Origin of the sequence: Streptomyces yerevanensis (assembly GCF_000716805.1) — a bacterium.
In the GTDB taxonomy this organism is placed as follows: domain Bacteria; phylum Actinomycetota; class Actinomycetes; order Streptomycetales; family Streptomycetaceae; genus Streptomyces; species Streptomyces flaveus.
In genome coordinates this window covers 1-57,392 of record NZ_JNWJ01000053.1, presented here as the reverse complement: position 1 = coordinate 57,392, position 57,392 = coordinate 1, and the positions used below count along the sequence as shown (strand labels likewise).

At 68.4% G+C, this 57,392-nt stretch carries 39 protein-coding genes, 1 tRNA gene and 1 pseudogene; 16 read left to right on the top strand and 25 right to left on the bottom strand.

Translation table 11 applies throughout. The features are described 5' to 3' along the window. Nucleotides 1-349: 349 nt before the first annotated feature. Complete coding sequence (locus OP79_RS37965) at nucleotides 350-946, bottom strand: TetR/AcrR family transcriptional regulator (protein WP_078492262.1); 597 nt, start codon at nucleotides 944-946, stop codon at nucleotides 350-352. A 40-nt stretch (nucleotides 947-986) separates the two neighbouring features. Next, on the bottom strand, nucleotides 987-2,180 hold the full coding sequence (locus OP79_RS37960) for a glutamate dehydrogenase (RefSeq protein WP_033326996.1): 1,194 nt from the start codon (nucleotides 2,178-2,180) through the stop codon (nucleotides 987-989). Nucleotides 2,181-2,494: 314 nt separating this feature from the next. Between OP79_RS37960 and OP79_RS37955 the strand changes: the two genes are divergently transcribed. The 6 genes from OP79_RS37955 to OP79_RS37930 all read left to right on the top strand — a co-directional run bounded on the left by OP79_RS37955 (nucleotide 2,495) and on the right by OP79_RS37930 (nucleotide 8,220). Continuing rightward, on the top strand, nucleotides 2,495-3,709 hold the full coding sequence (locus OP79_RS37955) for an MBL fold metallo-hydrolase (protein WP_033326995.1): 1,215 nt from the start codon (nucleotides 2,495-2,497) through the stop codon (nucleotides 3,707-3,709). A 355-nt stretch (nucleotides 3,710-4,064) separates the two neighbouring features. Further along, complete coding sequence (locus OP79_RS37950) at nucleotides 4,065-6,131, top strand: ATP-binding protein (protein ID WP_033326994.1); 2,067 nt, start codon at nucleotides 4,065-4,067, stop codon at nucleotides 6,129-6,131. Between the two features lie 77 nt (nucleotides 6,132-6,208). Continuing rightward, entirely contained in the window at nucleotides 6,209-6,658 is a 450-nt protein-coding gene (locus tag OP79_RS37945; RefSeq protein ID WP_033326993.1) for a roadblock/LC7 domain-containing protein, read from the top strand. Nucleotides 6,659-6,660: 2 nt separating this feature from the next. Then, entirely contained in the window at nucleotides 6,661-7,032 is a 372-nt protein-coding gene (locus OP79_RS37940) for a DUF742 domain-containing protein (protein ID WP_033326991.1), read from the top strand. Continuing rightward, entirely contained in the window at nucleotides 7,010-7,609 is a 600-nt protein-coding gene (locus OP79_RS37935; protein ID WP_033326990.1) for a GTP-binding protein, read from the top strand. The genes OP79_RS37940 and OP79_RS37935 overlap by 23 nt, the downstream gene beginning before the upstream one ends. Further along, complete coding sequence (locus tag OP79_RS37930) at nucleotides 7,606-8,220, top strand: GAF domain-containing protein (protein ID WP_033326989.1); 615 nt, start codon at nucleotides 7,606-7,608, stop codon at nucleotides 8,218-8,220. The genes OP79_RS37935 and OP79_RS37930 overlap by 4 nt, the downstream gene beginning before the upstream one ends. A gap of 51 nt (nucleotides 8,221-8,271) precedes the next feature. Here OP79_RS37930 and OP79_RS37925 read toward each other — a convergent pair whose 3' ends face one another. Beyond that, on the bottom strand, nucleotides 8,272-10,155 hold the full coding sequence (locus OP79_RS37925; protein ID WP_033326988.1) for a DUF2264 domain-containing protein: 1,884 nt from the start codon (nucleotides 10,153-10,155) through the stop codon (nucleotides 8,272-8,274). A 208-nt stretch (nucleotides 10,156-10,363) separates the two neighbouring features. Between OP79_RS37925 and OP79_RS37920 the strand changes: the two genes are divergently transcribed. After that, nucleotides 10,364-10,723, top strand: coding sequence for an MmcQ/YjbR family DNA-binding protein (locus tag OP79_RS37920; protein WP_033326987.1), 360 nt, complete (start codon nucleotides 10,364-10,366; stop codon nucleotides 10,721-10,723). A gap of 18 nt (nucleotides 10,724-10,741) precedes the next feature. Here OP79_RS37920 and OP79_RS37915 read toward each other — a convergent pair whose 3' ends face one another. Together OP79_RS37915 and OP79_RS37910 are read right to left on the bottom strand one after the other, a co-directional pair. After that, nucleotides 10,742-11,659, bottom strand: coding sequence for a transketolase family protein (locus OP79_RS37915; RefSeq protein WP_033326986.1), 918 nt, complete (start codon nucleotides 11,657-11,659; stop codon nucleotides 10,742-10,744). A gap of 65 nt (nucleotides 11,660-11,724) precedes the next feature. Beyond that, nucleotides 11,725-12,426 carry a thiamine pyrophosphate-dependent enzyme gene (locus OP79_RS37910; protein WP_033326985.1) on the bottom strand — a complete coding sequence of 234 codons (702 nt, stop codon included), beginning with the start codon at nucleotides 12,424-12,426 and terminating at the stop codon, nucleotides 11,725-11,727. 138 nt (nucleotides 12,427-12,564) lie between these two features. Here OP79_RS37910 and OP79_RS37905 point away from each other — a divergent pair. Together OP79_RS37905 and OP79_RS37900 are read left to right on the top strand one after the other, a co-directional pair. Continuing rightward, a tRNA-Pro gene (locus OP79_RS37905) sits at nucleotides 12,565-12,638 on the top strand. A gap of 1,592 nt (nucleotides 12,639-14,230) precedes the next feature. Further along, nucleotides 14,231-14,425, top strand: a pseudogene (locus tag OP79_RS37900) (oxygenase MpaB family protein); the annotation flags it as partial. Between the two features lie 147 nt (nucleotides 14,426-14,572). On the opposite strand, the gene OP79_RS55550 reads toward OP79_RS37900, so the two are convergent. The 17 genes from OP79_RS55550 to OP79_RS55540 all read right to left on the bottom strand — a co-directional run bounded on the left by OP79_RS55550 (nucleotide 14,573) and on the right by OP79_RS55540 (nucleotide 38,472). Further along, complete coding sequence (locus tag OP79_RS55550) at nucleotides 14,573-15,175, bottom strand: hypothetical protein (protein ID WP_157857431.1); 603 nt, start codon at nucleotides 15,173-15,175, stop codon at nucleotides 14,573-14,575. A gap of 476 nt (nucleotides 15,176-15,651) precedes the next feature. Then, nucleotides 15,652-16,968, bottom strand: a complete 1,317-nt coding sequence (locus OP79_RS37890) for a hypothetical protein (protein ID WP_033326978.1) — start codon at nucleotides 16,966-16,968, stop codon at nucleotides 15,652-15,654. Between the two features lie 694 nt (nucleotides 16,969-17,662). After that, on the bottom strand, nucleotides 17,663-19,072 hold the full coding sequence (locus tag OP79_RS37885; RefSeq protein WP_033326976.1) for a DUF6177 family protein: 1,410 nt from the start codon (nucleotides 19,070-19,072) through the stop codon (nucleotides 17,663-17,665). After that, on the bottom strand, nucleotides 19,069-23,079 hold the full coding sequence (locus OP79_RS37880; RefSeq protein WP_033326975.1) for a type VII secretion protein EccC: 4,011 nt from the start codon (nucleotides 23,077-23,079) through the stop codon (nucleotides 19,069-19,071). The genes OP79_RS37885 and OP79_RS37880 overlap by 4 nt, the downstream gene beginning before the upstream one ends. After that, nucleotides 23,076-24,215: a CpaE/TadZ family protein gene (locus tag OP79_RS37875; protein ID WP_033326974.1), complete on the bottom strand. Its 1,140-nt coding sequence runs from the start codon at nucleotides 24,213-24,215 to the stop codon at nucleotides 23,076-23,078. Before OP79_RS37875 ends, OP79_RS37880 begins: the two co-directional genes overlap by 4 nt. 9 nt (nucleotides 24,216-24,224) lie before the next feature. Next, a complete protein-coding gene (gene eccD / locus OP79_RS37870) occupies nucleotides 24,225-25,580 on the bottom strand; it encodes a type VII secretion integral membrane protein EccD (RefSeq protein WP_033326973.1) in 1,356 nt (451 codons plus the stop codon). Between the two features lie 40 nt (nucleotides 25,581-25,620). After that, complete coding sequence (locus OP79_RS57400; protein WP_078492261.1) at nucleotides 25,621-25,911, bottom strand: hypothetical protein; 291 nt, start codon at nucleotides 25,909-25,911, stop codon at nucleotides 25,621-25,623. A gap of 12 nt (nucleotides 25,912-25,923) precedes the next feature. Beyond that, nucleotides 25,924-26,403: a hypothetical protein gene (locus OP79_RS37860; RefSeq protein ID WP_051745254.1), complete on the bottom strand. Its 480-nt coding sequence runs from the start codon at nucleotides 26,401-26,403 to the stop codon at nucleotides 25,924-25,926. 30 nt (nucleotides 26,404-26,433) lie between these two features. After that, a complete protein-coding gene (locus OP79_RS55545; RefSeq protein WP_051745252.1) occupies nucleotides 26,434-28,683 on the bottom strand; it encodes a hypothetical protein in 2,250 nt (749 codons plus the stop codon). Next, complete coding sequence (locus OP79_RS37850; protein ID WP_033326971.1) at nucleotides 28,680-29,072, bottom strand: DUF6507 family protein; 393 nt, start codon at nucleotides 29,070-29,072, stop codon at nucleotides 28,680-28,682. The genes OP79_RS55545 and OP79_RS37850 overlap by 4 nt, the downstream gene beginning before the upstream one ends. Before the next feature lie 54 nt (nucleotides 29,073-29,126). Beyond that, complete coding sequence (locus OP79_RS37845; protein ID WP_033326969.1) at nucleotides 29,127-29,438, bottom strand: pore-forming ESAT-6 family protein; 312 nt, start codon at nucleotides 29,436-29,438, stop codon at nucleotides 29,127-29,129. Between the two features lie 32 nt (nucleotides 29,439-29,470). Further along, a complete protein-coding gene (locus OP79_RS37840) occupies nucleotides 29,471-29,803 on the bottom strand; it encodes a hypothetical protein (RefSeq protein WP_033326967.1) in 333 nt (110 codons plus the stop codon). Between the two features lie 569 nt (nucleotides 29,804-30,372). Beyond that, entirely contained in the window at nucleotides 30,373-33,759 is a 3,387-nt protein-coding gene (locus tag OP79_RS37830) for a HelD family protein (protein WP_211270938.1), read from the bottom strand. A 100-nt stretch (nucleotides 33,760-33,859) separates the two neighbouring features. After that, nucleotides 33,860-34,231, bottom strand: a complete 372-nt coding sequence (locus tag OP79_RS37825) for a hypothetical protein (protein ID WP_033326964.1) — start codon at nucleotides 34,229-34,231, stop codon at nucleotides 33,860-33,862. Further along, nucleotides 34,231-36,687: an AAA family ATPase gene (locus tag OP79_RS37820; RefSeq protein ID WP_033326962.1), complete on the bottom strand. Its 2,457-nt coding sequence runs from the start codon at nucleotides 36,685-36,687 to the stop codon at nucleotides 34,231-34,233. Before OP79_RS37820 ends, OP79_RS37825 begins: the two co-directional genes overlap by 1 nt. A 436-nt stretch (nucleotides 36,688-37,123) precedes the next feature. Beyond that, a complete protein-coding gene (locus OP79_RS37815) occupies nucleotides 37,124-37,555 on the bottom strand; it encodes a hypothetical protein (RefSeq protein ID WP_051745250.1) in 432 nt (143 codons plus the stop codon). Nucleotides 37,556-37,872: 317 nt separating this feature from the next. Continuing rightward, nucleotides 37,873-38,472: an Rv1352/Rv1906c domain-containing protein gene (locus OP79_RS55540; protein WP_051745248.1), complete on the bottom strand. Its 600-nt coding sequence runs from the start codon at nucleotides 38,470-38,472 to the stop codon at nucleotides 37,873-37,875. A 234-nt stretch (nucleotides 38,473-38,706) separates the two neighbouring features. Between OP79_RS55540 and OP79_RS37805 the strand changes: the two genes are divergently transcribed. The 4 genes from OP79_RS37805 to OP79_RS37790 are packed head-to-tail and all read left to right on the top strand — an operon-like array spanning nucleotide 38,707 to nucleotide 46,932. Continuing rightward, nucleotides 38,707-40,854: a hypothetical protein gene (locus tag OP79_RS37805; protein WP_033327006.1), complete on the top strand. Its 2,148-nt coding sequence runs from the start codon at nucleotides 38,707-38,709 to the stop codon at nucleotides 40,852-40,854. Between the two features lie 17 nt (nucleotides 40,855-40,871). Further along, nucleotides 40,872-42,491, top strand: a complete 1,620-nt coding sequence (locus tag OP79_RS37800; RefSeq protein WP_033326961.1) for a class I SAM-dependent DNA methyltransferase — start codon at nucleotides 40,872-40,874, stop codon at nucleotides 42,489-42,491. Further along, the gene (locus OP79_RS52610) at nucleotides 42,488-43,651 is read left to right on the top strand and encodes a restriction endonuclease subunit S (RefSeq protein ID WP_078492260.1); all 1,164 of its coding nucleotides are present in this window, start codon (nucleotides 42,488-42,490) and stop codon (nucleotides 43,649-43,651) included. The genes OP79_RS37800 and OP79_RS52610 overlap by 4 nt, the downstream gene beginning before the upstream one ends. After that, the gene (locus OP79_RS37790) at nucleotides 43,648-46,932 is read left to right on the top strand and encodes a type I restriction endonuclease subunit R (RefSeq protein WP_033326960.1); all 3,285 of its coding nucleotides are present in this window, start codon (nucleotides 43,648-43,650) and stop codon (nucleotides 46,930-46,932) included. Before OP79_RS52610 ends, OP79_RS37790 begins: the two co-directional genes overlap by 4 nt. 132 nt (nucleotides 46,933-47,064) lie before the next feature. On the opposite strand, the gene OP79_RS37785 is transcribed toward OP79_RS37790, so the two are convergent. Then, nucleotides 47,065-48,282, bottom strand: coding sequence for a hypothetical protein (locus OP79_RS37785; RefSeq protein ID WP_033326959.1), 1,218 nt, complete (start codon nucleotides 48,280-48,282; stop codon nucleotides 47,065-47,067). 307 nt (nucleotides 48,283-48,589) lie between these two features. Further along, on the bottom strand, nucleotides 48,590-52,393 hold the full coding sequence (locus tag OP79_RS37780; protein WP_033326957.1) for an AAA family ATPase: 3,804 nt from the start codon (nucleotides 52,391-52,393) through the stop codon (nucleotides 48,590-48,592). Between the two features lie 437 nt (nucleotides 52,394-52,830). Between OP79_RS37780 and OP79_RS37775 the strand changes: the two genes are divergently transcribed. The 3 genes from OP79_RS37775 to OP79_RS37765 all read left to right on the top strand — a co-directional run bounded on the left by OP79_RS37775 (nucleotide 52,831) and on the right by OP79_RS37765 (nucleotide 55,193). Beyond that, the gene (locus OP79_RS37775) at nucleotides 52,831-53,832 is read left to right on the top strand and encodes a hypothetical protein (RefSeq protein ID WP_157857430.1); all 1,002 of its coding nucleotides are present in this window, start codon (nucleotides 52,831-52,833) and stop codon (nucleotides 53,830-53,832) included. Continuing rightward, the gene (locus tag OP79_RS37770) at nucleotides 53,825-54,280 is read left to right on the top strand and encodes a hypothetical protein (RefSeq protein ID WP_245685595.1); all 456 of its coding nucleotides are present in this window, start codon (nucleotides 53,825-53,827) and stop codon (nucleotides 54,278-54,280) included. Before OP79_RS37775 ends, OP79_RS37770 begins: the two co-directional genes overlap by 8 nt. A gap of 427 nt (nucleotides 54,281-54,707) precedes the next feature. Further along, on the top strand, nucleotides 54,708-55,193 hold the full coding sequence (locus OP79_RS37765; protein WP_078492259.1) for a transposase family protein: 486 nt from the start codon (nucleotides 54,708-54,710) through the stop codon (nucleotides 55,191-55,193). Nucleotides 55,194-55,267: 74 nt separating this feature from the next. Here the strand turns inward: OP79_RS37765 and OP79_RS37760 are convergent. Then, nucleotides 55,268-57,392, bottom strand: a 2,125-nt coding sequence (locus OP79_RS37760; protein ID WP_245685594.1) for an ADP-ribosylglycohydrolase family protein, incomplete at its 5' end; no start/stop codon positions are given.

Here is a 57,392-nt window from a genome sequence, read left to right as displayed (position 1 = left end):
GTGTCGCGGCTGCGGGTGCGTCGTGGCTGGTCGCGCAGTTCCCCGCGCCCCTGAAAACCTGCGCCTACCCGGGCCCCGGGAAAGCCCGCACCCCCAACCTCCCGCACTTGCCCTCCGGCGGGAGGGGTCGTGGGCCGGTGCGTCGTATGCCCGTCGCTTAGCTTCGGTCTCGGAGAACCCGCACCGTGTACCGGGCCAGGGTCGTATGCCCGGCCTGCGACGGGCTGACGCACCGGCCCACGGCCCTGCACCCCCCACCCACCTAAGGGGCGCGGGGAACGGCGCGACCAGCCACAGACGGCCCGCAGTCGCCAACGGACTGAACCCACCCACCCGGTAGGCACCCCTGCTAAACCGCCGGAGGCAGTTCGTGAGCCAAGGCCTCGTCCGCCCACTGCTGTGTCCGGGCTCGGGATACCGCACCCTCGTACGCCGTCATCTGGACGGCCAGGCCGTCCAGGAGTGCGGTGAGGCGGAGAGCCGTGTCCATGGGGGACGGGCAGTGGAACTCGCCGGCGGCCACGCCCTCCGTGATGACCTCGGCCAGCGCGGCCTTCCACTGGCGGTCGAGGTCGCGTGTGACGTCCCGTAGTGCGGGATCGCGCAGGGCTGCTGACCAGCCCTCGATCCACAGGCGCCAGCCCTTGGCCCGGTCTGTCGGGGCGTACCAGCGGACGGCCGCTCGGAGACGGCGCAGGGCTGTGGTGCGGCGGGCGAGGAGCTTGCGCAGATGAGCGAGGTCGCCCTCGGCCGCGTACGTGAACGCGGCGGCGACCAGCTTTTCCTTCGTCGAGAAGTGATAGAGCACCAGCGCGTTGCTCACCCCGAGCGCGGCGGCCACATCGGCGATCCGTACCGCCGCCACACCCCGCGCCTCGATCTGCTCGACGGCGGCCCGCAGCAACTCCTCCCGCCGCTCCTGAACGCTCAACCGAACCCTGGCCACGCCCGCAACCCTACACACGGGGCCGGACAGGCATCCGGCGTCACCGATACCACCCGAACCGTTCGGAAATCACCGGCAGTCGGTCCGCGACGATCGCGTGTGCGGCCGCCCGTGGTGTCGTGCCGTCGGCCTCCGCGCGCGTGAGCATCTGGTCGATCAGGGCCCGCATGGAGCGTCGTGTGTATGTGAACGCCTCGTCCGCGTCGGCTCCGATGTCGCCGAACAGCGTCCACCACCACCAGGCGTTGGTCCCGGAGTTGACGACGACGTCCGGCAGGACGGTGACACCGCGCGCGGCGAGCAGTTCCTCCGCCTCGGGCAGTACGGGCATGTTCGCGGCCTCGACGATCCAACGAGCCGTGATCCGCGCCTGGTTGACGGTGTCGATCGCGTACGAGACCGCTGCCGGCACCAGTACCTCGGCCTCGGCGGACAGCCAGGCGTCGCCCGGCAGTTCGAGGTCGGCCGGGCGAAGTGCCGCCGAGCGGTCGACCGTTCCGTACGCGTCACGGGCGGCCAGCAGTGCCTCGACGTCGAGTCCCGCCGGGTTGGCGATCGTGCCCTTCACGTCGGCGACCGCCACGATCGTGAGTCCCGCGCGCGCGAGGAACCGTGCCGTGGCCCCGCCCATGGTGCCCAGACCCTGCACGGCCACCCTCGTCCCCGCGTACGGCCGTTTACTGCGGTCCAGCGCCGCGAGGACGGACTCGGCCACCCCGCAGCCGCCGGCCAGTTCGTCGAGCCCGATGCCGTCCACTTCGACGGCGAAGGCGTCCGCCAGCCGCCGCCGGGCCGTCGCCTCGTCGTCGAGCAGCGGGTACACGGCCTGGATGGACGAGACGAGTCCCGCCTCGGCGGCGGCCCGGTCGACGACGTCCTGGGTGAGGCCGAGGTCCTCGCCGGTGGTCCAGAAGTTCTCGATGTACGGGCGCATGGCGCGCAGATAGCGCACGAGGATCCCGTACGCCTCGGGGCCCTGGGGATCGCAGTCGATGCCGCCCTTCGCGCCGCCCAGCGGGATGTAGCGTCCCTCGGGGTTGTAGTGCAGTGCCTCCTTCATGGTCATGCCCCGCGCGAGGCCGGTGACCTCGCCCAACGTGCAGCCCGCCCGCATCCGCAGCCCGCCGCTGGAGACTCCGCGCACCAGCCGGTCCACGACCAGGTGCCCTTGGCGGCCGGTGACGTGGTCGGTCCAGGTGAGCGTCATCAAGGGACTGCTGTCCTGGGCGGTCATGGGGGTCTCCTCGGGAACGGGAAATCGGGAACCGGGAACAGGCAGCGGAGTCGGAGCGTTTGAGCAGCGTGGGACCGGGTGCCCAGGGTGGGCCCGGTGCCGGTCGGGGCCTGTCGTTGCTGAATAAGCAGTCAGTATCGAAAGGGTTGTGCGGCTCTGTCAACGTGCTGAACGGATCTTCAGTATGGGCCGACGTCGTACGTGGTGGATCTCGCCGTGTCCGGCGCGGACACCGCCCTGTCATACGCCCGACCCGGCGCTGTCAGAGGCGGCGACCATAATGAAATGTCAGACCGACTCCACCTGGAGGTGCCGTGACCGGTTTCCGTCCCCTGAGCTCCGGGCTCCGTGCTCTGCGGCCCGCCGCCTTCGGCGCGGATCCGAGCGGTGAGCGCATGGAGCGCATCCGCAGATCGCCGAACTTCGCGGACGGCGTCTTCCGGAATCCGGAGGGCGCCCCCCGGCCCGACGGCGCGATGCGCGAGTTCGCGCAGGCCTTCTTCCGCAAGGAAGAGCGGGTTCGCCGCGCCCCGGCGGGGACGGTGCCGGTGCACGCCACGACCCTCGCCGACCTCGCCAGGCCCCCGGCCCACGGCCTGCGGCTGACGTGGATGGGGCACTCCAGCGTGCTCGCCGAGATCGACGGCCACCGGGTGCTCTTCGACCCCGTCTGGGGCGAGCGCTGCTCCCCGGTCGCCTTCGCCGGGCCCAAGCGGCTGCACCCTGTGCCCCTGCCGCTGACGGCGCTCGGCGCGGTCGACGTGGTCGTCATCTCGCACGATCACTACGACCACCTCGACCTGCCCTCCATCAAGGCCCTGGCCGATACGGACACGGTGTTCGCGGTGCCCCTCGGGGTCGGCGCCCACCTGGAGCACTGGGGCGTCTCCCCGGACCGGCTGCGCGAGCTGGACTGGAACGAGACGACGAAGGTCGGCGGGATCTCTCTGACCGCCACGCCCGCCCGCCACTTCTGCGGGCGAGGACTGCGCAACACCCAGCACACCCTCTGGGCCTCGTGGGTCGTCGCGGGTGATGAGCACCGGATCTATCACAGCGGCGACACCGGGTACTTCACCGGATTCAAGGACATCGGCGCCGAGCACGGCCCCTTCGACGCCACGATGATCCAGATCGGCGCCTATTCCGACTTCTGGCCCGACATCCACATGACGCCCGAGGAGGGCATGCGCGCCCACCTGGACCTCCAGGGCGAGAAGCCCAGCGGCGTGATGCTGCCGATCCACTGGGCGACGTTCAACCTGGCGACGCACCCCTGGGCCGAGCCCGGCGAGGGGACGATCACCGCCGCCCGAGCGGCCGGTGCGCGGATCGCGCTGCCCCGTCCCGGTGAGCCCTTCGAGCCCATGGCCGAGACCGTGCCGTCCGAGCCCTGGTGGCGCGGCGTGGCGCACACACCGGTCGGTGGCTGGCCGGTCGCCGAGAAGCCGGCCGCCAAGGTGGTCGCAGATACGCCGGGTGACACCGCGGAGGACACCGGAGAGCCGGAAACCGTCCCGGCAGGGTGATCGGGACGTAAGCGAGGACGGTCGGCGAGGGCCGAGGAGCGATGTGCTCCTCGGCCCTCGCCTTTTTGTGCTGACCGTTTCTGACCAGGTCTGATCGATCCGATCGTGCACAGGAACGCGCGTACGAGGGGCTTATCGGTCTGTCGTACGAACGCTCATACCAGAGCGGGACGATGCCCGCCGGACTTTGTCAACTGCCCACCGAGTGTGATGCGCTGGCGACTACTGTGAGTGGCCGCCGGGCGACGCAGGGCCGGATTTTCGGCGTGCGCGAACGGCACCGCGATGGCGCATGCCCGACTCGCAGATCCGCGGGAGCCGCAACGGCCCCGACATATCCAGTACGAGGACGTCGATGTCTCACCTTCGCGCACCGGCCGCACGCGCAGACCGCCGCGAGGGCGGGCGCCACGGGCGACCGGTCGCCCGCACCGCCCCCTCGCTGCCCGAGACCCATATACGGCCCCAGCTCCTGCGTCTCGCGGTCCTGCCGCCCATCGCGGTGGCCCTCAGCGCCAGCGCCGCCGTGCTGTTCACCGTCCGCTCGACCATGGCCAGGCCCAGCCTCACCCTGTGGATCGTCCTCAGCGGGGCCGTCGCGGTCGCCCTCGCGGGCATCGTGATCGCCGCCGTGGCCGCCGACCGCGCCGCCAGGTCCGTACGCGAGCGGGTCGGTACGCTGCGCGGCGCCAGCGCCCGTGACCAGGCCGAACTGCGCGGCCTGGTCGAGGCCCTGCGACGCGGCGACGGGCCGCCCGCGCGCCACAAGCGCGGCGAACCGGCCCCGGACGCCGACGAGTTCGACCTGCTAGCCGACGACCTCGCACGCGCCCACGACGGCGCCGTCAGCGCGGTCGTCCAGGCCTCACGGCTGTCCAGCCAGGCGGGCAGCGAGCAGAAGCTCGAGGTCTTCGTCAATCTGGCCCGGCGACTTCAGTCCCTCGTGCAGCGCGAGATCTCGGTCCTGGACGAGCTGGAGAACGAGATCGAGGACCCGGACCTGCTCAAGGGCCTCTTCCACGTCGACCACCTCGCCACCCGCATCCGCCGCCATGCCGAGAACCTCGCCGTGCTCGGCGGCGCCGTCTCCCGCCGTCAGTGGAGCAAGCCGGTCTCCATGACCGAGGTGCTGCGCTCCGCCACCGCCGAGGTCGAGCAGTACTCGAGGGTCAAGCTCGTGCCGCCGATCGAAGGCACCGTGCGCGGTCACGCCGTCGCCGACGTGATCCATCTGCTGGCCGAACTCGTCGAGAACGCCACGGTGTTCTCGGCCCCGCAGACGCAGGTCCTGCTGCGCGCCAACCTCGTCACCTCCGGGCTCGCCGTCGAGGTCGAGGACCGCGGGCTCGGCATGCCGCCGGCCGAACAGAACAAGATGAACACCCTGCTCGCCGACCCGGACCAGGTGAACGTCGCGAGCCTGTTGCAGGACGGCCGCATCGGGCTGTTCGTGGTCTCGCAGCTCGCGCGTCGGCACGGCATCGCGGTCCGGCTGCAGACCAATATCTACGGCGGCATCCAGGCCGTGCTCGTCATGCCGCAGGAGCTCCTCGGCACGGAACCCGAGCAGGCGGTGGCGGGGCAGCCGGGAGCAGGGCAGGCGGGGGCCGGTCGGTCGCGGACGGTGGTGCCGGAAGCCGGTACGCCGGCCGAGGGCGTTCCGGTGTACGGCACTCCGGTTCAGGGTGTCGAGGTCCAGGGGAAGTTCGAGCACGGGACGGCGGCTCCCCACGGCGTTTCGGCTCGTGGGACGGAGGTCCCGGTCCAGGGCACGCCCGTTCCGGTGCAGGGTGCCGTGCCGGGCGCCCCCGTAGACGTATCGCATGCGCAGCGTCAGGAAACGATGGCGTGTCAGGAATCGACTGCCCGTCAGGAGGCGACCGCGCACGGGTACCGTGGCGAGAGGCCTGCGGCGTCGCGGCAGCCGCAGGATGACGCGGCGGCAGGAACGACGGTGGTGAGCGGCAGCCGTTCGGTGCCGCTCCCCGTGCGCGGCGCCGAGGCGCGGCCCAATCCGGCGGAGGCGGTGCCCGGCATCCGCTCCGACGACCGACGGGTCGTGATCGAGAACGTCGCGAAGACGCTCACCTCGCCGACGCCGCGGGGCGGTGCGGTGCGCGGCACCATGGGAAAGCCCCAACTGCCCAGACGGCGCGCCCAGGAGCACATCGTGCCCGAGCTGCGCGAAGGGCCCCTGCCCCGCCCGGAGTCCGAGTTCCTCGTCGGGCACGACCCCGGCCTGATGGCGGCCTTTCAGCGGGGCATCGGGCTCGCCGAGGCCCAGCAACGGGACGCGGCGCGCAGGGACGCCGCACCCGGGAGCGCGCACGAATCACCCGAGGCGCACGCCGCGCGCGAGTCGGCGCCCGCGTCCACTCATGACTTCACCGCCCGACATGACGGAAGCACACCAGCCGGATGATCAACGCCACCCCCACTTCCACGTCCACCCACACCTCCGCTCCCACAGACGCACGTACTTCAAGGAGTCGATCCCCCATGGCGAGCGATGTGCCGACCGCCCATGTATCCGATCTCGACTGGCTGATGAGCGGCCTGGTGCAGCGTGTTCCGCACACCAGAAGCGCGGTGCTGCTCTCCTGCGACGGGTTGGTGAAGTCGGTCCATGGCCTCGACCCCGACAGTGCCGACCACATGGCGGCTCTCGCCTCCGGGCTGTACTCCCTGGGGCGCAGCGCGGGCGTCCGCTTCGGGGACGGCGGTGACGTACGCCAGGTCGTCGTCGAACTCGACTCCACCCTGCTGTTCGTGTCCACCGCGGGCTCCGGCACCTGTCTCGCCGTGCTCGCCGGACGCGAGGCCGACGCGGCCGTGCTCGGATACGAGATGGCGATGCTGGTCAAGAGCGTCCGCCCGTATCTGATGACCGCACCCAGGCAGTCCCCCCTCGGGCAGTCCCCCGTCGAGCCCTCGGCGATGAGGCCTTGAGCGTGACCGCGGCCGGGGACGGGCCCTGGCTCGATGACGCGGCCGGACGTCTCGTACGGCCCTACACGGTCAGCAACGGCCGGACCCGGCCCAGTACCGCGCTCGATCTGCTGTCGCAGATGCGGGCCACCGGAGCCACCCCTCTCGGCTACCTCGGCCCCGAGCACAACCAGGCGCTCGAACTGTGCCGGGTGCCCGTCTCGGTCGCCGAGGTGGCCGCACATCTGAAGCTGCCGGCGGCGGTCACCAAGGTGCTGCTGGCCGACCTCGTCGACTGCGGGGCGCTGTCCACCAAGCCCCCGGCCTTCCCCCACAACCCCACTGACCGGTCACTTCTGGAGGCAGTGCTCGATGGACTACGACGACAGCTCTGACCCCTTCCCCACCGCACTGAAGATCCTGGTGGCGGGAGGGTTCGGGGTAGGAAAGACCACCCTTGTCGGCGCGGTGAGCGAGATCGCGCCGCTGAGTACGGAGGAGTTGCTCACCACGGTCAGCGCCTCGACCGACAACCTCGACGGCATCGAGAACAAGGTCGAGACGACCGTCGCGATGGACTTCGGGCGCATCACGCTCGACCCGGAACATGTGCTGTACCTGTTCGGAACGCCCGGACAGGAGCGGTTCTGGTTCATGTGGGACGAGCTCTGCGAGGGTGCGCTCGGCGCGGTCGTCCTCGCCGACACCCGCCGCCTGGAAGAGTGCTTCGCCGCCGTCGACTTCTTCGAGCAGCGCGGCCTGGGATTCATCGTCGCCGTCAACGAGTTCGACGGCGCCCACCGCTACGACCCGGAGGAGGTACGGGCAGCCATCGACCTCGACCCGGAGATCCCCATCGTGCGCTGCGACGCGCGGATCTCCAGCTCAGGGGTGCAGACCCTGCTGACCCTCGTCCGCCACTTGATCGCCCACGCGCCCACGCGCGCCCCCAGTTACGGAGCCCGCACATGAGGTACGACCCGTCGCGACCGGCCGGTCGGCTGCTGCTCACCCCCGAGGACAAGGACGCCCCCGCCCGTACGCGGCGACTGCGCCGGCTCGGTCTGGGGGAGCGGGCCGAGCCGGCCTTCGACGCCTTCGCGGACCGGCTCGCGGAGATCGCCGCGGCGCCGTACGCGATGGTCAACTTCATCGACGAGAACGGGCAGTTCTTTGCAGGCCTGCACACTCCGGACAGTACGGGCACCGGCTGGGGTGCGGGCACGGGCTCGCGTGAGCGGTCGGCGGTGATCGTCGCCGCGGACGGTACGGAGTACCGGTTCGGTCGCCACATGGCCCGCGACCACGGCTTCTGCCCTCATGTGGTGGTCCGGGGGAAGGCGCTGGCCCTGGAGGACGTCCGCGACTATCCGCGGTTCGCCGGGAATCCGGTCGTCGACGAGATCGGCATCCACTCCTATCTGGGCGCCCCGCTCACCGACCGCACGGGCTTCGTGCTCGGCACGGTGTGCGTCGAGGACGTCGAACCGAGGCCCTGGGGGATGGCGGGCCTGGAGACCATCAAGGCGATGGCGGCGGAACTCGTCGAGCGGATCGAGCTGCGGGAGAGCGGCGGGTTCTGAGCGGCGTCCAGGCCTCGGGGCCTTCAGCAGGAGAGGCCTTCATATGGAACTTCATATGGAAACGGTGTCCCCTTCGGGGAAAGTGATCCGCACTTCGTGCTCCTCCACCGCGCAGGACACCGACTCCCGCAGGACTTGGGGGTGTACGGCGTCCCGCGTCAGCGCGAGCAGCGTGACGTACACACCGCGGCCTCCCGGACGACCGGCCGCACAACGCACGTACGGTGTCGCCGAATGCGGGCCCAAGGCGTTGGCCTCCACCGCGCGTGCGATGCCCGTGTCCTCGTCCCAGCCGTGCAGCGCGACGACCGCACTGGTCAGCCCGTCCGCGGTCCGCGCCAGCGCCCAGCCCGAACCCCGCTCCGCCGTGGGCCGGGCCTCCGCGGCGACCGCGTAACCGCCCTCCCGCACCGCCACACCGGCCGGGGCCTGCACCCGGTGTACGCGGATCTCCCACGGCCCGCGCAGCACACTCGTCGTCTCGATCGGGAACTCGGCTTCGCTGCCCGGCAGTTGAGCGTGGTAGCGGGAGGACGCCGTACGCCCGGAGCAGTGCAGCGGAAGGATCAGGCGCCGACGGGAGGCGGTGCCGTCCGGGGCGAGGAGCGCGATGTGTCCGTCGACGGTGCGCTCCCAGGCGTGCGCGCCCGCCTCGGGAGCGGTGGCCGTGGAGTAGCCGAACTTCGCGTAGTGCGGGTCGTCCTCGGGAGCCCGGTCGGGGGAGTTGTGGTCGCTGCCGTGGTTGACCAGGCGGACGATGCCGTCGTGCTTCGTGCCGTGCAGCAGCCAGCCCGGTGCCGGGAGCGCGGTGTACTGGTCCGACTCCTCGACGGGGAGCGGCAGTTCACGCTCCGTCCACACCGGGTGGTCCGCGGGCAGCAGCAGCCCGAGGAAACCTTTGCTCGCCCAGTACGGTGAGGCGGGCCCCGAGTACGGCTGCGTCATCGGCAGGAACGTGCCGTACCAGCCGAGCGGCAGCAGCCCCCGCTCGTCGGGCACCCCGCGCTCCACGAAGTGGCTCACCGCGCCGGAGGCCAGCCGACGCGTGAGCCCCGGCGCCAGCGGGGTGCAGCCCGCGAGGGCGCCCAGCCACACCGGGGCCGTGGTGGCGAAACGGTACGTCAGGGAGCGCCCCTGGAGCACCGGTGCGCCGTCCGCACCGAAGAACTGCGGGTAGACGGTGAGGAACTGGGCGAGCCGGTCGCGGTAGACCCGGCCGCGGCCACCGCCCTCGCCGCCCGTCATCCGCGACCACAGCAGCGGGTACAGGTGCATGGCCCAGCCGTTGTAGTAGTCGAAGGCGCGCCCCTCTCCGTCGCTGTACCAGCCGTCGCCGACGTACCAGTCCTCGATGCGGTCGAGCCCGGCGTCGATGTCGTCCTGCCGGTACGGTGCGCCGACCGAGGCCAGGAACTGCTCGGCCACCACCTGGTACAGCCGCCAGTGGTTGTCCCAGGTGCGGCGGCCCACGAATCCCCACAGCCAGTCCACGATCCGCTCCCGCACCTCCCCGTCCAGGCGGTCCCAGATCCAGGGGCGGCTCTCGTGCAGTCCGACGGCGATCAGGGCGGCCTCGGCCATCTGCTGGGAGCAGTCGGTCAGTTCGGGCCAGGCTTCGCCGCTGTCGCGGTCCGTGCCCGTTGTCAGACCCCGCGCGTACCGTTCTATGAGACGGGGATCCACCTCGCCGCGCGCTCCCGCGATCCGGAAAGAGGCCAGCAGAAATGACCGTGCGAAACCTTCAAGACCGTCCGACACCACACCCGACCAGGAGGTTCTCCCTGGCAGCCGGTACTGCGCGAATCCCGGCGTCGCATAGGGCACCAGCGCCTCCAACTGCCGGTCGGCGAGCGCCTCCCAGTGCGCCCGAGTCCAGCCGGTGAGCGGCGACAGGACGCGGTCGGTGGGTGGCAGGGCCAGATGCGGTGCGGGCATGTAAGAGTCCTGACTCCTCGGGTCGCGGGTCGTTTTGAGGGTTCCGAGGAGGGATACGGCTGGATGCCGCGGATAGATCAATTGAGCCGCGTTCACCTGCGATTCGTCTGCGGCGACGGCTCGGCCTGTGTACCTCGTCGACATCGGGCAGAGGCGGTGACCTTGGCTGAGCAGGTGATTGTCAGTGGGATTGGCTACGGTGCCTGCCATGCCGGATGCCGAAGACGTACGCCGTATCGCCCTCTCCCTGCCGGACACGACGGAGAAGATCGCGTGGAGCATGCCCACCTTCCGGGTCGCGGGGAAGATGTTCGCCACGCTGCCCGAGGACGAGACGTCCATCGCCGTGCGCTGTCCGAAGGAGGAGCGCGACGAACTCGTCCTGGCGGAGCCCGGGAAGTTCTGGATCGCCGACCATGAGGCGGGCTTCGCCTGGGTGCGTGTCCGGCTCGCCGCCCTGGAGGGCGACAACGAGCTGCGGGACATCCTCGCGGACTCCTGGCGCCAGGCCGCTCCGTCCCGACTTCTCGAGTCCTACCCGGAGTTGGGCCTTCCGGCAGCCGACTGAGGGTGTTGCCGGTACCGATCACAGCCCCACCCGTACCCCGGCCCTCAGAAACTCTCCGATCCGCTCCCGCAGGGAACCCGCGTCCAGCCCGTGTGCGGCCACGTGCTCATCGATCCGGCCGTAGCGGCGCAGCTCACGGCGGCCGACGCCGAGGCCGAGCACCCGGTGCGGGAGGTCCGCGAGGGCGTCGTTCGCGGCGGAGGTCGAGGTGCCGGCCAGGTACGGCTCGACGAGGACGACATCGGTGCCGGCCGTCTCCGTGGCGCGGCGCAGGGCGGCCGCGTCGAAGGGCCGTACGGTCGTCGCGTACAACACGGTGACATCGAGCCCCTCGGTGGCCGCGAGCACCGCGTCGAGTGCCGGCCCGACGGCGAGGACGACACCGGCGCGCCCCTCGCGGACGGTCAGAAACCGCGACCCGTCGACCGGCAGGGCCTCCGCGTTGGACTGCACCGACAGCCGTACGTACACCTTGTCGTCGCCCGCCGCGACCGCGTGCCGCAGCAGCGTCTCCGCCTCGTCCGGGTGGCCGGGGACGTGTACGGTCCAGCCGTCGAGCGTGTCGAGCAGTGCCACATCGCCGGGCGCCATGTGGGTGTACCCGCCCGCGGGCCAGTCGAAGGAGGCGGCGGCGCTGACCAGCACCGCGCCCACACCCTGGTGCCCGAGATCCAGCTTGACCTGCTCGAAGGGCCGCTCCACCAGGAAGCTGGCGAAGGTGTGCACCACGGGCCGCAGCCCGGCCAGTGCCAGGCCGGCACCCGCCCCGACCAGCAGTTGCTCACGGATACCGACGTTGATCACCCGGTCCGGATGCCGGATCTGCGCCTCCTTGAAATCGGCCATACCGATCTCGGCGAGAACCACCGCGACGCGCGGATCCTCGTCGAGCAGCCGCGAGACTACGGGGGCGAAGCGGTCACGCATGGTGTCCATGTCGGAACTTCCCTTCTGTGGTGGTGGTTGAGGGATCCGGTGGTACTGCCTGAGGGATCCGGTTCTCAGGCGGACTTGGGCTCGACCCGGGCGATGACCACCCGCGGTCGGCCGGGATGCGGCGTGGTGAACGCGGCGTACAAGGCCTCGTGGTCCCGCCCGTCGACGCTCTCGACGGACCAGCCCGCGGCCTCGAACCGCGCCGCGATCCCACCCGGCCGGGCATGGCTGGCGGAGGAGTTGTCGATCACCACGGTGTGCAGCCGGTCGAGCCCGGCAGGCCCGGCGTACGCGATCGCCTCGTGGTTGCTGCCCTCGTCCAGCTCGGCGTCCCCGACCAGCACCCACACGGCGGGCTCGTGCAGCCCTTGGGCCCGCAGCCCCAGCGCCGTCCCGACCGCGATCGGCAGCCCGTGCCCGAGCGAACCGCTGCCGATCTCGGCGCCCGACACCAGCACCCGGTCCGGATGGTGACCGAGGGGCGAGTCGTACGAGCCGAACCCCGGCAGCCACTCCACCGGTATGAAGCCCTTGGCGGCGAGCACCGCGTAGTACGCCATCGGCCCGTGCCCCTTGGAAAGCAGGAACCGGTCCCGCTCCGGATCGTCCATCCGCTCCGACGTGACCCGCAGGACCCGGTCGTAGAGCACCCAGAGCGCGTCGAGGGTGGACGTCGCCGCGGGCCCGTGTTTCTCGTCCCCGCTCATCAGGCTCATCAGCCCGGACAGGTCCTCGTATGTGTATCGCCGTTCCGCTGTCTTGGTCATGCCGACGATCGTGCAACCTCAAGCAAAGTTGAGGTCAAGCGGCGTCGCCAGGTGTAAAGGGGTGCGCGATCACCGGTTGGAGTGCGGTATTGTTTCCATGCACGTTCGATCAGGGAAACCCCAGGTCACAACGGGCATCGGGACGTGGCGCAGCTTGGTAGCGCACTTGACTGGGGGTCAAGGGGTCGCAGGTTCAAATCCTGTCGTCCCGACAGCGGAATTCTGCGTTGTCGCAGTTCAGGGGTCATCTTCGGGTGGCCCCTGTTGTTTGTTCGGGCGCGGATCGGGAGCCCTCGTCCGCTCCCCGTGCTCCCATCGCTCCCAAGCGGTCCGGGCGGCGTCAATCGGTGGTTGACCGCGGGTCGCCCGATCCGGTCGAGGTCCGGTTGCTCCCACCGCCGGGGCCTGGTGCTCCCGGCTTTTTCTGGTCAAGGGGGCGAGCTGCTCCCATCCGCTCAAGTGGGGTCGTGGGAAACGTCCTCTTTGCCCTCCAGTAAATGTCCCCTTGACTGCGAGGGCTCCCGGACCGGGTGGACAACGCATCGAGGTCTTGAACGCTCTCGTAGGTGTCTGTGCAGGTCGGAGGGGTGGCGTCGGGGGTGCGCCCCGTCGTATGTGTCCCCATGGCTGAAGGCAAGGAGCGGTAGGCAGCCGTTGTGCGCCGTAGGTGGCTGGTTTCGGGGCAGGGCGAAGAGGCGAGGGGCTATGGTCTGGGGCTGGCTTGGCCGGCTGGTCAGGCTGGCGACCTCAGTGGGGCGGAGGGCGGAGTCGGCTGGCGCTGCTCGTACGTGGCGCACACGGGTCGCCGCGCATGCCTCCGTCGGGCGGTGGTTTAGCTCAAGAGGTAGGGCATTGACCGCAGGCTCGAGTCCCGGGATGAGCCGCGACCAAGGCCTGATCGAGCTGTACCCCTGCGAAAACTGAGATTCAGTGCAAGTGACGGCCGCCGTGCGTCTGTTGAAGACCGCTTCGATTGATGGCGATGACGTTGTGGAGTTCCGCTTCAACGTTTGACGGCTTCCGTAGCATCGAATTTTCGATCTGGCAAACATGCAGGTCAGGTGGGGTCAGTCCCTTCGGGGGGTGGCCCCGTTGCCGTTCCCTGTGCTGGATCATCTGATACGTCGTCACCTGTCGCCATTCCTGGTTATCCGTACCGCTGCTGGATCGGCGCTGCATGCGCCTGACGGCTCGTCAGCGGGATGGGGTGCTGTCCGGCCGCGGAATCCGTAGCCGACGGGCCTGCTGCGGGGCGTCCGGGGCCGGTGGTGAGGCGGCGTGCGGCCCGTCGTGGCGGGTGGGTCGGTGGCTCGGGGTCGAGCGCTGGACCCCGAGCGGGTGTTGGCCGCAGGTTCGAGCCCTTGGCGGGAGCCACGGAACATGGCCGGTCGTGCGCAAGCCGCTGACCTGCATGTTTGCGCCACGGTGATGGTGGAGGGGCGCTCTAGGGTCGTTCCGGTCGACCCGAGAGTGGGTCGGTGAGTGGTCCAAGCCTTTACGGGCGCTGTCGCGTTGGTGGAGTCCACGCTGTACCTATGAGGTGGCTCGGCTGTTGGCCGCAGATTCGAGTCCTGGGCCGAAGTAGCAACCAAGGGCTGGTCGTTCCGCATCCCCTGTGACCTGTGGAGATTCGCTAGTTGTGATGGCGTCGGCACGTCTACCCAAGACCTGTATGGGGTGATCTCAGGGGAGGAAAGCGGCCGCGTGGGCCGTGGACGTGGGCGTGATGCGCAAGCGCCTGGAGGCCCCACCGGGCGGACTGATCCCTGGCCCGCGTCAGCCACTCCGTGGTCGGGGCACTCCTGTCCGCCACGCGGTACGGCTGCGCGGACGCGCCGTCCGTCTGATGCCGCCACGGTGCGCCCCGCACTACGCGCGGCAGAACTGGGAGATCAAGGGCTACCCGAACGGCTACCGGCTGGAGGAACTGGGCAGCCGCCCGGTCGATGGCGTACGCGGCTGCCCCGTCCGGCACGGGGAGCGGCCTGTCGCCGACTGAACTGTCAGTCCTCGCGGACAGCCAGCGCCAGGAACTGCGCGTCCGCGTGGACGTACGGCGCCATACACCGGCCCGAAAGGGTCGGCAGCGGGCGGAGGTCGGGTTTCGCCCGCAGGTGGTCCGGGATGGATGGCCGTGTAGACGTCCTCAAATTTCGCGATCGCTACGTTCCGCAAGGCCGTAGCTGGAAGCAATCGGATTCCACAACTCTACAAATGCTTCTTTGCTCTCGGTGGCCAACTCGTCAGTGAATTGTGCGGCTCGGTGAGCTTCGGTACGCGGTGCTGGCCCACCACGCGGACACCCTTCGTCCTGTGCTTCTCGTGCCCAGTCCGCGTAATTGCGGTCGGAATCTGCTGACGCGTCCCATGCGTCTTCCAGGTCAACCCTCAAGGTTTCATTGTTCGGCAGATCGGATAGATCTGTTTGATTGAGTTCGTCCACGAGATCCTCCCGGTCGGCCGCTACATCCAGGAGGTTCTGACGGGCTGCAGTAAGGCTCTCGCATCGGTCGATCTGCCCAGTGGCAGTAGCGGCCCGCTCCCGCTGCAGGGCACTGCGGTCGAGGAGTTCGTCGAGCGTCGTTGCCTGCTGTTGTGGCTGGTGGGGGATAGCCGATGAGCCTTCGATCCGTGTCATGGCGAGCGTGTCCGTGGTCGCCTGCAGATTGCCTGGCGATGCGGAGACGGCCGCGCTGCCAGCAAGGGCGAGGGGGACAACTATGGCCGCAACGGTAAGTTGACGTCGCATGATCGAGCCCTCCAGAAGAGATCTGTCTTTCTATCCACGATGCTCTTCAGCTTTGCCAATTGCATCTCAGCGCAACGACAGGTTCATAGTTGCTGAGCAGCATGTTCCATAGCTGGAAGCCGTGAAAAAGGGTTGTAGAATCAGCGACTTTCTCTGGGGTGCTCCGATGCCACACCCGGCGTTCCGTTCCGCCCTGGGGACGGCCAACTGCCAGGAGCGGCTACGCCCTGGTGACGGCCTCTCGCTCCCATGTCCGCCAGCGCCAGCGCGACCACAGACAGTGGTCAAGAGGCCTCACACCGAGGGAGACGCGACAGCCGATTGCGCGAGGTCGCCAGTTTCATTCTCCCGACGCGACGACTTTCGACGGCGGCCGAACGCTGACCCTCTGACGACTGACAACGCTTCTGTGACTCTGGTCAACTCACGCGGGCGCCCGGGGCGAGGGCACCCGGGGAGGCGCTGACACGGCGGTCTCAATCGCTGCCGCAGGGCAGGGGAACAGCGAACTCCTCTTCCCCGGCTATGAAGCGGTCTACCTCACCGTTGTCGTCCATGGCAAAGGTGATGACCTTTCCTTGGAACTGTGCTCCGCTCGGGGTGAAGACGAGTTCGTCCGTGGATGGCTCCTCGATTTCACCGGCGTATGTCGCCAGTACCTCGGCTCGTGTGCTGCCCCGATGGATTCCCGATGCGGTCGAGATTGACGAGGGTGAGAGGACATAGACCGCGACGAGTCGGTCGTCGTTGCTGAAACGCAGCAGCAGTCCGTCCGGACCGCCTTCGATGGACAGGTCCTTGCAGTCTGGGCCGCCCGGACCTTCGGGGATGCGGGCTCCGATCGCCTGCTCGGCCTCACTGCGGCTCATGCCCAACCGCAGCGGGCCAATTCCGTTGACGGTAACGCGATGTGTGCTCAGATCGGTCCGCTTAGGATTCCTGGCGTCGATCTCGGATTGCTTGACGAATTGGCTGCCATCCCAGCGCCACGTGACGTGTCGGAGTATCGACGGACCGGTGGCATGGGTGTCGCCCGACCCGTAGAACTTGACGTCTGCGAGGAGGAGTCCGCGGATGATCCTCACGGTGTCCGGTTGGTACTGCGGGGGAAGTTCGGCGACCTGGAACGTTGGTGTGCGGCCGACTTCCCTGCCGTCGGTCGTGCGGTAGACGCGCAGCTCTTGGAGGCTGAAGTTGCTCGGCTGGGGGCTGCAAGAGAACAGCACGGCGGTCACATCACCAAGGCGCGGCACGGTGCCCCGGGTGATTCGCTGAATCTGCACCTGCCAGCGCTCATAGTCCCCGATACCGCTGCCTCTCGCGGTGCCTTTGCCGTTGCGCACTGTGACAGGCGCCGCCTTGCTGACGATGTCGTCACAGGTCAAATGGTACGTGCGGTTGTTCCAGTCGGTGTTGACTCTGGAGGCCAGGAACTGCCCGCCCTGCGTGGTGGACTGGCCGGAGTAACAGTGGGGGGAGCCGGAGCACTTCACGTTCAGCGCATCCACGGTCCGGCGCGTGAGGTCCAGTGTCCCGGCGCGGTATCCGGTCCCGCAGATGGGATCCCGCTTCGGTCGGTCCGCCTTCGCGGCGACCGCGGACTCGAACGTCTTCCAGGTCGCGTTGATGGGCGGAGAGTGCAGATCGCTCTCCTCATTCAAGCCGTGCAGACCAAGGAAGCGCACCGGGCACGTCGCTGCGACGGCAGCTGCGGACGGCAGACTCACGGAAAGCCCGGCAGGCACCACCAGAGCCGCGGCGAGGGCGATGCTTCGGCAGACGCTCCGTGTCATGTCCAGTGGCTCCGTAAGTGCGGTGGCCCACCCCGAGCTGGACCCTCGGACTCTTCCAGAACACCACAGCGCTCGGCGTCGTGCACCCGGTCCGCCGGACCGCACCCCCGCTGAAAGGCGGCCCCTGCCATCTACTCCGAGCTGCCCGCAGTGGGCGCTGTCGGAACGCTCAGGGCCGTCGCCAGGCGAGCGTTTTCCACAGGCGTTCGAACTTCGCTGTAGTCGGTTTCTGCCGCAACCCCGGTGTGTCGAGCCTCCTCTTTCCTTCGGACAGGGCCGGCTCGAACCTCGTGGTACCTCACGGGCGCGGCCGTGATGAAGGGGATCGCGGAATGCATCGCGGTGGACGCGGGCGCGCCGCCCGCGCGAGGCGGTCGGCTGATCGAGGAAACGATCCGGACGGCCGAGCAGTGCCTCGTGGATTCGGTGCGCGACCTGAGGATAGGGCGGCCCCACGTTTCGGAACCGCAGGTGGTGGGCCAGCGGCCCGGGGTGCGATATGCGGCTGCTGCGGCAGCGGTGCGAGGCCGGCGTGGTCGCTCGCAGCCTGAAAACCGACCCTGCCCACCATGGGGCAGCAACTGGAGTACGAACGAACTCGGTCATCGGTCGGTTGAGGTACGAGGCGTATTTCCTGGCGGTCGCCCAGTCGCATCGTGGCGGCTGCGCGACCAAACGTCCAGGTCTGGGCCTGTTATGTCTGCTTCAGGTGCTGGGTGAGCTGTTGGAGGGTGTCCCAGGTGCGTGGGTCGGTGCCGTCGCCCAGCCGGTAGTGGAGGGCGGGTTCGGCTGCGGGGCCGAGTTGGGCGGCGGTGAGGTTGAGGGGTGGGCGGAGGGCATGGGCGAGGCCGATGTCGCTGACCGCGTCCGAGCCGAGCGTGAACGAGACGGGGATGGGCGGGGTCTCGAAATGCGGGGGAACGGTCAGGTCGCGGTGGGCGGCCCGGAGCGAGGTCAGCATGGTGGTAAGGCCGTGCTGGGCGGTGAGGGCTTCCGCGAGGGGTTCGATCGCGTCCAGGGGGGCGGTCTCGTCCTTGTCGTAGCCGAGGGTCAGGGTGATGTCTTCCTCGACGCCGGCGGGGGTGCGGGTGATGCGGAGGGTGGCGAGGGCGGGGCGGTCGGGGTGGCCGACGGCGATCAGCCAGGTGGGCTGGGGTGCGCGGGTGCGGGCGAGGTCGGTCAACTGGCGGGTGTTCCAGGGGAGGTTGACGGGTTCGGCGGTGCTCCAGCCGGCGGGTGGGGTGCCGGTGAGGTGCTGCCAGGCGGTTTCCAGGGCGCGGCCGAGGATGAGGTCTTGGTCGGCGGGGTGCCGGGTGCGCAGGGAGAGGATGAGCTGGCGTTCGCCGCTGTCGGGCGCCGGGGCGAAGACCTTGGCGGTGGAGGCCGTGCCGTTCTCGTCGCGGGTTGGGGTGAAGGCGCCGTCTTGCCAGTGGAGTTGGGAGCCGGAGAGACCGTCGTAGTAGCCGTGGTCGGGGTCTTGGATGACCCAGCGGTTGGGGTGGCCGTGCAGGGCGGTGCGGGTGGGCAGGGTGAGGCGGGTGGTCGGTGGGGTGACGATCTGCAGGGCGCGGTCCTCGGCGGTCGCGGTGCGCAGGGCGTCGGCCAGCCAGCTGGTCATGGCGATGAGGGGGCGGTCCTGGATGGCGACCGCGGCCTTGTCGGTGAGGACGTCGACGGCCGGGGGTGCCGCGTCGGGTGCGGGAGCGGCGGTGGCGGTTTCGGGGGTGAGGGGGACGACGTGGGTGTGGGCGGCCTGCGGGGGCCAGACGGTGCCGCCCAGGACGGCGGCCAGGCGTCCGGCGAAGGAGCCGGCGAGCTGTTCGCCTTCTTCGATGGCGGTGGAGGCGCGGGCTTCCGTCCACCAGAACGGGCCCTCGGGAACGGAGACTTCGTTGCCGAGCAGACGGGCGGCCTCGCCGGGGACCTGGACCAGAAGGGGTGCTTCGACGGAGAGCAGGGGGCGTCCGCCCGGGGCGCAGAGCTGGACGACGGCTCCCTCGGCGAGGGTGTTGATGCCCAGGTCGGGGCCGCCTGCGAGGAGCCCGGCGAGCACGGTGTGGATGTCGGGCATCTTCGGGGTGAGGGCGATGACGTCCTTGGTCACGGGTGCTCGTTTTCTGCGGTGGCCGCGGTGTCTTCGGCCTCGGTGGCGAGGGCGGTCTGGATGAGCTGGTGGCGCCGTCCCCGGCGGATGAGGGTGCCGCGTCCGGCCGGCTGGGCGCTGGCGTACACGCCGGGGAAGAGCTGGCCTTCGGTGCGGTCGCCGGTCATGAGTAGGGCGGTGGTGCCGGTTTCGCGCAGGGTGGTCAGCAACGGCTCGTACAGGGCGCGGGAGGAGCCGGCGACCCGGCGGGTGAGGATGAAGTGCAGGCCGATGTCCTGGGCGGAGGAGACGTAGGGCAGGAACGGGGCCAGGGGCTGCTGGCCCGCGGTGGTGAGGATGTCGTAGTCGTCGACGAGGATGACGATCCGCGGGCCGGTGAAGGTTGGTCCCTCGGCGATCGCGTCGGGGTCGGCGCTCTCCGGCAGGCGTTTGTCCAGTTCGCCGGCGATGCCGGTGGCCAGGGCGGCGGCGAGTTTGGCGTTGTGGGCGTAGCCGCCGCGGTAGGGCTCGGGGATGACGCCGCGCAGGCCGCGCCGCGGGTCGAAGACGCCGAAGACCAGGTCCTCGTCCGAGTAGCGGTCGATGAGCTGCTGGCTGATCAGCTTGAGCAGGTTGGTCTTGCCGCATTCGTTGTCGCCGAGGACGAGGAGGTGCTGGTCGGTGCCGAACAGATCGAGGTGGGCCGGGGCGAGGGCATCCTGGTCGACGCCGAGCGGGATGCGGGTGGGCTCGGCGGCCGGCGAGGGCAGTTTCGCGGCGGGCAGGGCGGTGGGCAAGACCCGTACGGGGGCGGCGAGTTCGCCGTGCCAGCTGGCCCGCACGGTACGCGCGGCGCGTTCCAGGGCGGGGGCGAGGCCGTCGGTGTGGGGGAGGTTGTCGATGCGGGGCAGCGCCACCTGCGCGAAGAGTTTCCCGTCGGTCAGGACCCGGCCCGGGGTGTCGGCGGAGAGGGTCTCGGAGAGCTTGCGGTCGATGCTGGAGTCGGCCGGGTCGTTGAGCCGCAGCTCGATGCGGGTGCCGAACATGGACTGGGTGGCGATGCGGACGTCGTTCCAGCGGAGCATGCCCGCGACGATGTGGATGCCGTAGCCGCTGCCGCGTTTGAGGAGGTCGGCGATGGTGTCGTCGAGGTCGTCGAACTCGTCGCGCAGGGCGCCGAAGCCGTCGATGAGCAGCACGATGTCGGTGGAGCCGAGCTCGGGCAGCTGGCCCTTGGCGCGTAGGTGGCGCAGCTGGTCGACGGAGTCGATGCCGTGCTCGCGGAAGAGCTCTTCGCGGACGGTGAGCTGGGCGCGGACCTCGGCGACGGTGCGGGCGGCGCGTTCGTGGTCGGCGCGGCCGGCGATGCCGCCGACGTGTGGCAGCCCGGCCAGTGCGGACAGGCCGCCGCCGACCAGGTCCAGGCCGTAGACGGCGACGTCGTTGGGGGTGTGGGTGAGGGCCAGGGAGAGGGCGAGGGTGCGCAGCAGGGTGGTCTTGCCGGACTGCGGGCCGCCGATGAGGGCGATGTGCCCTCCGGCGACGGTCAGGTCGAGGACCCAGGGCGCCTGCCATTGCTTGGCCGGGTCATCCAGCACACCCAGTGGCACCTGCGCCGCGCCCGCCCGGTGGGCAAGGTGTAGGCCGCTCTCGGAGGCCTGGACGGGGCCGGCGGCAGCGGCGAGGGTGATCGCGTCGGGTAGCGGGGGCAGCCAGATGCGACGTGCTGGCGGGGCGGCGGTGCGGAGCTGGTCGACCATGGTCGACAGGACGGTGGGGCCGGTCTCGCGTTCCCGCACGCCGGGTTCTTCCGGCGCGCCCGTGCGGGGGTCCTGTCCCGTGTTGAAGGTGGGATATGTCCAGGCGAGGGGTTCCTCGTCCGTCTGCTCGCGGAGGGCCGGGCCGTGGTAGGCGCCGGAGACGTACCCCGCTTTGAAGCGTTCGTACGTGGAGGTGTCGACCTTCAGGTAGCCGAAGCCGGGCAGGGGTGGGAGGTGGAAGGCGTCGGTGGTGTCCAGCACGGTGCGGGACTCGTCGGCGGAGAAGGTACGCAGCCCCAGCCGGTAGGAGAGGTAGGTGTCCAGGCCCTTGAGTTTGCCGCCCTCGATGCGCTGGCTGGACAGCAGCAGGTGCACGCCGATGGAGCGGCCGATGCGTCCGATGGACAGGAACAGGTCGATGAAGTCCGGCTTGGCGGTGATCAGTTCGCCGAACTCGTCGATGACGACGAACAGGTGGGGGAGGGCCTCCAGGTCCGGCTTTTGCGCGCGGAGGGCGGCGTAGTGGCCGATGTCGGCGACGTTGCCGGCGTCCTTGAGGACCTGCTGGCGGCGCTTGACCTCGCCGGCCAGGCTGGTGTGGACGCGTTCGACGAGGCCGGCCTGGTTCTCCAGGTTGGTGATGACGCCGGCGACGTGCGGGAGTTCGGTGAAGGGGGCGAAGGTGGCGCCGCCCTTGTAGTCGACCAGGACGAGTGCCAGGTCTTCCGGGGAGTGCGTGGCGGTGAGGGCCAGGACGAGGGTGCGCAGCAGTTCGCTCTTGCCGGAACCGGTGGCGCCGATGCACAGGCCGTGTGGGCCCATGCCCAGTTCGGAGGACTCCTTCAGGTCGAGGAGTACCGGCTCGTGCCGGTCGTTGAGCCCGATGGGCACGCGCAGGAAATCCCGCTCACTCCGTGGCGCCCACAGTTTGTCGAGGTCGAGCGCGGCCGGGTCCTGGATGCCGAGCAGCTCGGGGAAGTCCACCGGCCCGGAGATCGGGGTGCCCTCGGCGGCGGATTCGGCCGACAACCGGAGCGGGGCGAGCATGCGGGCCAGCCCCTCGGCGCTCGCGATGCTCACCGCGTCGGCGGTGCCGTGCCCGGGCCGTGTGTCGGGGGCGCGCAGGTCTTCGACACGCACCTGGTCTCCGTCGACGGTGATGCGGACGCTCACCTGGTCCGGCTCATGCACCTGCTGCGCGAGCAGGTGGACCACGGTCATGCCCATGCCTGTGAGGTCAACAGCAGTGTCCGGGCGGGGGAGTTCGGTGGCGGTGCTTCCGTGGCAGTCGCTGATGACGAGGAGCCGGTCGGACATCCGCAGTGCGTGTCTGTCGGAGAGGCCGCGGCGTACTTCCGCCGCGTAGGAGGAGCGGCGCCGCAGATCCGGTGCGCACTGCCGGGCGAGCTGCTCCAGGCTCGGCGCGATCCGCCGGGCGGCGACCGGGCCGTCGTCCTGCTGCGTATCGAGGATGTGGGGCAGCCACTTGGCCCACTCCCACTCGGCAAGCCGATCGCCGGGTACGCCCAGGGCGATGGCGACATCGTCCGGGGCGTGGGTGACCGCGGTCTGGATCAGCAGGGCGCGGGCCACGCGCAGCACGCCGTCGCGGTCGCCGATGATACTGACGTTGCCCGCGCGGTCCAGCGGCACCGTCAGCGGGAAGTCGGTCGCGGTGGTGAACCGGTGCTGCAGGGCACGGGCTTCGTTGAGCATGAACGGGTCGGGCGGGGTCAGCACGCCGCTGCCCGAGTTCTGGCCGACGACCAGGCCTTGCACGGGTACGTCGCCGGCGCCGAGCCGCACGCGCAGGAAATCCGCGTCCAGACGACGCCGCTCCCACAGCCTGGCCGGGTCGCGCACCAGGTCGTACAGCGCCGCGGGAGGCGGATCGAGGACCCGCGCCTGCCGCCGCAGCTCCCGCTCGAGGGCGCCCAGCTCCTCGCGCTGCTCCTCCACATACTCCAGATAGCGCTCACGCTGGGTACGCCGGGTGCGCTGGGCCTTGCCGCGCTGGGACAAAAACAGCGCCACCGCACCCAGCAGCGCGAAGACGAGAACGATCGCGCCGATGGCGGCGAACTGGCTGCTGCGGATGACCGTCATCATGACGACCGAGCCCATCACGCCGGCCATCGGCAACAGCGAGGTCGCCGCGTTGCCCATCTTGCCCTCGGGCAGGTTCGGCGGCGGCTCGATGGTGCGCTCCGGGGCAGCGGCGAGGGGCCGCGTGCTGCGGGCCGGGCGGTGGACGAGGCGCCTGGTCATCGCACCCGCACCGCCCGCTGCATCGCCTCGGCTGCCAGCTGGACGGCGGCGTCGCGGGAGCTCTGGCCGAGCATGCCGGTGTGGATGGGGCCTCCTTGGGCCAGATGACGGTCATAGGGCAGGGGCACCACGGCCGCTCCCGTCTCCTTCAGGTGCGCGGCGGCCGTCTTCAGGTCGAGTGTCGTATCAGGAGAGCTCGCGCTCAGCGCCACGACCGTGCTGGACAGCGCCGCATGCGGCAGCCGGGCCAGCCAGTCCAGCACCACCCGGGTGCCGTTCACGCCTTCGGCGGTCATCGGGGCGACGACGACGCGGGCATGGGCGGTGTCCATCGCGGTACGGGCCACCTCGCCCGGCAGCGTCTCGCAGTCCACCACCGTCACCGCGAAGTAGCGGCGCAGCGCCAGCGTGACGGTCCGGTAGGTGGGTACGTCCAGGGGCGCGCCGACCCGGCCCTGGCCGGCGGGCAGCAGCCAGCCGCCGTCCGTGACCGGCACCAGATAGCCGGTGATGTCGGTGAGCTGCATGGCCGGGCTGAGGAGCCGGGCCAGATCCGCGCACGTCCAGCGCACCGACGTCGCGCCCAAGCGCACCGGCAGCGTGCCCAGCGCGGCATCGGCCTCCAAGGCGAGCACCGGGTCGTGCCGGTAGTGGTTGAACGTACGGGCAAGGAGCGCGGAGACCGTGGACTTGCCCACCCCGCCGCGGATGGAGGTCACGGCGATGACCCGGCCGGTGGTCACCGGCTGCTGCACCTCGCGGGCGAGTCGCGTCTGGTCGGCCACCTCCTGCCCGGCCGAGGCGGTGAGCCTGCGCAGCGAACGTCCGGTGCGCCGTACCGCGGAATCCCCGTGCTGCGGGCCGCCCAAGGCGTGGGCCAGGCGCGGATCGACCGTCGGTACGGACTCCGGGGTGGGCAGGGGGACACGAGGATCCCCGGTGCCTCGGGGCACAGGCTGCGCATACGGGCCCTGGCCCGGGCCCGGTGACCGCGGTTGCGGGGGGTTCCCCGCCGGTGGGTCGACGGACGCCTCCAAGGGCGCCGCACGCAGCACCGCGGTGGGCTCGACCGCGGGACCGGTGTTCTCGCCCAGCTCCCTCAGTACGTTCCGCTGCCAATCGCTTTCCCGCGCCATGCCGCACCCCTACGCGAAGGTGTCGAGCAGTCGCCCGTACACACCGAACACCCCGATGACCAGAGGCAACAGCGCGATCACGCCCACCGACTCCAGCACGTCCCCCATGCGGCGAAGCCGCACCCGCACATGCTCCGCGGGCTGAACCGCCAGGACCACCAGGGGAACCAGAGCCAGGACGACCAGCACCGCCAGCGGCCCTACGGCAGGGGAGCGGTCCAGCCAGACCACGACCAGCCCCACCACCACGACAGCCGCGGCGACGAACAACCCCACCACCTCGGCGACCAGTGGATACGCCCGCGCCCGCAACCCCAGCACCACCGCGGTGACCACAGCCACCAACACGGTCCACACCGACGGCGCGCGCAGCACCATCACCCCGGCCGCTGCGGCGGAGACGGCCAACACGACGGTGGCCAACGCCAGTCCACGATGGGTGGCGGTCAGCGCGGTACCCACCTGATACCGGCTCACCGACGCCCCGCCCGTTCGCCGGTCATCAAGCCCCGACAACCCCGACGCCATCAACGCAAGCCGCGGCAGCACACCAAGCACCACCACCGACACGACAGCGAGCAAGGCACCCACCCGGGCCTGCTCCATCGCCGTACTGGCACCGCCCTGCAGCGCAACGGCCGCTTCCCACAGGACCAGGCATCCAAGAGCGGCCGCAGCTCCGATCAACGCACCCCGCCCCAACGGGGAAAACCACCCCAGGAGCAACAGGCCCAGCACCACGGCCAGGGCCACCCCTGCCAGCCGCGCCGCACCGGACCAGACATACGCATCGGCCAACGTCCATGCCCCGAGCGTCCCCAGGGCTCCCGCGGAAACGATCAATGTGCCGGCAAGCCCCTGCTGTTTCGCCCGCCCGAGAAGAGCCCCGGCCAGCGCGGACAGCACGGCAATGACCAGCAATGCATGGCCCACCGTCGACAACGCGTACTCGCCGCGGGCCAGCACCCCCGCCACCGACACCCAGGACACGGTGGCCAGCCCCGCCACCACCCGCCGGGCAGCGGGCCGCCACCGCCATGCCCGCACATCCAGATCATCAGCGGCCTCATCGGTGACGTCATGCACCACAGGCGCGGAAGGCGCGTCCTCCATCTGTACCAGCCGCAGCACCGCACCATCGGCCACACCCGCCGACTCCAGCGTGCTGTCGTGCGCCAGCGCCGAACCGTCCGCCGTGACCAGATGCCGCACCATCGGCCGCGCCGCAGCCCGGTCATCAAGCAGTCGCATCACTTCGGGAAGCAAGAGACCGATCGGCTCCTGCGAGGGAAGAACGAGGTCGACACGGCGTCGTTCACCGATCAAAGTGACCCGGCTCAAAGCCGTGCGACTCGCACGGCTCATCGGACTCAACGACCCCGCAGATATCACGCGTTCGAACCTATCATCGAGAAGAGGGCGACCCGGAAGGCGAAGCGGACGGCACTGCGGGCGAAGTGGAAGACACCGAGGACCCGTACGGCGACTTGCCGATGAGCCGATGCGAAACGAACGACCACCCCACACAGCCGGCACACAACACCGCCGCGATCACCACCCCGGCGAGCACCTTCCCCAACCGCTCATCCACAGACCGCCGCTGCCGCTGCGCCCCGAACAACAACGCATCCCGCAACCGCCGACGCCGAACCGACACCGACTCCAACAGCTGGCTGTCGTAATCCTGGGCTGCCACAGATGCCCGCTTCTATTCCGTTACTTCGTCGGTCTGATCTGTAACTGGTGTCACATGCAGAACCGCTTCGGCGTTCGCGATCATCCTGGCAATCTCGATCGGAGGATTCCTGAACTCTTCCATCACGACGTCATACGGCTCAATCTGATGCACCGCTCCATCGATTCCAGTCGCTACGATGAAAAATCGACTGCCGGTCGGCGAACTCGAATCGTCAACCTTCTGCCAGGTGGCATTGCGACGACGTACGAGTACGTCAGCCAAGTATGAAGTCAGATCGGAATGGAGCGTAATCCAGTCCGACTGCTCGAACTGATCCAAAGGGAGACGGGATACATAGTTCTGCAGGCCTGGAAGGAGAGTCAGCGGGTCCTTGGCGAACTGCTCAGGGGTGACGCCCAGCATGGCGGCAAGATCGGCAGCGTTGTGGTGCGCCCCCTCAGCCCACTCCGCGACGTCGGGAGTCGCCCTGTCTGGTGTTTGGTCCTGCATAACGCAAAGCCTCTCAGTTGCTCCAGGCTGTTACTTCTTCGGTGGTGTCGGGCCGTATTCAAGGAATATTATTCGAGCCTCTTGGAGATATGCCCGCAGCGCCGGAGATGGCCCTGCATGTGTGAATGACCAGCGTGGGTCAAACCTGGGGTCCATGTTCCGCAAAGCAATGTCCTTGTGGATCTCTTCCTTGATGTGTTTACTGAGCGGAACCTCTCCCTTTACGGTCTGCTTTGTTCCGTCATGCAGCGTGATGGTGCGGTACTCCAGGTACGTCTTGACCTCGACAGCGAGAGTGCGCCCGTCGGGCATGTCGACGGGAACATCCACCTTGCGCCCCCCGGCCTTGGTTACGGGGTACTGAGGATCTCGACTTGTAGGAACCGGATAAGGGCGCTCCGCTCCGCCACCATACATCTGGCGATGGAACTCCTCGCCACTCCGCCAACGCCTGTCCCAATCACGGGTGCGTCGGACCTGATCGAGTGTGAGAGGGCCGTCGGCAGGAAGTAGCGCAGGCCTGGAGAAGTCCGGTGCATTTCCTGATGCGCCGGTCGACGATGTGTCCGCTGCTCCGGATTGTGTGGTGTCCGCGGGATCGTCTCGGTGGCCGGTTGGCGGCTCCGATTCGTCGGCGGAATCGGTGCGTTCGGGGTCGCCTTCCCCGTCGCCTCGGCCTGAGTCGGCGTGCGGGGGCGGCGGGGAGTCACCGGCATTCGGCCCAGCGCCATCCCCGCGCGGAGTTGAGGCGGCCTGATCGCTGTTGCCGAGGCGAGCCTCCCCGGACCCGGCAGCATGACCAGCCCCTGTAGCTGATGGGGCGTCGGAACGGGCTGCCCCTGACAGGCTGTCGGCAGTTTTGCCTCCGGGCGAGGTGTGGCCGGCCTGCGGCGGAAGATTCTCGCCGGCGTGTGCGGCAGCCTCGGGCGCCCGGGGGCCGGCGCCGACCAGGGCCGGTTCCCGCTGGGACGGCGCTTCCTCGGGAGCCGTCCGCTCGGCGGCAGATTTCTCGGGCGGGGCGGTCTCATTGATGCGGTTGCCCTCGGCGTCGATCCGGGTGAACTCGCCGTCCTCGACGCGGGCCTTGAAGCCGCCGTCGAGCTCGATCACGCTGTGTACACGCTGCACGTCGGCCGTGGCGTGGGCGCCGGTCCGGATCTGTGCCGTGAGCTCGGCGACGGTGGGTAGTTTGCTGATCGCCTTGCCGCCCACCGTGAGTCCGGCCGAGAGCGGGTCGGCGTATGTGCCGATCTTTGCTCCGATGCCGGCGGCCTTGGCGCCCGCCCCGGGCTTGCTGCCCTTGGCGACGACTCCCAGGGGCCCGGCGCCCAGCGTAAGGAAGTTGAAGGTGGTGGTCCCGGCGGCCTGGACCGGGTTCTCTTCCCACTGGTCCCAGGCGACGAGGGACTTGGCGAACTCGCCGGCAGCCTTCTTCTGCCGCTGCTCGTCGGCGTTCTCCTCGTCCGGGCCGATCGTGTGGTCCATGACCCAGTCGTAGGGGGTCATCGTGTACTGGCCGATGCCGCTGACGACGTCTTTGAGGTTGCCCCAGGCGTCCTTGGCCGAGCCTCCGATGCCGAAAAGATGGCCCAGACCCTGGAGGGCGTGCAGACCGCCGTCGATGACGAAGCCGTCCCACACGAAGTGCTTGACGTGCTGGTGGATCTCCCACGCGTGGTAGGACTCGCTGACCGGGCTGCCCCAGGGCGTTTCCTTGGCCTGCTTGAGGAGCTCGGCGTCGTAGCCGTACATCACGGTCTTGCTGGTCGACTTGTGACTGCCGTCGTCCTCAATGAACTTCGGGCCGCCCACGATCGCCGAAATCGTGGTGGCGGCCCGGCGCTCTGCCTCCCGGAAGGCGCTCTCCGTCTCGGCCACACCGGTCATGAGCTCGTGGTGACGGTCGATCTTGTCCCCGTCGTAGGTCCACTCGTCGTCGCCCTCGACACTGTCGACGAACGCGATGGCATCCGCCTTCAGCTGCTCCAGCCGCTTCGCGAGCGGACGGGCCTCGATGGAGAAGGTGTCCAGAGCGTCGGCCACCGTCTCCAGGTCCGCGGCGAAGGTGTCGGCCCTGTCCATCACCGGCTGGGTGCTGGCGAACAGGTCGTCGGCCTCCGGCGCGGTGTAGTACGCCCCCAGCATCTGAAAGCGGGAGTGCACGTCCCCGCCGCCGTTACGGATCCCGATGGCGTCGCTGCGCAGCCCGGAGACGGCCTTGTCCAGCTGTTCGAAGTTGCCGGTGAACTGCGGTATGCCCGCCGGATCGATCATCTTCACTTGTGAGTGCTCTCCTTGCGGGCCGCTTCCAGGAGGGCCTTCACATCGGGTGCCTTCTCCGCCTGGCGCTGGGCATTCGCGGCCTGTTCCAGCGACCCGTCCAGGTAATGGTTGGTCGCCTCGATCGCCCCGTTCACCGACTTGGCGGCCCGAGCCCCGAGGAAGAGCACATCACCGGCGGTCCTCTCCACGAACAGCGACAGGGCCGCGCCGACCGGACCGACGGGTGCGCACGTGCTGTCCGCCGTGCTGATGGTGCCGGCCGAAGCGGCCGCGCTCTCCACATCGGTCCCGTACGCCTTGACGTCCTTGGCCACATCGTCCATCGCGAGCTCCACCAGCGACGTCACCGAGTCCACCCCGGACGGCGAGATGTCCCACGCAGGCATGCCAAACCCCCTACCAATCCCCGTAGTTCCGCCCCTGCTGCTCCGTGAAGCCGGTCAGCCGATGTTGTCCACCGCGGCCCGCGCCTTGGCGAGCGTCGACTGCGCGGTGCCGTCGTTCTGCTCCAGCGTGGTGCGCACCAGCCGGATGATCTCGCGGACCTCGTTGGCGGCGGTGTTCCAGCGGGTTTCCTTGCCGTGGTATTCATCGGACACGCCGTCGGCCTGGTAGTCGGCCATCGCGGCCTTCACCGCCCGGTCGCGGTCGCCGAGCACCCGCTCCAGGTTGCCGATCACGGTCTGCAGGCTGCCCTGTACGTCGCTGGAGGCGCCGGTGTCGTAGGAGCGGCGGTCCTGGTTCTGGCCCATCGCGAAACGTTTCCCCTCGTGGTTGTGGCGGGTCAGCGTCCGCCGAAGCGGGCGGCGTCGAAGTTGGCCAGACCCATGTTCTGGTTGGCGTTGTCGCCCTGCTCCAGATCACCGGTGCCGAACGCCTCGTCCATACCGGACTGGCCGCCCAGGATCGCGCCGAGCGACCCGTTCAACGCCGCGGTGATCTCATCCGCACGCATCTTGAACGAGTCGAAGGCGACCTTGCCGGAACCGTTGAACTTGCCCTCCAGCGGCTCCGCCGCCTGGATCAGCCAGGTGATCAGCGTGCCCAGGTCATCACTGGAGCCGACCGTGCTCTTGCCGAGGTCGGACAGGGTCGTAGACCCCATGTCGAACTTCATGCACCCACCCCCGTAAGTCTCGTGTGCGCCGCGGCCCTCGAATCGCCACAGCGGCCTCGCGTGTCACGCACGTCTCATCGTACATCGAACATCCTCTCCCATAACTCGTTGCAGACGCAACGCAGTTGGGGCGAAGTGGCGTGATCTCTCCCATGAGAGCTGCTGCACCGAGGGTCGACATACAGGCGGCAGCCCCGCAGCCAGGGCAGAGAAGCTGGGAGAGCTACGCGTGCAGGAGAGCTCTCTGAACGAACTGCTGCGCACGTACGAACCGCAGGAGATCGCCGGGGGCGGCCGCGCGGCGGATCGGGGGGTGAGGGTCCACGGCAAGATCGAGAACGTCGTGCTGTCCTACCCCCTTGGACGGTACAGACGATTGCGACGCGTCGAGGGACGACCCGACAGACGATGGTCCGTCTCCGAGGTACTTGCCTTCCCCGCCCCACGGGCCAGGCCGCTGATCGGCCGCCGGGAGGCGACGGCTGGCTCCCTGCCTACCGAGTAGGCGCTCCTGGTGGCCCCCGGGCCTGTGCGCGTAGCCCACCGGCATCTAGGAGACGGTGAGGGGACTATGCCTGGCCAGACCTCAAAGCGGTTTCCGTGTCCTGACCGCCCCAACTATCCGGTGTGCGCCAGAGGACGTGGACTCCGAAGACGCCAAGCACGGTATCGGTCGACCAGTCTTCGGCGGGAGGCTCCGAGAGAACCAGGTAGAGGCGGTCGGCGGGGGTAGGCAGGGTGTGGTTGATCTCCAGCAGACGGGTCGCTCCCGAGCGGAAGTCGGCGTAGGTGGAGTGGCCAGCCCCGAGTATCTCGTAGAGGAAGTGGCCGTCTTCCGTGACGCAGCCGACGTCGATGATCGGGGAGTCTGTCGGCTCCAGGTCCGCCCACAAGAGGGTCGACATGAGCGCGTGGCGGACTGCCTCGTGCTTCTTGCACGTGCGATCGGCGGCCGCTGCGGTTTCTAGCGTTTGGCGCAGACCATTCGCGGTCGCTGCTGGTGCGATCGGCACTACGGAGGTCACGAGCTCAGGTTCCTTCTGTTCGGGCTGCTGCGTGGCGGCGCTGGACGGGCTCTCGTTCTCGGATTCCGGTTCGGCCATGGCGGGCAGACGGCGCTGAAGCATTTCCCGGGCTTCGGCCAGGGCCTGGGCCCAGCCGACCCGCGCCAAGTCGGCCTTGAGCTGGCCGGAGTTCAGGTCGTTGTCCTTGAGCGCACGGTTGGCGTTTGTGGCAAGGTCGCGCAGGAGGCCCAGACGGTGTCTGTCCGGGGAGCCGAGCACACGCCGCACATCCACCCAGTCCGCCTGGTCCCGGCGGAGGACGCGGTTGGCCATGCCCTTGAGTTCTGAAAGACGATCGCGAGCGTCCTCTGGAACGGTGCCGTCACCGCTGATCAGCTCGTCCAGAACGCCGAGTGCTGCCACGTAGCGATTCGCCATCCTGAACGAGATGGGCTGTCTGCCCCGCTGGTCTGTTGTGAGCACACAGTGGTTCGTCTCGTGGGCGAACACCCAGCAGTCCAGTTCGTCGCCCGGACGCGGGGGAGCAGAACCGTGGCGGACGGTCAGGATCAAAGGCGTGCCGACGGCTGGAGACAAGGCCTTGACCTGGTAGCGGCCGCCCGGCCCCAGGCCGCTCACCCGGACCCGGATGTCGGTGCCGATCTCGGGCACATCACCGCCTGCCATGCGTGGTTCGGCTTCGGTAGGCGCCTGTTCGGGAGCGCTGTCGGTCTTCGTGAGGGCCTCCGGGAGCGGGGAAGTATGCAGGACGGTCAGGCTCTGGGTGCTGCGGGTGAGCGCCACGTAGAGCTGGCGCAGGCCAGCCGGGCCGCGGTCGGCGATGGTGGCGGGTTCGACGACGAGAACGTGGTCGTACTCCATGCCCTTGGCCTGGGCGGCGGCCAGGACGGACACCGCCTCGCGTCCCTGGTCATTGATGCCCTCGAACCGGTCCAGTTGGCGGCTGATCTCGTCGAGCCAGCCAGAGTCGTCGGGGACGATGACGGCGACGGAGCGTGGGGTGTGCCCGTCGTTGGTGCCGACGAGGCGGGTGACCTGGGTGATGGTGTCGTCGAGGAGTCGCCAGGGCTCGGTCGCCGTCGTCCGGACGGCGTCCTCGCCGGCCTGGCGCACGGCCTGCGGATAGGGCAGTGCGGGGGCGACCGTGCGGGCCAGTGGTGCGACGAACTCCATGATTTCGGCGGGCACGCGGTAGCTGGTGTTCAGCTGGGCGACGCGCCAATCTCCGTGGTCGGAGAGGAGGATGCCGAGGCGGTCCCAGTCGGTGTAGGGGTGGGGTCCGGTGGCCTGGGCGAGATCGCCGAGGACGGTCATGGAGCCGTTCACCGCGCAGCGGCGGCGCAGGGAGCGGGCCTGCATGGGAGTCAGGTCCTGTGCCTCGTCGACGACGATGTGTCCGTAGCGCCGTGGGGTCTCCCCGGTGATGAGGTACCGGAGTTCTTCGAGGCAGACGCGGTCGTCGAGGGTCCAGGGGTCGTCGGCGGCCGTGGCGGCCCGGGGGCGGTGCAGAGTGGCCTGCTCCTCGTCGTCGAGGATGCCGTCGGCGCAGGTGCGCAGAAGGTCGGGCAAGTCGTAGAGGCTCCGGAGCGCCTCCCTGGCGCCCGGTGACGGCCAGACGCGTTCGATGAGGCGCTCGACCCGGCGGTTGCGTTCCAGGTCGCGGCGGATTGTGTCGTCGCCGCCGCGGCGCGGGGCGATAGCGACGAGCTCCTGCAAGAGGCGGTCGACGAGCAGGCTGCGGAAGCGGTCGCGCCGCTCACGGTACGCGCCGTCGCCGCTGCGGGCCTCGTCGAGGAGGGCGAGGACTTCGGAGCGCGGTATGCGCAGGGTTGTACTGCCGGCGGTGACGGTGAAACCCGGTTCGTCACCCTCGTAGGAGGCGCCGGTGAGGAGGCTGTCGAGGGCCTCGGGACGGCATTCGTTCTCGACGCGACGCCGCAGGACGGCCGCCATGCGCTCGTGGGACTTCACGAGTCGTGCCTGCGGGGTGTCGGTTCCGAGGATCTCGCCGTCCCACAGGCGGGTCAGCTGTACGGAGTTGACGTCGCGGGTGCCGAGGGTGGGCAGGACCTGCCCGACGTAGTCGAGGAACCGCTGATGAGGGCCGACCACGAGGATGTCCTGGGCTTTGAAGTGCTCGTTGTTGACCAGCCAGGTCACGCGATGCAGGCCGACCGCGGACTTGCCGGTGCCCGGGCCGCCCTGCACGACGAGGATGTCGGAGGGCGAGCCGGTGACCAGATCCATCTGGTCGCGGCGGATGGTCTCGACGATGTCCCGCATGCTGCCGCTGCGCGAACGCTGGAGCTCGCGCAGCAGGAACTCGTCGGGCTGCAGCGGCTTCTGGCGCTGGATGCGGGCGATGTCGGCGGGGGTGAGGACGGGAGTGGGAACGGGCGGGCGCGGTGCTCCCCCCTTCTGGACGCCGGTGGCGGGGACCGCGGGCAGCGCCTCCGGTTCTGCGTTGTCCACCGCTGGCCGCGGCTGCGGAACGAGGGCTGCGAGGGCGATCTCGTCGAAATAGTCCTCGACGACACGCTGGACGCAGCGCAGCTGCCTCCGCAGGAGCACCTCGCCCGGAGCGTCGGGTCGCACCTCGAACCACTTCTTGGCCAGTGGGCTGGTCCACAACAGGACCACACGGTCGCCGGTCGCGGGGTCGCTGACGCCACGTCGCCCCACGTACCAGGGATCGGGCTCGTCCTGTACGTCGATACGGCTGATGACCAGGGATTCGTTGCCGAGACCGCCGTACGACGCGGCCCGCTCCTCGGCTTCGATTCGGTTGGCGACGCTGTCCTTGCCGCTGGCGGAGGCCGAGGCGACCGAACCCCCGGTCAGTTCAGCCAGTCGCGCGGCATAGCAGTTATAGGCGTGGTCCACCGCCTTCTGCTCGACGGCGATGATCTCGTCACGTGTGGTGGTGCCCATGTGTATCCCTCCCTTGCGGCGCCTCGAACGAAGGACGCCGCTACGGGCTGCGCCCGTACCCCGGCGAAAGAACTATCAGAGTTCGGTTGGTAGCACCCGGTCAGGGGTGGCCCAATGCCCGGACCAGCTCGCCGACCTCCGTTCGCCAGGCGCGAACCTGGTCGTGCGTGGGGCCGATCTCGTACTGGTGGTAATGGCACCCCAGACACAGGTGAGACCAGACGGCCTTGGTGCGGCGGGCGGTCTCCGCCGCGGTGTAGCAGCGCAGGCAGAGCATCCGGGCCCGCCCTGTGGTCCTGGACAATCCCGGCACCGCGGCGTCCAGTACCTGGCCGACAGCGATCTCCAGGGCGGTCCGCAGGGCCAGGGCCGCTCCACGGTGACGGCCGGCAGCGCTGGCGCCGAGGTTGTCGGCGAGGAGCCGGTCGGCCGTCAGCAGGAGGTCTTCGACTGAGGTGGCAGGACCAGTCATCACGCGGCCACCTCCGGCTTGCGCACCTTCTGCGCCAGGGCCTCGACGTCCTTCACGAAACGGCGCGCGTCAGTGATCTGTGCGCCTCCGGAATGGGCACCCCCTTGGCACTGCTTGATGAGGTACGTCGCCTGAGCTCCGTAGCGGGTGCGCAGTTCCTGGTCGATGTCGGCGGTCCGCCCGATGTCACCGAACAGGGCCAGTGCCGCGATCTTCCTGAACTTGTCGGCGTCGCCGACGGCGGCCTGCAGCGCGTGTTCGGAACCACCGAAGCGGTGATTCCGGATCCAGGCAGCTTCGAGGAAGGCGTTTTCCAGGGCGATACGGCACAGGCTGGGCAGCACATGGGTCCGCGCCGCCGTCGGAAGGCCCGAGGTGCTGACGATGGCCATGGCGTCGGCGAGCGCCTGGGCGACCGGGTCGGTCACGGGCTTGACCGTCACCCTCGACGACGTGCCCCGGTCGACCTCGAACACGGTCACGGGCAGTTCCTGGCTGGCGAAGGCCCGCTGGAGCCGGGTGTCGTGGGTGAAGACGACGACCTGTCGGTACTTGCCGATTTCGGACAGGACCTGGGCGAGTCCGTGAACCTTGGCCGGGTCCATGGACTGCACGGGGTCGTCGATGATGACGAAGCCGAACGGGCTGTCGGCGGTGGCGGCCCGGGGCAGGAACAGAGACAGCGCGAGGGAGTGCTGCTCGCCCTGGCTCATGACGCTGAGTGCCGAGGCCTCCTGACCGTCGACGGAGACGTCCATGACCAGCTTGCGGACGGTGGCCTTCTCGCTGCCCTTCAGGCTCACGGCCTTGAGGTCGATGTTGCTCTCCTGGCGGAGCTTCTCCCAGATCCGCTGCGACTGGTCGGCGAAGCCCTCCATGCGCTGTTCCCGCAGCTCGGCGGCCAGGGCCTTTATCCAGGTGCTCGCCTTCTTGAGGTCACGCAGCCGACCCCTGTTCGCCTCTACGGCACGGGCCTTCTCCGCCCAGCTCGCCAGGCGAGTGACGAGCCTGCGCCAGCGTTCGTCGCGCTTCTCCACCTCCCTGCCGGCCCTCTCCTTGACCGCGGCGCAGGCATCGGCCAGGGGCGCGGCGGTTTCGTGGGTACGCCGGGCGAGTTCGGCGGGATCGCTGATCGTACGGCAGGCGGTCCAGGCACTCCACGGGGCGGTCAGAGCGACAGGGATCCGCGCGGGAGTGTGGACGAGGTCCTGCACAGCCCGAGCGGCCGACCGGAGTTCGCTGCGCGCGTCCGCGGCGGCCGTCGCCTCCTGTCGCAGTGCGGCGATCTGGGCGGTGGCATCCGTGGCCCAGGCAGTGTCCAGCATCCCGTCGGTCCGGCACACGGGGCACGAATCCTCGTCGGGGTGGCGGTCGTTGTGAGCCACTGCTCGCTCGAGGAGTTCTGCACGCTGCAGAGCGTCTTCGGCGCCGGTACCGCGCAGGTCCTCGACGTCGGCGAGGGCCTTGCGCAGCCGGTCCACAGCCGCGCCGACCTGCGCCATGTCGGGTCCCTCTACGTCGGCCTCGGCGTGCAGCTCGGCGAGCAGGCCCTCGTCAGCGCTGGGCAGACCACTGACCAGTGCTTCAAGGGTCGCGAAGTCCGGGGCTCCCATCGTGTCGATGGCCACGAGCGCCTGTACCGCGCGCTCGTCGTCCTCGAGCTCGTACAAGCCCTCCTTGAGGCCCGGCAGCTCCGCCCTCGTCGCCTTCGCCGCGTCGTCGAGCGCCTTGGCCTCCTCGCGGAGCCGGCTGTCGGCAGTGCTGAGCTGCCCCAGGCCGAGGATGGTGGCGATGGCGTCGTACATCTCGGAGGGCTTGCCGCTGATCATGCGGTCCAGGTCGACATACGACAAAAAGGGCCGATAGTCCGTCAGGGCCTGCTTCCAGTCCGCCTGATCGAGGGCCACACGGCCGTGCCCGGGCCGCTTGAGTTCACCCTCGGAGTCGTTGAAGTCCTCGCCCTTCCACGTCCGGGTGAGTGTGCTGCGGCCGGTGTCACCCTCGATTGCGAGTTTCACCTCGATTTCAGGCTTGCCAGTGTCGTGGAGGTTGCGCCAGTTGCGGCTGCGCGTCGCGTCCTTTCCGTGCCACCGCAGGTTGGTGCCGGTGAAGGCCGTCTCGATGCTCTCGGCAATGCTGGACTTGCCGGAGCCGTTGCGGCCGACGACGAGGTTCACGCCGGGCTGGGGGCTGAGCTTCAGCCAGGCACGGGGGCCGATGCCGCGGAACCGAGTGACGGCTACGGACTCGAGGTAGATCCGGCCGGCCTGCGCGGCCGCCCGGGGCTCGCCGTCGCCCAGAGCCTCCTTGAGGATCACCTTCACGGCCTCGGTGAGGTCTGCCGCCGCCAGGCGGGTCTGTACCAGCTCGGCCACCGGGACGGGCTGTTCGACCGGAGCTGGCTGGTCGGGGCTGGGGTGGAGCGCGTTCTGCTCGGGCTGTTCCGTCACGGTCATGGGTGTCTCCTGGGGTCTGGTGCTGATACGGAGGAGGGGTGGGACACCGGCTGCGACCGTGGAGGGTGTGACTCCTGCGCCGCATCCGACGCAGGGAACGATAGGGAGAACGAGGCGGTAGGCATCTTCAATAAATTGATAACCTGGGTTATCAACTACCCGTGAAAGATTGATAGTTGACCGTTCGTGCTGTTCGCATTCATTCGCGCAGCCCTGCCTGTTCCGGCAACGGCTTCACGTGGACGGAGACGGTCTGAGCCCGGTAGCTGGTCGTCCGGCACTCACGGGCGGGTGGCGGCCGAGGGCACGAGCGGCCAAGTTCGCGCAGTTGCTTTCCGGGGATTCCGCCGGTCAACGACGGATGGGATCACCTCTACCTCGGCGTGCATGGCGCGCAGTCGTCGGGCCGAGTGCAGGAGGGAGATCTGGGCGAAGGTCAGTCGCCGAGCGTGAACTCGAGGGCTCCGGCGCGTAGTTCTTCTTCGGTCTGGGTGAGACCACCGCGGTGGGACACCTCGACGGTGTAGAACTTCGACCCCGGGGTGATCTCGGCGACCGTGAACGAGAAAGTGCAGCCCGCCTCGGTCTTCTCCCCGAGACCGAGGGAGCTGGTGGCGACCAGAGTTCCTGCCGCGTCGGTGACGTTGACCTGGGTGCCGAAGTCGATGTCGGAGTAACCGCCCGTGCCGGAGCACGGCTCCCCGTCTTCGAGATCCGCGCCGACGTCGGTGAGGGTGATCGTGCCATCGGTCTCGAACGGTTCCGGTGCCTGTGTCTCCTCGGCCGTGGCGGTTTTCGAAAGGCTGTCACCCTTCGCCCCGACTGTGTCTTCGCCGATGAGAGACACGGTCAGCCAGCACGCCGCCATCGCTGCGGCTCCTGCGCCGACACCGAGGGCCAGGACAGCGCCCCGCGGCAGTCGCGCCCAGCGGGAAGGGCTTGACGGTCCGGCCGGGGCATGGCCCCCGCCCGGTGCGAACGTGGGCATGGCCGGGGCTGGGGTCGCCGGGGCAGGGTTCAGTACGACGGGTTCGGGATCCGGCGTCGGGACGGGAACGTGAGCAGGCGGCTCGGATTCGGACATCGCGGGGCTTCCTCTCGGGATTCGAAACGAGGGCGGAGGCAGGCAGCTGTGAGCGCGGCAGACCCTCCCCGCCCAGTGGGGGAGAGTCGAAAAAGTCGGCGTCAGCCGACCTTCTCCCATTTCAGGCAGCCCTTGGTCTCGAAGTACTCGCCCTTGTTGACCGTCACGCGCGACTGACCGGTGATGTTGTCGTTGGCGATGATCGCCCCGAACTCGCCGGAGGCGTTCTTGTTCCGGGCCCAGTAGCAGCCGAGGCCGAAGTTGTCGTTCTCGGGTCCGGCGGTCTTGTAGGTGCCGGCCTGTATGTCCTCGCCGACCAGGTATTGGCCGTCGCCGTTGATGGCGTCGGGCGGGCCGGGCTTCTTGGTTGGCTTCGGTTTGGCGGTGACCGTCTCCTTGGCCGTCTCGGTGACGGTCACGGCCGGCTCCGGCGCAGGGGCATCGGCGGTCTTGGTAACGGTGACGGCGGGCGCGGGCCGTGTGGAGTCCGCTGCGCTGCCCGACTCTCCACTCCCGCCGATTGCAGCACCGAAGATCAGCGCGCCGAACGCAGTCGCACCATGAGTGAGCCATGCCTTCCGGCGGGACGGCTTCTGCACCGGCGGCTGTGGCGGCAGCGGGGGCGGCACGGCGCCCCAGCTGGTGGCCGGGCCTGTCCAGTCGGGCTGGGCGGCGGGCGGTGTCGAGGGCATGCCAGTCATATCGGGAACCTCCGGATTGTCGCGTGAAGTTCGTCCCACGCGGTGGTGTGTCAGCGGAGGCCAAGGTGTCGTTCATGGATGACAAGAAGAGTGAATGAATGCGATAACCCCGGTTATCAAGCATGTCGGTTGTAACAGGGCCCATCCGCAGTAAGGTTCTGCCACCTGCTCCGTAGCCGGGATTTCCTCCCGGAGCCGACAGGACAAGGCCCGTACGGGAAGGGGGTGGAGACGATGAGCGCTGCGCTCGAAGCGGGATCCCACATCCTGCCCGAGATGCTGGCCTGGCGGATCACATACGCCGAAATCGCCGCCCTCGCACACGTGCAGCGGCCCGTCCCCACCACCTGGAGCCGCAGGCACCTGGACTTCCCCGCGCCCGTCGCCCAAGAGGACGGCCGCCCCCTGTTCGACGCCCGTGCGGTCGTCGACTGGCTGACGACGACCGGCCGCGGCAATGCTGACCCTCGCCGACTGCGCGCCGAGCTGGCCCTGCACACCCTCTCCGCCTGGCGGACCCCCGCGCTGCCCGCATCCGTTCTGGTGGAGGCGCTGACCGCGCTGATCTGCCTGCGCCAGCAGCTCGACACCGCCGTGTCGGGCCAGAGTTGGGACACGCTCCTGACCCGGGCCGACGACCTCGACTCCGAGGACACCTTTCTCCTCGCCGAGCTGCGTGCCGTGCCCGACGCAGACCGCACCGGCCCCGCCCTTGCTGCTCTCGCGGACGAGCTGACCGAGGCCGCCTACACCCCCGCAGAGGCCTTCGACTGGGTCCTGGAGGCCCGCCGCCGCCTCGGCTCCCACGACCTGGCCGCCGACGAGACCACCCCAGCGGTCGTCCGGGCTCTCGCCGCTCTGTCCGGTGTCGACGACCTCGGCGAGGAGTCCGTCATCGCCACCCCCCACGCACGCGCTGGCGACCTCCTCGCCGCCCTGCACGACCGAGCCGCCGAAGGCTCCGGCCATACCTACCTTGCCGCCGACCCTGACCCGGCCCGGGTCCGCCTCGTACGCCGACGGATGCTCGTACGAGGGGTGTACGAGTTCCATCTCGACGTCATGGAGGGCGAGGACCTGTCCTCCTCCGCCGACGAGTGGGGGTACCCGGACCTGCTGGCCTGCGTCCTCCCGTACGAAGGCGCGGAGACCCGCAGCCCGCAGGCCGTATTGGAGCAGGTGCAGGCGCTCACCGACTACCTCGGCAACGGCTCCGTGGCCGTCGTCCTCGGCCCCGCCGACGTACTCGTACGCCCGCTTCCCCGGCACGGCGAGGCCGACCGGCTGCGCCGCTCCTTCCTCCACGAGGGCCTCCTGAAGGCCGCGATCAGCCTCCCCGACGGGGCGTTCGCCTACCGTCCCGGCTACCGCACCGCCGTGTGGGTGCTGTCCCGTACGGCGGAGGCGGAGCGCGCGGGCCGCGTCCTCCTCTCCGACTTCTCGGCGCAGCCGCTTACCGAGCCGGTCCTCGACGTCCTCGCCGAGGACATCGCCATCTGGCGCTCCTCCGGCTGGCGCGGAGACCGCCGGCACGAGCCGCGACACGCCGTGATCGTCCCCGCGAAGGACCTTGACGACCGGCCGGGTACCGCCTTTACCCCGCACCAGCGCCCCGCCGAGGCCCGCTACACCCGCGCGGTCATCGAGCGCCCGGCCCGCATCAGTGACCTGGAGCAGCGCTTGACGGAGCTCCAGGAGCAGGCCCGTCGGCAGCAGGCCGACCTGCGCGCGGCGCTGCGCATCCAGGCCGTCCTGCGCCCCGAGGACCAGCCGGTACGGCGCACCACGGTCCGCCGGCTCCTCGAGGAGCGCCGTCTGCGCCGACGCCCCGGCCACCGCATCGCGCCCGAACACCTCACTTCCGAGGGCCACTACCCGGTGCTCACCCCGGACGAGGTCCTTGGCATCGCACGGCTCGGCAGCCGCCGCATCGACCGCGGTTTACTCCTCACGGCGTACGACCACGCCCAGTTCACCGAGCCCGGCGACATCGTCGTCACCGCCAACCCGCGCTTCGCCGTCCGCGTCGACGAGGAGGGCCTGTCGGTCGTCGCCGCTCCGGCCCGCATTCTGCGTGTCCACCCCGATGCCGACCCACCGGTCCGGCCACGGGTGCTGGCGGCGCTGCTGCGGGCGGCGGCCACGGAGTACGCGCGCACCAGCGGCGCGGTAAGGGCGTCCCGGAGCATTGAGGACCTGCTCATCCCCGACTTGGGGCGAGCCGAGGCAGAGCGCTATGACGCCGCGCTTGCCGAGATCGAGAACCGCGCGGCGCTGTTGCGGGAGCAGTCCGCCGCCCTCGACGACTTGGCCCGCATTACGGCCGCCGGTATCGCCGACGGCACGCTGACCATCCAGAACCTTCCCGGAACCGACGACTGAAGGAGACGGTCTGCCCGATGGCTACCGCTGCGAAAAAGCCCACCGACCAGGCGGAGTTGTTCAACGCCTCCACCGCCAAGGAGATCCAGGCGATCCTGTGGAAGGCCGCGGACAAGCTGCGCGGCTCCATCGACGCCGCGCAGTACAAGGAGTTCGTCCTCGGCCTGATCTTTCTGAAGTACGTCTCCGACGCCTTCGAGGAGCGCCGCACCGAGCTGGCCGAGGAACTCGCCAAGGACGGCATTTCCGAGGACCGCCTCGACGACTTCCTGGAGGACCGCGACGAGTACACCGGCGCCCACGTCTTCTGGGTTCCGGAGACCGCCCGTTGGTCTTGGATTGCCGCCAACGCCAAGAGCCAGGGTGTCGGCAAGCTCCTCGACGAGGCGATGGACGCGGTGATGACGGAGAACGCCTCGCTTAAGGGCGTCCTCCCGAAAATCTTCAACCAGGACCGCATCGACCAGAAGCGCCTGGCCGAGCTCGTCGACCTCATCAGCGACGCCCGCTTCGGTGGCACCGAGGACAAGCCCGCGCAGGACGTGCTCGGCGAGGTGTACGAGTACTTTCTCGGCAACTTTGCCAGCGCCGAGGGCAAGCGAGGCGGCGAGTTCTACACGCCCCGGTCCGTCGTCCAGCTGATCGTCGAGATCCTGGAGCCGTACGAGGGGCGGGTGTACGACCCGGCGTGCGGCTCGGGCGGCATGTTCGTCCAGGCGGCCAAGTTCATCGAGGCCCATCGGGGTCGCGGCCACAAGGCCGACCTCTCGGTTTTCGGCCAGGAGCTCAACGAGCGCACCTGGCGTCTGGGCAAGATGAACCTCGCCATCCACGGCATCGACGGCAACCTCGCCCCCCGCTGGGGCGACACCTTCGCCGAGGACAAGCACCCGGACCTCAAAGCCGACTTCGTAATGGCCAACCCGCCCTTCAACATCAAGGACTGGGCGCGGGACGAGGGCGACCCTCGGTGGAAGTTCGGGGTGCCGCCGAGGAACAACGCCAACTACGCCTGGCTCCAGCACATGGTCTCGAAGCTGGGCGATCGGGGCACAGCCGGCATCGTCCTCGCTAACGGTTCCATGAGCTCCCAGCAAAGCGGCGAGGGCGAGATCCGTCAGGCGATGGTTGAGGCAGACCTGGTGGCTTGCATGGTCGCGCTTCCCTCCCAGCTCTTCCGCACGACCCAGATTCCGGCCTGCCTGTGGTTCCTGTCCAAGGACAAGACCCCGCAGGGCGCGAAGCGTCTGGAGGACCGCCGCGGCGAGATCCTCTTCATCGACGCCCGGAGCATGGGCGAGATGGCTGACCGGACCGAGCGCATCCTGACGGAGGCAGACCTCTCGAAGATCGCCGGGACGTACCACGCGTGGCGGGGTACGGCCTCTGCCCGCGAGGAGAGGCTGACGTACGCGGATGAGCCTGGGTTCTGCTTCTCGGCCCATCTGGAGACGGTCCGCGAGCACGGGTACGTGCTTACACCTGGGCGGTACGTGGGCGCTGTCGAAGCGGAGGAAGAGGACTCGGAGGCAGTGGCGGCGAGGATCGCCACGCTGACGGAGGAGCTGTACGGGTTGTTCGCCAAGTCGGCGGAGCTGGAGAAGACGGTTCGGGAGCAGCTGGAGAGCATCGGATGAGCGAGCTGACGTTGGCGGACCTCTGCGAACTCGTAGTGGACTGCAAGAACCGTACGCCTCCCGCGGCGGCTCCAGGGGAACACTCCGTAGGGTTCGCCATTGGTACACCAGACATCATCAATGGGCGAATTCGACTGTCGGAAGCCAAGCCGGTAAGTCAGGAAACGTTCAATATCTGGACTGCGCGCGCGACCCCTCGTGCGGACGATATTATTCTTACGCGCGAGGCTCCCGTGGGACGGGTTGGCCGCATTGAGGAGGGGATGAATATCTGTCTCGGGCAACGGACAATGCTCCTGCGTCCGAGTAAGCAGCGTTCGGATTCGCGCTTCCTTCATTATTTCCTTTTGAGTCCCACTGTTCAGGATCTCTTGCACGCCCAAGGGTCCGGATCGACGGTAGCGCATCTGCGGGTCGCGCAGGTCCGCGAATTGAGGATTCCTGCAGTTCCGGACGTTGATGAGCAGCGTCGAATCGGTGCGGTGCTCGGGGTGCTGGATGACAAGATTGCGATTAACGAGCGCATCGCGGCCACGGCCGATGAGCTGGCTGGCGCACTCTTCCATGGATGTTCTGAGCGTGCACCTCAGTTGATCACTAAAGTCGCCAACGTTACGATGGGGCAGTCGCCTCCCGGTGAGACGTACAACGAAGCAGGAGATGGACTGCCGTTCTATCAGGGGACCAGAGACTTCGGAATGCGCTACCCGGGGCACCGCGTGTGGTGTACAGCAGTCACGCGCTACGCCTACGAGAACGACGTACTCGTCAGTGTCCGCGCCCCTGTTGGAGAAATCAATGTGGCGACAGAGGAATGCGGCATCGGACGGGGTGTCGCAGCAGTAAGATCCGTCCAGTATCCCCACGTACTTCTGCACGCACTTTCGTCGGATCGTTCCGTGTGGCGGCCGTACGAGGCCGAGGGGACTGTTTTCGGGTCCATCAACAAGAAGCAGTTCTCGCAGCTAGAGCTGAGCTGGCCAGGTGAGCAGCACATCGATGGGCTCGAATCGCAACTCAAGGCACTTGACGATCGTCTCCGTCAGGCCATGGAAGAGTCCCGGACCCTCACCGCCCTCCGCGAGACCCTTCTCCCCCAGCTCATGTCCGGCCGACTCCGGGTCAGAGACGCTGAGAAGATTGTCGAGGACCACGCATGACGGACCGCCCCGACAACGACAACGGAGAGCGCCACCGCCCCTTCGAGTCCGACTGGGAGCTGCTCGCGCTCGATGAGCTCGCCGAGCTGGCCTGGGAGCCCGCCGCTGGCAACGAGTTCGCGCCCGGCTCTGGCCACCGCAAGTCGTGGGACGACCTGATGCTCTACCCCGACCTCCGGGAGGCGGTGGAGCGGCTCAATCCCGAACTCCCCCCGGACGCCGTCCGCGATGCCGTCGCCGCCGCAGCGACCCCGGCCTCGCAGGACACGTACGAGGAGAACCGCACCGCCCACGGATACCTGACGACCGGCATCCGCTCCGTCACGTACACCGACGCTTTCGGTGCCGAGCACAACCCCACCATCCGCCTCGTCGACCTGGACGACCCGGACGCGAACGTCTACCGCGCCCTCAACCAGGTCATAGTCATCGACGGGGAACGCAACCGCCGCTTCGATGTCGTCCTGTACGTCAACGGCCTGCCGCTCGCCGTCCTGGAGCTGAAGCGGGCTGGCGACGAGGATGCCACGCTCCAGACCGCGCACTCGCAGATCACCCGCTATATCGACGAGTTCCCGACGGCCTTCCGCTACAACGCGGTGGTCCTGCTCTCTGACGGCATAACGGCGAAGTACGGCACGCCCTTCACCCCGTACGAGCACTTCGCGCCGTGGAACACGGACGAGTTCGGCGTCCGCGTCGACCCACTCGACGCCGAAGGCATATGGGACTCAGGCCAGAACCTGGCCCTGCACGGCCTATTCACCCAGCCGCGCTTTCTCTCCCTCATCCGGTCCTTCGTCAACTTCGTCCCGCCGAAGCGCATGAAGCGGATCGCGAAGCCGCACCAGTACCACGCGGTGACCCGTGCTGCGGAAGCCGTACGGGAGGCCGCGGCGAGCGACGGCAAAGCCGGCGTCGTCTGGCACACCCAGGGCTCGGGCAAGTCCGAGGAGATGGTCCTCACCACGACCACGGTGATGAAGGACCCGGCGCTGTTGAACCCGACGGTCGTCGTCATCACGGACCGCACGGACCTCGACGACCAGCTGTACTCGACCTTCCTGGAGAGCGAGATCCTCCCGGAGGCGCCGAAGCAGGTCCTCACCCGGGCCGAGCTGCGCGAGGAGTTGGTCGCCAAGCGCGTGGGCGGCATCCTCTTCACCACCCTCCAGAAGTTCGGCCGTACCAAGGAGGAGAAGGAATCCGGCGCGGACCACCCGCTGCTGTCGGACCGCCGCAACATCGTGGTCGTCGTCGACGAGGCACACCGCAGCCATTACGACTCCCTCAACGGCTACGCGCGCCATCTCCGCGACGCCCTCCCGCACGCCACGCTCCTCGCCTTCACTGGCACCCCGCTATCCCAGGCCGACCGCAATACCCGCGAAGTGTTTGGCGACAAGGGGGATTACAACGGCTACATCGACGTCTACGATCTCAAGCGCGCCGCCGACGACGGCGCGACCGTCAAGGTTTTCCACGAGAGCCGCGTCGTCCAGCTCGTCCTGGACAAGGACGTCGACCCGACGAAGATCGACGAGGAGGCCGATCGCATCACCGACGGCCTCGACGACACCGAGCGTCAGCGCGTCGAGCAGGCAGTCGCCACGATGAACGCGATGTACGGTCTGCCCGCCCGCATACGGGACCTCACCCAGGACCTGGTGGAGCACTGGGAGGGGCGGCGCGATCGGATGAAGCCGTTCGTTGGCGTCTCCGAGACTGGCGGCGCGGTCGGCAAGGCGATGGTCGTGTGTGCGACCCGCGAGATCTGCGTCCGCGTCTACGACGCCCTACGCGAGCTGCGGCCCGAGTGGCACAGCGACGAGGTCGACAAAGGCGCCATGAAGATCGTCTTCTCCTCGAACTCTCGCAAGGACCCGAAACGCCTCCTCGCCCATGCCCTGAGCGACAGTCGGCGTAAGACGGTCATCAACCGGGCCAAGGACCCCGACGACGAGCTGGAACTGCTCATCGTCAACAACATGCTCCTGACCGGCTTCGACGCCCCACCGATCCACACGATGTACCTGGACCGGCCGCTCAAGGGCGCCAACCTGATGCAGGCCCTGGCCCGCGTCAACCGCCGCTTCCGCGCCAAGGAGGGCGGCCTCCTCGTGGGATACGCGCCGCTCACCGAGAACCTTCAGCGGGCGATCGCCGAGTACACCGAAGCCGACCAGGAAGACCGCACGCTCGGCCAGGACCTCGACCGGGCGCTGGACGAGCTGCGCAACGAGTACGACGTTCTCACGGACATCCTCCGCGGCTTCGACTGGCAGACCAGGCTGGCCATGCCGTCCAAGACGGCGTTCATCGACGCGGCGATCAGGGCCGCCAACTACCTGCGGGACCCGCGCACGGCGGGCAACGACCCGGAGAAGCTCGACGACCCCCGCCAGACGCTCGGCCGACGCTTCCGCGAGCACGCGCACCGCCTGGAGCGCTTCTACGCGCTGTCCGCCAGCGCCACGAACATCGGTGAGCGCTTCCCCGACCACCCGGCCTGGCGCCGGGACATCCAGTTCTTCGTCGAGGTTCGCGCCTACATGGCGAAGTACGACGCGATGGACCGCGAGGCCCGCGGCTTGCCGGTCGCCCGAGACGTCGAGCTGTACCTCGCGCAGCTGACGTCCTCGGTCGTCGAGACCGGCGGGGTGACGGACCTGTTCGCCGAGGCCGGCCTGGAGACCGCCGACCTGACGCACCTGAACGACGCGCTCGTCGCACAGCTGCAGAACAGCGAGACTCCGCACCTGGCGGCGGAGGCGCTTCGGCGGCTCATCGAGCGGAAGATGCGCGAGGTGACGCGGCACAACATCGTCCGGCGCACGACGTTCTCCGAGCGGCTGCAGGACCTGATGGTGCGGTACATGCGCCAGCAGTACACGAGCGCCGAACTCATCGCCAAACTGGTCGAGATGGCGAAGGAGGTCATGGACGATGCCCGCCGTGGCGAGAAGTTCGAGCCGCCGCTGGACTGGCGCGAGCTCGCCTTCTACGACGCGGTGGCCGACCATGGCACGGCGCGCTCGGTGATGGGCGACGAGGTGCTGGCCGGCATCGCCCGCGAGTTGGTCGCTGAGGTCCGCAGCAAGCTCAAGCCGGACTGGATCGCGCGCGAACCGGTCCGCGCCCGCCTCCGCAGCGCCATCAAGCGCCTGCTGGCCCGCCGCAACTACCCGCCGGACCAGGCCCCCGAGGCCATCAACCTGGTCCTGAAGCAGATGGAGCACTTCGCCAACGAGTGGTCCACGAAGGAAATGAAGGAGGACTGAGCCACGGTTCCCTCTGCCATACGAGCTCACACCAGTCGCTTCTGTGCGGCTGGTGATTGACTTGGCAAGAGAAACGGGCCGCAATATGACGGCCCGTTTCTCTTGATGCGGAGACTGAACGCGGGCTCCGCCTCACTCGTGAGGGACGAAGAGGTATTCGGTGGTGAAGGCAGCCTCCTGAGCGAGTTTGTTGGCTGGCCTTATTCGACCGCTGTCTCGGTACAGATGGAAGATGAAGGCCTCGGCCCTGTTGGCGAAGTCCGTCGCGGGCCGCGTGATTCCACCGTTGATGACGACGACCAGCCGTTTTCCTTCAACCGCTGCGTCGGCATAGAGCTGCTTGACGTCGGAGGTTCCCAGGTCCTTGGACCGCTCCCACCATACGACGTGGACTCCGTCCGAGCTGAATGGTGAGCCGTCAGAGGACGAGAGCTCCATGTCTGTAAACCCCATGGACCGGAGCTGGGTCACGACTTCCGTGACCAGGACGTGGGGGCTGGGTGGGACTACCTCTTCACTGAAGAGCGTGAGTCTTTCCGACTCGTTGTCCCCATGCGTCTCGATCTTGGTAACCGCCTCAGGGCCGGGAGCGAAGACAAACGGGTGGTCCAGGAGTTCCTCGATCACGTCTGCCAAGCGGGTCGTGCCGATGTCGGGTAGCGGCGTCCCGGGTGTGAGGCTCGCCTGCCCGTGAATGAGGTTGTTGAGATCAAGGCGCCACTGGACGCCGTGCTCGAGGTCATGGATGTCAACCATCCATCCAAGGGTGGCTTTGCAGGAGACACGTACCGTCCGAGGGCCACTCCGGACCACGAGGAAGTCGCCCTCGTGCTGCCGAAAACTACGGGCCTCCCATCCCTTCGGCGCTAAGGTAGCCCGCAGCCTGTTGTTCGCCACGACCTGGGCGACGGGGATGCCCTGCCCGGCCAACGCGTCCGCTAGGCGGACGATCTGGCACATCTCCGGTTCGTCCCACTTCCAAGGGCTCACCTCTTCGCGTCTATCTCTCCAAGCGGTGATGCGCTCATGGAAAGCGTCAGCCAGGACGTCCTCGCCCGTCTGTGGATCCCAGATGCGAGGAGTGTCTCCGTCGGCGGGACCGTATATGTGCCAGAACAGGTGGTAGTCGTAGGGGCGACCGAACCTCGTCATCCAGAGCAGAGTCTTCGTGCCGTCGTCCACGGTGACGGTGAGGGCCGTGGCACGATTCCCTCCGACCGACTCCTGCATGCGGAGTCGGTCGTTCAAGTCGGGATGCCTTTCGCGGAGCGCTGACTCGACGCGTTGGTAGGCGAAGAAGGCCCCCATCGCAGACGACATGTCGCCCCACGGAATCTGCATGAACGTCATCAGTCCGAACCCCCTACGTCTGTGGTCAGAGCAAGCCCCATGCCCGGTGATCACGCTAGCGCGGAATTCGGCATGATCGCCCGGAGTCTCTGGAGAGGATGAGGCCCTAGCCGCCCAACGCGGGCATCCATCTTCGCAAGTTCTCTACGGCACCCCTCTATCACTGGCGTGAAGCCGTCCGATACCCACGGGTGCGACCGGGGCCGATCTTGAATCTGAAGGGGATGTCCTGCCGGTCGAGCCGTCAGCGGCACCCTCGGTCTGAGCGTCGCCGCGCGTTACCCGATATGGGGAGAACTCCTGGTCACTAGGAATTGGGACGCCGTTGTGCTGTCTTCTTGGCGACTCGCCGTGTTGGCCCCGACTGGACGCCCGCTGGATCAGGTGGTGTGGCCGGCGTTACTCCCAGAACCTCAGACGCGAAGGTCAACCAGGCCTGCGCGTCGGCACCGTTGAGGTCGTCCGTCCATATGAGCGAGCCGTTCTGTCCGCCGCCTTGGTTGTGCGGAAGGATGCCGTTGTCTGCGTACCAAGCCTTCTTGAGCTCCCACTTCCGGGCATAGTCGGGTAGGTCGAGCATCCCTGCGTGCTCCCAGTAGACCGTGCGGCCATCGCTGGCCGAGATCGTGAAATCGGGCAGGACGACGCGTCCGTCGGCACCGGTGTAAGGCTCCTCGTATTGCCATTGACCTGGTGCGAGTTGGTCGAGGAGGCCAGCGATGATGACCTCGTTCTTCGACGCCATCGGGATGCCGCTCGCTGACACATGCATGAGCTTCCGGTCGAAGCGGCGGGCCGTGCCCTGGATCTCGAGCGCTACCGGGTGCGGCGCGTCGAACAGGTCAGTCAGTCGCCGGGCCGTCTCCGAGCGCCAAGGCTGTGCAAGGTCGCGTAGATCGGAAAGCGTGCCCTCGTGGAGGATGACGACCTTGTCCTTCTGCCTGGTGAGGGCGGTGTACATGAGTTCCCGGGAGACGTTCGCCCGGGCGGGGAGGATGAGGAAGGTCGTGCCGAACTCCGATCCCTGCGACTTGTGGACCGTGACTGCCCATGCGAGTTCCAGTAGGGCGTCATCGGAGTCCGTCGGCCAGTACGAGTACTGAAACCCGGATTGGGAGGAGAACTCAACGTTGAGGCGCAGCTGGGACTTGGGTGTCTTCGTCGCCGGCGTGACGAATCCGATCGCCACGCCGATCTCGCCGTTTGCCACGTAGTTCATTGCGTTCTGCTTGGGCCATGCGTTCAGACGCTTGTTGGTGGTCTGCATGACCTTGTCGCCGCGAACGATCAGCTCGGGTCCGATCGGCTTCGGGATGTTGCCCCGACGGGTGTCTCGTTGTGCCCACATGGTGTCGCTTGACCGGTACGTGCGCTTGATGTGGCGGTTGAGTTCGACTGTGCCGAACGCCCGGGAGCGGCTCGGGGAGAGAATCTGCCAGTCCTCTGCATGTTCACCTGCGCCGACCTGCCAGTTGAGGTACGCGCCGTTGATGGCGCCGCCGTAGGTGAGCGCGAAGGCTCGCGCTGGGTCCGGGTCACCATCGAGCACCAAGTTGTGCTTGAGCTCATCGGTCAGTGCCTCGACGGCAGTTCTGTTGCCCCAGGGCACGTATCGCACGGTGGGCAAGTCAGGGTTGGCGGCTAGCTCTGCCCAGATGGCTTCGTCGCCTGCGCCTCGTGTGTTGTCGCCGAACCAGGCCGCCAGTTCAAGGTCGTGTCGGGTGCCGTGGCTCCCGTCCGCGAGTTGGCGCCGAGGCACCTGGAGTTCGACGTAGCCGGGTGCAACGCGCACCCAGTTACTGAAACTGTCGGGTCGCAGCTTGTTGACGAGGTCTACGAAGGGGCGGCCTGCGCCGATCGGTGGGAGTTGTCGTGGGTCGCCGACGAGGATGAGTCGTTTGACCCCGGTGAAGGAGTCGAGGGTGGCTGCGAGCATCTCCTCGGTGAGCATCGATGCTTCGTCAATGACGACCAACGCGTAGTTGTGTCGTGGTTGCTGGTCTCCCCATACGAGGTACCGGCCGGTCTCTCCGTCGTACCTGTGAGTGGCGCTCAGGTGCGACGCCAGAGTCTTGGCGGGCAGCTTCACCTTGGTTTCCAGCTGGACCTTCGCCTTGCCGGTGGGAGCGAGAAGCAGCACATTGCCCGCGGCGACCCCGGGGTACTCGACCAAGGCGCGCAGCAGCGTGGTCTTGCCGGTTCCCGCTGGCCCGATCAGCACCGAGAGCGAGGCGTCATGAAGGGCCGAGAGGCCGGCGGCCTTCTCGGTGCGAGCGCGCTCCTCCAATTCGTCGAGCTCTCCCGTGACGTTCTGGTTCCGGTCGAGCGCGCTGTCCAACACCCTTCTGGCGTCCGTGACCGGCCCGAGGCTGGCCCTGTTCTCTTGAGTCCTGATCCAGTCCCGGATGACGGAAGAGGTCTCGTCGAACCGTGTGAGCTTGTACGCGGGAGTGCCGTCTGCGAGCGACACGCTTGTCAGGGGTGACCACTCACTCCACTCGTTGATGCCGTCATGGTCCAGATCGAGGCCGGTCAGGATGGTCTTGGTCAGAGCGGGCGGTTGAGCGAGTGCGGCGTCGTTTGCCAGCGCGATAGTCTCGCCTTCCGGTACGACTGTGTCGCCCTGCCGGCCTTGTCGTTCGAGCACGTCGGTCAGCAATGCTTCGATCCGACGTCGATCGAGGTGGCCCTCCAGCTTGACGTCATCGGGAACCGGAGGCTTCCAGGTGACGTGGGCCGGGGGGAAGAGGGCGCGGTCAACGGTCGTGAACGGCACATGCTCCGCGATGCCGTAGGTGCACGTCGAAGCGAAGTACGGGTTTTGGAGCAGGTCCTCGGCCGTCATCTCGACCTCCGTTGCGCCTTCGAGCAGCGTCCGCACCTGGGCCGGGGAGATGTCGAAGCCAGAGAGCAGGCGCAGCACAGCCTGACGCTCTGGCGGCACCTTCTTCCAGATCCTGGCCTGGAGATTGCCGATGTGCACTTTTATCGCACTCGGTGCGCCGGAGGGGTCGGCAAAGACCGTCTGGAGGAGGTCCCACGGGTCGGTGTCGTCCCCCGCCTCTGCCATCACCGCTCGCGCCGCCACGTACGGCTGCTGGACGCCGATCACCTTGAGGAAACCCGGCAGACCGGGGACGGGGCCACGCAGCTGCCAGAGTCGCTCGATCTGTGCCTGAAGCCACTCGCGGCCAGTGTCAGGCAGGTCCACACCCAGTTCCCGCATGCCATCGGCGGCCGACTGCAGCGAGGTGAGCGCCTCAATGGCGGCATCGTCGGACAGGTGCTCGGTGACGTACGAGAACTCGACGACGCGGCCCTCAGGGGCCCACGCGAGCGCCTTGTCGACGTCAATGCCCTTGTCCATCAGGGAGACGAGCTGCTGGTAAGGCAGCAAGACCCCATCGGTCATATCGGCGCGGAGCGAGTGCTCGACAACCGTCTCCCACATGGCGGAACTGAAAGGCGGGTTCCCCGATTGGCTCCACATCGGCGGCGGAGTGACGCGGGTGACCCGTGCGGCGCCCACCAGCAGCCGGTCGGTGCGCTGCTCCTGAAACGGTGAGTGCTTCAGATAGGCGAAGACCAACGAGTCACCCGGGGCGACCGGCTCGAAAAAGGCATCCATGATGGCACGTTGGTTGCCTCCGTCCATCACCCACAGCGGGTTGGAGTTCAGCGCTGCGTCAGCGGCGTCCTCCGCGGCCTGGCTGAACAAGGGGACTCGCTCATGGCCGATCTCCTGCGCGAAGACTTCGCGGTTCATCCAGCGGAAAGGAACCGCCTCGAAGGCGTATCCGGGGAGTGTGACGTGGGTGTCGTGGATCTTTCCCTGTAGTGCACGGTGTTGTCGGTACGGATGCTGCTTGACGACCGTGTAGCCGAGCGGGGACATGAACGTCGCGCGCTCGCTGAGGCATGGCAGCCGGTTCTGATCGAGGGTGTCGATCCCGGCACCGGCGTGGGCGACCTCGAACGAGTCGTCCCGATCCTTGCCGATCGCGGCGAGCAACGTACATGACGAGTTCCCCAACGGGTCGTCGCAGATGAATTGATCCCAGGGGCGGTCCCGCCACGGAACCCTCATCGACACGTGTTGAATTCCGGCCATACAGGAGGTCTATCACCTGGTACCGACACAGTCCGGCTGTCCGACTTTTTGGTTGTTCAGTGCGTTCGCCCGTGCGCGGTCGCGAAACCGGCCAACGCGTTTTTGGAGGCGAAGCTGTACAGGCCGAGCGGCCAATCCGAGCCGTTTGCCCGCGCAAGTCAGCGACAGACCCGCTCTCGTAGAGCCGGACAAACTCGCCGGGTTCGGCGGAGCATCAGCCGACTCGTGCCTCCGGCCGTTGGCGGCTTGACGTGAGGGCTCAGCCTCAGGCGTTCACCGTGGTGGCGCTACCGCTGTGCAGAAGCTGTAAGCCGCCAGCAGGGTATTGCACATGAGCGAAGCGCTCAACCCATCGGCCATTCGAGTGGCCGTGACGATACCATTCGCGTGCGAGACGAACGCGGGACTTGCGCATCGCCTTGCAGTCCCCTATGGAGGTGCCGACGATGGTCTTGCCGCTCGTCCCGCTCGTCATCATCATCGGCAGCGGTATCACGGGAGGCGGCGGCGTGGTGGCGGGCGCCGTCGGTGGCGTGCAGAAGAAGCGTGCTGAAACGCAGATCCGACATCACACGACACGCTACGAGAATCGCCACACCACTCACCTCGCGAAGGTCGACCGAGCGAACGCGGCGCTGCAGTCGCTCGGTCGAGCGCAGGAACGAGCACAGCGCGACGTCATCTTCCGGATGCGAGACTTCCTCGAGCGCCATGCCAAGCAGGTTCGAGCGCATGAGCACCTCATCCTCGACGGAGTCGACGACTCAAACACCACCCGCGTCGTAGGGATGACGAAGCTCGATCCGGATGTCGCGGGTTGGGTCCGAGGCATCGTCGGCTCAGCCGTAGTCGCCGGCGCCACTCCGGTGGTCCTCCGTAAGGCCGTAGCCCAACTGGCAAAGGCCAGCACCGGGAGGCCGATCGCGAACCTCCGCGGAGCAGCGGCAGAGCGTGCAACGCGTGCATTTTTCGGCGGCGGAAGCCGCGCTTCTGGCGGTGGTGGGATGACGCTCGGAGCGACGGTCCTCAAGGTCGCAGCCGTCGGCCCCGGCGTCCTCATTGCAGGCCTAACGATGAAGAATCGAGGAACCAAGGCACGAGCCGAGGCTGACAACCTCCGGACAGCAGTCGACGATGCCATCGCGCAACTCGACGTTCGCGACCAACTCCTCCGTGGAGTGAGGAAGCGAGCGCATGAACTGGACGACATCCTCATTCGGCTGGTTTCACAGGCAACGAACGCCCTTGACCTGCTCGAATCCGAACCCTTCGGCATCGACGCTCACGGCAAGCGTCTCCAAGCGGCTCTGGTCCTGGTCAAGTCGGTGCGGGATGTAGCCACAGCACCCGTCGCTGACGAAGACGGCAACCTCGACACGAACACCGAGCAACTCATCTTCACCTACCGCGACACGCGCAAGGAGACGACGGATGCCTGATCAGAAGGGCTTGCCCAAGGGCACCCCCCTGCCTGTAAAGGCAACCGAGCTAGTAGTCGGGGCGACAGGAAGACTCAGCGCGGCAGACGCGCTCAACGCACTCAACCAACTCGTCAGCGCTGTGCGCGAATCGATCCAGATCCACGAAACGGAGAGCACGAAGCGCGAAAAGCTCAGGACGTACCGGGATACCGAGGTCGCGCGAATCAAGGCGTCCGAGAAGATTCTGCGGGACTACCTCGACCGCGTCTTCGAAGAGCGGCGCGAGACGCACAAGCGACTATTTGACGGCCTTGACCGAGCACTTGAATCTGGCGACGTCGCAGCAATGCAGACCGTCGTGGGGGGAATCGTCGAAGTGGCACGCACATCGCCTCTCGCCATGATCGGCAACCTCGGCGAACTGAGGCGCGCCATGGACGACCCCGACACCGTGTTCGAGTTCTAGCGCGATGTGCCCACACCCCGAAACGCCCGCTCATCGGCATAAGCGGATGCACCACACGGCCGAGGTTGCTGGTAACGGAACGGGCCATGCCGCCAGCCCCGCTGGGCATGCCTACCTGCAAGCCAGATGCAATGCCGGCCCCGCCGCCTAGCCTGGCTGGGAACTGGTTCGCTGGGCAGGGCCCTGGAGTAGTCCGGAAAGGTCGCGTTTGACCTGGTCGGAAGCGGTGGGTGCGCCCCAGCGTGAAGCGAGCACGGCACCTGTGGATCATGGAGTTCTTTACACTACAAGAACCGAAAGGTTGCCGTGCTCGTCGCTCCATCACCGCTCATCTCCCCGGCACCCAGCGTCGTCGCCCCCTGCCTGACGCCCACCGCCCCGCCAGCGCACCGGGCGGCCTGATCCTGCCGGGGGCCCGCTCGACCACCTGACCCAGGTGCCCGATCCCAGGGATCCGCGCGGGGTGTGCTACCGACTGGCCACTCTGCTCGCGATCGGAGTGTGCGTGCTGACCTCGGCAGGTCACAACTCCCCTACCGCAGTGGCGGAGTGGGTTCGTCGATGCAGCCCGCAGGAACTGGAGCGGCTCGGCTGTCCCTTCAACCCGCTCACCGGACACCACCGAGTCCCCGACGAAGGCACCCCGCGCGAGGTCTGCACGAAGGTCGACCCCGTCGCGCTTACCGCCGCGGGCTACGCACGCCTAGTCGCCCTGACATGCCCCGGGCCGACCCGGCTCACCCCGGACGGCGCGCCCGAGCGCGAACAGCGCCGCGCGCACCGCGCCACCACTTTCGGCGGCCCGCCGCCCAAGCCGCGTCGCACCGCGATCGCCGTGGACGGCAAGTGCCTGCGCGGCGCCAGGCGACCCGACGGGAACCAGGTCTTCGTCACCCTCCACGGCATCCCGTGATCAAATCGGATATTCGCGGAACACTCCGGGCCTCTGGGAGTGAAGGTCGCACAGTCGCAGGAGTGCGAGGTTATTCAGTCCGACATCGCCTTCGCAGCCCTTGAGGAAGGAAAGCGAGCGGTGAACTGGGCGACGAGGTCGCGGGCCAGGGTGTCGAGAACCCAGGCCAGTTCGTGGCGGCTGATCAGATCGACGGGTAGCGCCTCGACGCCGTGTGCCGCTCCGAGCAGTGCGCCGGCCACGCAGGCGACCGAGTCGCCGTCCGGCGCTCCGGCGGCGAAGCGCAGGGCGGCGTGCACCTGAGCCGGCTCGGGGAAGGAGGCGGCGACATACAGGCCGCCGAGCAGTGCCGAGGGCGCGGTGGCGTCCGGTGCGAGCTTCGCAAGCCGTCCCGGGTCCGCGGGCTGGTCGTCGGCCTGCAGAAATGTCGTGATGAGCTGCTTGCGCTCGTCGGCGGTCAGGCCACGGTCGTTATCGCAAAGGGCATGGATGCCGTTCATCAAGGCTTGCTGCACCTGCGCCTTCGCGCCGAAAAGCAGGGAATCCTGCATCTCGGGAGTGCTGGTCAGGCAGTGGCTGACCAGCACAGCCGCATGGGCTGCCGCGGATTGCGCGGCTAGGTCGCCGTGCGTGAGGGCAGCGAACTCTCGGGCCGACAGAACGAATTGCTCCGAGCCGAATGCGGCGCCGACTACAGCGATGGGAAGGGTGCGGGTGAGCGCGTGGCAGCCGCGGCTAGTCGTCGTCGGCCTCTCCACGGTGCCCTGCTCGATCTTGGACAGGGCCGCCACCGTTGCCGGTGCTGAACCTCGCCGTTCAGTCAGTACGGGCACCCGGGCGAGCCAGCCGTCCGGCCACACATCGTCGCTGTGGGCCCAGCGCCGTCGCATCCGCTCGACTTCTATCCCCTGCAGGGCGGCCCACCGGCAGTAGGCGTGCCACACCACCGACGGGGGGTGGCAGATGCCCTTGTGGGCACCGCGCACCAATGCGCGGATGGTGCCCTCGGCGGTGAAGCAAGCCAGCTGGGTGCTGACTCCGGCCCGCAGTGGGCCGTCAGCCGGCAGCTTGCCCCGGGCGGCGCCGAGCGTGTCTCCCAGTGCCAGACCGAGCAGCATCCCGCGCACTCGGGAGGCCGCCCCCTTCTGGCTGAGGAATTCCCTGTGCAGCACCTGTTGCGCGTCACGGCCCAGGTCCGGTTCCTCCAGCAGCTGATCGGCAGTGGCATCGTCCAGCTCCGGCTGGTCGAGCCCTCGCTCCCTCAGGAACCTCTTCCGGCGTGCCTGCTGATCGTCCAGGACGGCCTGTCTCTGCTCGGGGGTGACATCGTCGGGATGGACGATCCACTCGATGCCCCCCATCTGGGAGTTCTCGGTGGCGGACCTGGCCGGCAGGGCGTCGTCGTCGCCCTTTGCCCTGTCGCTCGTCTCTTCGTGATCGGCAGCCCTGTCCGTCTCCCGGTGCAGGCTTTGAAGGGAGGTGCCGTGGGCCGGTGGCGGCACGGCCGTGACCGGATCAGCCGCTCCCGCGCACGCGCCGGCCGACTGTCCGTCAGGGTCGGTGCCGGCGGTCAGCTCGTGTACCGCGTCGTGCATCTCTGGGTGGGCGTGGAGCTGCCAGCCGCCGGTCAGCACCCGGCGCAGGTCGTTCAGCGCAGTCTTGGAGTCGGTGCCCGTGGCCAGGTGGCTGTAGAGGGCGGCGACGGCCGGGGTGCGGCTCTGTCCGGCAAGGCAGTGGAGCAGGACCCGCTTGCCCTCCTGACGCAACCGCAGCACCTGACGGGCGGCCTGGTCCAGAACGTAGTGGAGGTTGGCGTTCGCCCCCTGACTGTCCACCAGCCACACGCGGACGTGCTCGACGTCGGTGCCGTTCAGGACCGGGCCCGTACCCATGCGGCACAGCGACACCACGGCCTCGACGGGGACCGGCTCGGCGTCCTGGGCCAGCGCCAGGTTGCCCAGCACCACCCCGGGGTCGTGCGGGTGGGGTATGGCGAAACTGCGGTGGCCGCCGACGGACATGCGGGGCGCGGAGGGCCATCCCTGGGCGTCGTCGCTCCCACCCCGGGCTGTGCGCACCGCCAGCCGGACCAGGTCGGCGCCGGTGAGGCCGGGCCAGCCATGCACGACCTGCTGCCACGCCAGCGGGATGCCGGAGCAGCCCCAGCGCGCGCCGAGCAGGGCGCCCGCGATCGCCGCG

What these genes read in the sequence shown, in the direction of transcription:
- OP79_RS37920 (WP_033326987.1), top strand. Translation starts at nt 10,364, where the DNA reads ATGCCGGATGCCGAAGACGTACGCCGTATCGCCCTCTCCCTGCCGGAC.
- OP79_RS37925 (WP_033326988.1), bottom strand. Translation starts at nt 10,155, where the DNA reads ATGCCCGCACCGCATCTGGCCCTGCCACCCACCGACCGCGTCCTGTCG.
- OP79_RS37910 (WP_033326985.1), bottom strand. Translation starts at nt 12,426, where the DNA reads ATGACCAAGACAGCGGAACGGCGATACACATACGAGGACCTGTCCGGG.
- OP79_RS37880 (WP_033326975.1), bottom strand. Translation starts at nt 23,079, where the DNA reads ATGACCAGGCGCCTCGTCCACCGCCCGGCCCGCAGCACGCGGCCCCTC.
- OP79_RS37935 (WP_033326990.1), top strand. Translation starts at nt 7,010, where the DNA reads ATGGACTACGACGACAGCTCTGACCCCTTCCCCACCGCACTGAAGATC.
- OP79_RS55550 (WP_157857431.1), bottom strand. Translation starts at nt 15,175, where the DNA reads ATGCGACGTCAACTTACCGTTGCGGCCATAGTTGTCCCCCTCGCCCTT.
- OP79_RS37825 (WP_033326964.1), bottom strand. Translation starts at nt 34,231, where the DNA reads ATGACTGGTCCTGCCACCTCAGTCGAAGACCTCCTGCTGACGGCCGAC.
- OP79_RS37815 (WP_051745250.1), bottom strand. Translation starts at nt 37,555, where the DNA reads ATGGCGGCGTGCTGGCTGACCGTGTCTCTCATCGGCGAAGACACAGTC.
- OP79_RS37845 (WP_033326969.1), bottom strand. Translation starts at nt 29,438, where the DNA reads ATGGGCCAGAACCAGGACCGCCGCTCCTACGACACCGGCGCCTCCAGC.
- OP79_RS37890 (WP_033326978.1), bottom strand. Translation starts at nt 16,968, where the DNA reads ATGACACGGAGCGTCTGCCGAAGCATCGCCCTCGCCGCGGCTCTGGTG.
- OP79_RS37770 (WP_245685595.1), top strand. Translation starts at nt 53,825, where the DNA reads ATGCCTGATCAGAAGGGCTTGCCCAAGGGCACCCCCCTGCCTGTAAAG.
- OP79_RS37820 (WP_033326962.1), bottom strand. Translation starts at nt 36,687, where the DNA reads ATGACCGTGACGGAACAGCCCGAGCAGAACGCGCTCCACCCCAGCCCC.
- OP79_RS37840 (WP_033326967.1), bottom strand. Translation starts at nt 29,803, where the DNA reads ATGAAGTTCGACATGGGGTCTACGACCCTGTCCGACCTCGGCAAGAGC.
- OP79_RS37850 (WP_033326971.1), bottom strand. Translation starts at nt 29,072, where the DNA reads ATGCCTGCGTGGGACATCTCGCCGTCCGGGGTGGACTCGGTGACGTCG.
- OP79_RS37800 (WP_033326961.1), top strand. Translation starts at nt 40,872, where the DNA reads ATGGCTACCGCTGCGAAAAAGCCCACCGACCAGGCGGAGTTGTTCAAC.
- OP79_RS37945 (WP_033326993.1), top strand. Translation starts at nt 6,209, where the DNA reads ATGGCGAGCGATGTGCCGACCGCCCATGTATCCGATCTCGACTGGCTG.
- OP79_RS55540 (WP_051745248.1), bottom strand. Translation starts at nt 38,472, where the DNA reads ATGACTGGCATGCCCTCGACACCGCCCGCCGCCCAGCCCGACTGGACA.
- eccD (WP_033326973.1), bottom strand. Translation starts at nt 25,580, where the DNA reads ATGAGCCGTGCGAGTCGCACGGCTTTGAGCCGGGTCACTTTGATCGGT.
- OP79_RS37790 (WP_033326960.1), top strand. Translation starts at nt 43,648, where the DNA reads ATGACGGACCGCCCCGACAACGACAACGGAGAGCGCCACCGCCCCTTC.
- OP79_RS37875 (WP_033326974.1), bottom strand. Translation starts at nt 24,215, where the DNA reads ATGGCGCGGGAAAGCGATTGGCAGCGGAACGTACTGAGGGAGCTGGGC.
- OP79_RS37805 (WP_033327006.1), top strand. Translation starts at nt 38,707, where the DNA reads ATGAGCGCTGCGCTCGAAGCGGGATCCCACATCCTGCCCGAGATGCTG.
- OP79_RS37860 (WP_051745254.1), bottom strand. Translation starts at nt 26,403, where the DNA reads ATGCAGGACCAAACACCAGACAGGGCGACTCCCGACGTCGCGGAGTGG.
- OP79_RS37930 (WP_033326989.1), top strand. Translation starts at nt 7,606, where the DNA reads ATGAGGTACGACCCGTCGCGACCGGCCGGTCGGCTGCTGCTCACCCCC.
- OP79_RS37950 (WP_033326994.1), top strand. Translation starts at nt 4,065, where the DNA reads ATGTCTCACCTTCGCGCACCGGCCGCACGCGCAGACCGCCGCGAGGGC.
- OP79_RS37830 (WP_211270938.1), bottom strand. Translation starts at nt 33,759, where the DNA reads ATGGGCACCACCACACGTGACGAGATCATCGCCGTCGAGCAGAAGGCG.
- OP79_RS37960 (WP_033326996.1), bottom strand. Translation starts at nt 2,180, where the DNA reads ATGACCGCCCAGGACAGCAGTCCCTTGATGACGCTCACCTGGACCGAC.
- OP79_RS37780 (WP_033326957.1), bottom strand. Translation starts at nt 52,393, where the DNA reads ATGGCCGGAATTCAACACGTGTCGATGAGGGTTCCGTGGCGGGACCGC.
- OP79_RS37915 (WP_033326986.1), bottom strand. Translation starts at nt 11,659, where the DNA reads ATGGACACCATGCGTGACCGCTTCGCCCCCGTAGTCTCGCGGCTGCTC.
- OP79_RS52610 (WP_078492260.1), top strand. Translation starts at nt 42,488, where the DNA reads ATGAGCGAGCTGACGTTGGCGGACCTCTGCGAACTCGTAGTGGACTGC.
- OP79_RS37785 (WP_033326959.1), bottom strand. Translation starts at nt 48,282, where the DNA reads ATGACGTTCATGCAGATTCCGTGGGGCGACATGTCGTCTGCGATGGGG.